This window comes from Bilifractor sp. HCP3S3_D3, from assembly GCF_052063915.1.
Classification (GTDB): domain Bacteria; phylum Bacillota; class Clostridia; order Lachnospirales; family Lachnospiraceae; genus Bilifractor.
This window is the reverse complement of the sequence record NZ_JBQHWP010000016.1, coordinates 1-57,671: the sequence shown is the minus strand read 5'-3', so window position 1 is coordinate 57,671 and position 57,671 is coordinate 1. Positions and strand designations below refer to the sequence as shown.

General features: G+C 51.8%; 44 protein-coding genes and 1 riboswitch (1 of these 45 running past the window's edge). Of the genes, 38 read left to right on the top strand and 6 right to left on the bottom strand.

Annotated elements, in window-relative coordinates; genetic code table 11:
* From ACTNDI_RS10445 to ACTNDI_RS10355, 19 genes are all read left to right on the top strand, one after another.
* Nucleotides 1–895, top strand: the 3' portion of a protein-coding gene (locus tag ACTNDI_RS10445; RefSeq protein ID WP_441100928.1) for an MATE family efflux transporter. The gene continues 545 nt to the left of window position 1, outside the view; the window shows 895 of its 1,440 coding nt (coding positions 546–1,440); its start codon lies beyond the left edge, outside the window; the stop codon is at nucleotides 893–895.
* Between the two features lie 220 nt (nucleotides 896–1,115).
* Nucleotides 1,116–1,634 (top strand): AmiS/UreI family transporter, encoded by a 519-nt coding sequence (locus tag ACTNDI_RS10440; RefSeq protein WP_441100927.1) that lies wholly within the window; start codon nucleotides 1,116–1,118, stop codon nucleotides 1,632–1,634.
* Nucleotides 1,635–1,811: 177 nt separating this feature from the next.
* On the top strand, nucleotides 1,812–2,114 hold the full coding sequence (locus ACTNDI_RS10435) for an urease subunit gamma (protein WP_279201379.1): 303 nt from the start codon (nucleotides 1,812–1,814) through the stop codon (nucleotides 2,112–2,114).
* A gap of 117 nt (nucleotides 2,115–2,231) precedes the next feature.
* A complete protein-coding gene (locus ACTNDI_RS10430; protein ID WP_441100926.1) occupies nucleotides 2,232–2,588 on the top strand; it encodes an urease subunit beta in 357 nt (118 codons plus the stop codon).
* Nucleotides 2,585–4,306: an urease subunit alpha gene (ureC, locus tag ACTNDI_RS10425; RefSeq protein WP_441100925.1), complete on the top strand. Its 1,722-nt coding sequence runs from the start codon at nucleotides 2,585–2,587 to the stop codon at nucleotides 4,304–4,306. The genes ACTNDI_RS10430 and ureC overlap by 4 nt, the downstream gene beginning before the upstream one ends.
* A gap of 257 nt (nucleotides 4,307–4,563) precedes the next feature.
* Nucleotides 4,564–5,049, top strand: coding sequence for an urease accessory protein UreE (locus ACTNDI_RS10420; protein WP_441100924.1), 486 nt, complete (start codon nucleotides 4,564–4,566; stop codon nucleotides 5,047–5,049).
* Nucleotides 5,050–5,159: 110 nt separating this feature from the next.
* On the top strand, nucleotides 5,160–5,852 hold the full coding sequence (locus tag ACTNDI_RS10415) for an urease accessory protein UreF (RefSeq protein ID WP_441100923.1): 693 nt from the start codon (nucleotides 5,160–5,162) through the stop codon (nucleotides 5,850–5,852).
* Nucleotides 5,853–5,963: 111 nt separating this feature from the next.
* The gene (gene ureG, locus ACTNDI_RS10410; RefSeq protein ID WP_441100922.1) at nucleotides 5,964–6,581 is read left to right on the top strand and encodes an urease accessory protein UreG; all 618 of its coding nucleotides are present in this window, start codon (nucleotides 5,964–5,966) and stop codon (nucleotides 6,579–6,581) included.
* The gene (locus tag ACTNDI_RS10405) at nucleotides 6,578–7,417 is read left to right on the top strand and encodes an urease accessory protein UreD (protein WP_441100921.1); all 840 of its coding nucleotides are present in this window, start codon (nucleotides 6,578–6,580) and stop codon (nucleotides 7,415–7,417) included. The genes ureG and ACTNDI_RS10405 overlap by 4 nt, the downstream gene beginning before the upstream one ends.
* Before the next feature lie 236 nt (nucleotides 7,418–7,653).
* Nucleotides 7,654–7,756: riboswitch (TPP riboswitch) on the top strand.
* A 211-nt stretch (nucleotides 7,757–7,967) separates the two neighbouring features.
* Nucleotides 7,968–9,278, top strand: a complete 1,311-nt coding sequence (thiC, locus tag ACTNDI_RS10400) for a phosphomethylpyrimidine synthase ThiC (protein WP_441100920.1) — start codon at nucleotides 7,968–7,970, stop codon at nucleotides 9,276–9,278.
* 299 nt (nucleotides 9,279–9,577) lie between these two features.
* On the top strand, nucleotides 9,578–10,387 hold the full coding sequence (locus ACTNDI_RS10395; RefSeq protein ID WP_441100919.1) for a DUF975 family protein: 810 nt from the start codon (nucleotides 9,578–9,580) through the stop codon (nucleotides 10,385–10,387).
* Nucleotides 10,388–10,480: 93 nt separating this feature from the next.
* The gene (locus ACTNDI_RS10390) at nucleotides 10,481–10,774 is read left to right on the top strand and encodes a Dabb family protein (protein WP_441100918.1); all 294 of its coding nucleotides are present in this window, start codon (nucleotides 10,481–10,483) and stop codon (nucleotides 10,772–10,774) included.
* Between the two features lie 263 nt (nucleotides 10,775–11,037).
* Nucleotides 11,038–11,259 carry an HPr family phosphocarrier protein gene (locus tag ACTNDI_RS10385; protein ID WP_441100917.1) on the top strand — a complete coding sequence of 74 codons (222 nt, stop codon included), beginning with the start codon at nucleotides 11,038–11,040 and terminating at the stop codon, nucleotides 11,257–11,259.
* Nucleotides 11,260–11,623: 364 nt separating this feature from the next.
* Entirely contained in the window at nucleotides 11,624–12,901 is a 1,278-nt protein-coding gene (locus tag ACTNDI_RS10380; protein ID WP_441100916.1) for an alanyl-tRNA editing protein, read from the top strand.
* A 285-nt stretch (nucleotides 12,902–13,186) separates the two neighbouring features.
* Nucleotides 13,187–14,368, top strand: a complete 1,182-nt coding sequence (locus ACTNDI_RS10375; protein WP_441100915.1) for a DNA/RNA non-specific endonuclease — start codon at nucleotides 13,187–13,189, stop codon at nucleotides 14,366–14,368.
* Between the two features lie 56 nt (nucleotides 14,369–14,424).
* Nucleotides 14,425–15,432: an alpha/beta hydrolase gene (locus tag ACTNDI_RS10370; protein ID WP_441100914.1), complete on the top strand. Its 1,008-nt coding sequence runs from the start codon at nucleotides 14,425–14,427 to the stop codon at nucleotides 15,430–15,432.
* Complete coding sequence (locus ACTNDI_RS10365) at nucleotides 15,429–16,352, top strand: AAA family ATPase (protein WP_441100913.1); 924 nt, start codon at nucleotides 15,429–15,431, stop codon at nucleotides 16,350–16,352. The genes ACTNDI_RS10370 and ACTNDI_RS10365 overlap by 4 nt, the downstream gene beginning before the upstream one ends.
* A complete protein-coding gene (locus tag ACTNDI_RS10360; RefSeq protein ID WP_441100912.1) occupies nucleotides 16,349–18,130 on the top strand; it encodes a cobaltochelatase CobT-related protein in 1,782 nt (593 codons plus the stop codon). The genes ACTNDI_RS10365 and ACTNDI_RS10360 overlap by 4 nt, the downstream gene beginning before the upstream one ends.
* A gap of 91 nt (nucleotides 18,131–18,221) precedes the next feature.
* A complete protein-coding gene (locus tag ACTNDI_RS10355; RefSeq protein WP_441100911.1) occupies nucleotides 18,222–19,016 on the top strand; it encodes a lysozyme family protein in 795 nt (264 codons plus the stop codon).
* A 313-nt stretch (nucleotides 19,017–19,329) separates the two neighbouring features.
* Here the strand turns inward: ACTNDI_RS10355 and ACTNDI_RS10350 are convergent, their stop codons facing one another.
* Entirely contained in the window at nucleotides 19,330–19,572 is a 243-nt protein-coding gene (locus ACTNDI_RS10350) for a polya polymerase (protein WP_441100910.1), read from the bottom strand.
* A gap of 429 nt (nucleotides 19,573–20,001) precedes the next feature.
* Here ACTNDI_RS10350 and ACTNDI_RS10345 point away from each other — a divergent pair, with 429 nt between their 5' ends.
* The 10 genes from ACTNDI_RS10345 (at nucleotide 20,002) to ACTNDI_RS10300 (ending at nucleotide 35,493) form a co-directional block, all read left to right on the top strand.
* Nucleotides 20,002–20,901, top strand: coding sequence for a YitT family protein (locus ACTNDI_RS10345; protein ID WP_441100909.1), 900 nt, complete (start codon nucleotides 20,002–20,004; stop codon nucleotides 20,899–20,901).
* A gap of 245 nt (nucleotides 20,902–21,146) precedes the next feature.
* Nucleotides 21,147–22,427: a glutamate-5-semialdehyde dehydrogenase gene (locus tag ACTNDI_RS10340; RefSeq protein ID WP_441100908.1), complete on the top strand. Its 1,281-nt coding sequence runs from the start codon at nucleotides 21,147–21,149 to the stop codon at nucleotides 22,425–22,427.
* 376 nt (nucleotides 22,428–22,803) lie between these two features.
* Nucleotides 22,804–23,844 carry a helix-turn-helix transcriptional regulator gene (locus ACTNDI_RS10335; protein ID WP_441100907.1) on the top strand — a complete coding sequence of 347 codons (1,041 nt, stop codon included), beginning with the start codon at nucleotides 22,804–22,806 and terminating at the stop codon, nucleotides 23,842–23,844.
* Nucleotides 23,841–24,992: an exonuclease SbcCD subunit D gene (locus ACTNDI_RS10330; protein WP_441100906.1), complete on the top strand. Its 1,152-nt coding sequence runs from the start codon at nucleotides 23,841–23,843 to the stop codon at nucleotides 24,990–24,992. The genes ACTNDI_RS10335 and ACTNDI_RS10330 overlap by 4 nt, the downstream gene beginning before the upstream one ends.
* Complete coding sequence (locus ACTNDI_RS10325; RefSeq protein ID WP_441100905.1) at nucleotides 24,989–28,186, top strand: AAA family ATPase; 3,198 nt, start codon at nucleotides 24,989–24,991, stop codon at nucleotides 28,184–28,186. The genes ACTNDI_RS10330 and ACTNDI_RS10325 overlap by 4 nt, the downstream gene beginning before the upstream one ends.
* 154 nt (nucleotides 28,187–28,340) lie before the next feature.
* Nucleotides 28,341–30,749, top strand: a complete 2,409-nt coding sequence (gene feoB / locus ACTNDI_RS10320) for a ferrous iron transport protein B (protein ID WP_441100904.1) — start codon at nucleotides 28,341–28,343, stop codon at nucleotides 30,747–30,749.
* Between the two features lie 236 nt (nucleotides 30,750–30,985).
* Nucleotides 30,986–31,504: a hypothetical protein gene (locus tag ACTNDI_RS10315; protein WP_441100903.1), complete on the top strand. Its 519-nt coding sequence runs from the start codon at nucleotides 30,986–30,988 to the stop codon at nucleotides 31,502–31,504.
* A 196-nt stretch (nucleotides 31,505–31,700) separates the two neighbouring features.
* Nucleotides 31,701–32,015 (top strand): thioredoxin, encoded by a 315-nt coding sequence (gene trxA / locus ACTNDI_RS10310; protein WP_441100902.1) that lies wholly within the window; start codon nucleotides 31,701–31,703, stop codon nucleotides 32,013–32,015.
* 88 nt (nucleotides 32,016–32,103) lie between these two features.
* Entirely contained in the window at nucleotides 32,104–34,689 is a 2,586-nt protein-coding gene (locus tag ACTNDI_RS10305) for an FAD-dependent oxidoreductase (protein ID WP_441100901.1), read from the top strand.
* A gap of 84 nt (nucleotides 34,690–34,773) precedes the next feature.
* On the top strand, nucleotides 34,774–35,493 hold the full coding sequence (locus ACTNDI_RS10300; protein WP_441100900.1) for a Crp/Fnr family transcriptional regulator: 720 nt from the start codon (nucleotides 34,774–34,776) through the stop codon (nucleotides 35,491–35,493).
* A gap of 76 nt (nucleotides 35,494–35,569) precedes the next feature.
* Here ACTNDI_RS10300 and ACTNDI_RS10295 read toward each other — a convergent pair whose 3' ends face one another.
* Both ACTNDI_RS10295 and ACTNDI_RS10290 read right to left on the bottom strand, forming a co-directional pair.
* Entirely contained in the window at nucleotides 35,570–37,252 is a 1,683-nt protein-coding gene (locus tag ACTNDI_RS10295; protein ID WP_441100944.1) for a LuxR C-terminal-related transcriptional regulator, read from the bottom strand.
* 18 nt (nucleotides 37,253–37,270) lie between these two features.
* The gene (locus ACTNDI_RS10290; RefSeq protein ID WP_441100899.1) at nucleotides 37,271–38,635 is read right to left on the bottom strand and encodes an extracellular solute-binding protein; all 1,365 of its coding nucleotides are present in this window, start codon (nucleotides 38,633–38,635) and stop codon (nucleotides 37,271–37,273) included.
* Between the two features lie 243 nt (nucleotides 38,636–38,878).
* Here ACTNDI_RS10290 and ACTNDI_RS10285 point away from each other — a divergent pair, with 243 nt between their 5' ends.
* Both ACTNDI_RS10285 and ACTNDI_RS10280 read left to right on the top strand, forming a co-directional pair.
* Entirely contained in the window at nucleotides 38,879–40,732 is a 1,854-nt protein-coding gene (locus ACTNDI_RS10285) for a hypothetical protein (protein WP_441100898.1), read from the top strand.
* A gap of 14 nt (nucleotides 40,733–40,746) precedes the next feature.
* On the top strand, nucleotides 40,747–41,427 hold the full coding sequence (locus ACTNDI_RS10280; RefSeq protein ID WP_441100897.1) for a TIGR00266 family protein: 681 nt from the start codon (nucleotides 40,747–40,749) through the stop codon (nucleotides 41,425–41,427).
* 261 nt (nucleotides 41,428–41,688) lie between these two features.
* On the opposite strand, the gene ACTNDI_RS10275 is transcribed toward ACTNDI_RS10280, so the two are convergent.
* The 3 genes from ACTNDI_RS10275 to ACTNDI_RS10265 form a co-directional block, all read right to left on the bottom strand.
* Nucleotides 41,689–42,765 (bottom strand): iron-containing alcohol dehydrogenase family protein, encoded by a 1,077-nt coding sequence (locus ACTNDI_RS10275; protein ID WP_441100896.1) that lies wholly within the window; start codon nucleotides 42,763–42,765, stop codon nucleotides 41,689–41,691.
* Nucleotides 42,766–42,816: 51 nt separating this feature from the next.
* The gene (locus tag ACTNDI_RS10270; protein ID WP_441100895.1) at nucleotides 42,817–43,119 is read right to left on the bottom strand and encodes a hypothetical protein; all 303 of its coding nucleotides are present in this window, start codon (nucleotides 43,117–43,119) and stop codon (nucleotides 42,817–42,819) included.
* 445 nt (nucleotides 43,120–43,564) lie between these two features.
* Entirely contained in the window at nucleotides 43,565–47,803 is a 4,239-nt protein-coding gene (locus tag ACTNDI_RS10265) for an acyl-CoA dehydratase activase-related protein (protein ID WP_441100894.1), read from the bottom strand.
* A 292-nt stretch (nucleotides 47,804–48,095) separates the two neighbouring features.
* Between ACTNDI_RS10265 and tgt the strand changes: the two genes are divergently transcribed.
* The 7 genes from tgt (at nucleotide 48,096) to ACTNDI_RS10230 (ending at nucleotide 57,514) form a co-directional block, all read left to right on the top strand.
* Nucleotides 48,096–49,391: a tRNA guanosine(34) transglycosylase Tgt gene (gene tgt, locus ACTNDI_RS10260; protein ID WP_441100893.1), complete on the top strand. Its 1,296-nt coding sequence runs from the start codon at nucleotides 48,096–48,098 to the stop codon at nucleotides 49,389–49,391.
* A 173-nt stretch (nucleotides 49,392–49,564) separates the two neighbouring features.
* A complete protein-coding gene (gene yajC, locus ACTNDI_RS10255; protein ID WP_441100943.1) occupies nucleotides 49,565–49,885 on the top strand; it encodes a preprotein translocase subunit YajC in 321 nt (106 codons plus the stop codon).
* A 225-nt stretch (nucleotides 49,886–50,110) separates the two neighbouring features.
* The gene (gene leuB, locus ACTNDI_RS10250) at nucleotides 50,111–51,205 is read left to right on the top strand and encodes a 3-isopropylmalate dehydrogenase (RefSeq protein ID WP_441100892.1); all 1,095 of its coding nucleotides are present in this window, start codon (nucleotides 50,111–50,113) and stop codon (nucleotides 51,203–51,205) included.
* A 73-nt stretch (nucleotides 51,206–51,278) separates the two neighbouring features.
* Nucleotides 51,279–52,952, top strand: a complete 1,674-nt coding sequence (ilvD, locus tag ACTNDI_RS10245; protein ID WP_441100891.1) for a dihydroxy-acid dehydratase — start codon at nucleotides 51,279–51,281, stop codon at nucleotides 52,950–52,952.
* A 227-nt stretch (nucleotides 52,953–53,179) separates the two neighbouring features.
* On the top strand, nucleotides 53,180–54,859 hold the full coding sequence (ilvB, locus tag ACTNDI_RS10240; protein ID WP_441100890.1) for a biosynthetic-type acetolactate synthase large subunit: 1,680 nt from the start codon (nucleotides 53,180–53,182) through the stop codon (nucleotides 54,857–54,859).
* A gap of 403 nt (nucleotides 54,860–55,262) precedes the next feature.
* A complete protein-coding gene (gene serC / locus ACTNDI_RS10235) occupies nucleotides 55,263–56,348 on the top strand; it encodes a 3-phosphoserine/phosphohydroxythreonine transaminase (protein WP_441100889.1) in 1,086 nt (361 codons plus the stop codon).
* On the top strand, nucleotides 56,348–57,514 hold the full coding sequence (locus ACTNDI_RS10230; RefSeq protein ID WP_441100888.1) for a phosphoglycerate dehydrogenase: 1,167 nt from the start codon (nucleotides 56,348–56,350) through the stop codon (nucleotides 57,512–57,514). Before serC ends, ACTNDI_RS10230 begins: the two co-directional genes overlap by 1 nt.
* Nucleotides 57,515–57,671: the final 157 nt, after the last annotated feature.

Here is a 57,671-nt window from a genome sequence, read left to right as displayed (position 1 = left end):
AGGTCTTACGACGGGAGGCATCCTGAATCTGATCGGCGACCCGATTCTGATGTTCGGCTTCCATCTGGGGGTCAGCGGCGCAGGAATATCGACGGCTGTATCTCAGATTATCAGTTTTCTGATTCTTCTCCATATGTTTTACAGCGGAAAGACCGTGACCTATTTCTCTCTCCGGACGGTCGGGAGGGCGGCTTCCGGACTGTTCCGGTGGAGAGTTCTCGGAAGGGATACCGCGGATATTGTAAGGACGGGATTCGCGAGCTTTGTGCGTCAGACGCTGAACAGTGTATCGACGGGATTTCTGACGTCTCAGGCATCTGCCTACGGAGATGCGGCGATCGCCGGCATGAGCATCGTGGGAAGAGTGGTGTTCCTGATGGCATCCGTCGCAATCGGAATCGGACAGGGGCTCCAGCCGGTAGCAGCGTTTAATTACGGCGCGGGAAAGTATCGGAGAGTGAAACGCGGTTACGGATTTACCGTGGCGGCGGGGACGGTTGTCCTGGGAGTCATCGCCCTTGTCATGGCCGTTTTTGCTGCGCCTGTGATCGCCTGGTTCCGGCCTGATGCGGATGTGGTGAAGATCGGAGCGCCGGCACTTCGCTGGCAGTGTGCGACCTGCCTCCTTCAGGCATGGATCATCAGCTCCAACATGCTTTTTCAGAGCATTGGAAAGAGCTTTCGGGCCTCATTCCTTGCCGGTCTGAAAAGCGGCTTCTGCTTTATTCCGCTGGTATGTATCCTTCCGAGGCTCTGGGGAATTAACGGAATTATTCTGGCACAGCCGCTCGCGGATGTAATTACGGCAGCGGTCACAGTACCGTTCATCGTTCCGTTCATGCATGAGCTAAGTAGATCAGAGCGCAAGACCGTAAGCGAATCCGGAAAGGTTTAAGTCTGGCGCTCATGCTGAAAAATAAGTATTTACGATTGCGGATCCGGCAGGGTATAGTACTCATTGAAAAGTAAATGGATCAGTCATTTCGAGGGGGAAATAGGTGAGCGTTAGAAAGCTCCTGTTTCTCCCTTATGTATTTTCGGACGGTGTTCACAGCACGGCCTTATACAAAGAAATGACATCCGGCATATGTACAGCAGAAAGGAAGGAACGAATCATGCTAGGTACCATTTTACTTTATGTGGGAATTGTTCTGATCAGCAATGGCCTGGCCGGGGTTCTTGAGGTGAAGGACAAGTCCATGGTTGTCATGAACATTTTCACCGGCGGGCTCAGTCTGGTACTGAACATCATTGCACTGGGATACGGGGTAGTCAGCAATCAGGGCATGCTCTGGTTTTACGGAAGTGCAACGGGGCTTCTGTTCGCATTCACCTATCTTTACTCCGCAATCAATACGATCTTCGGATTTGATCAGCGTCTGTATGGATGGTTCAGTCTGTTTGTAGCCATCAACGCGATTCCGGCGGGAGCGCTCTGCTTTGTCGGATACGGCGGGAACTGGATCTACGGACTGATCTGGTGGGCATGGGGACTTCTGTGGTTCACAGGATTCCTGACCTGCGGTCTGAAGAAGAATCTTGGAAAATTCCCGGCATGGCTTGGAGTGATTGAGGGCGTGGTTACGGCCTGGATTCCCGGCTTCCTGATGCTCGTGAATATGTGGCCGTCATAAACGGTCTCTTCAGATTCCGGCGCAGATTTTATCAATGGTCTGTTCGGACCGGCGGAAGATATTCCGACGCCGGTTTTCGACAGAGGTATCCGGTAACGGATACAGAGATAGAGCAGCAGAGTTTTCATCCTGAAAAGCCGGTGAATTGACAGCCGGCTGTGAGAAAAGGAGGTATTTATGCAACTGACAGAGCGTGAGCGCGAAAAAATGATGATCAGTCTGGCAGCAATGATCGCGCAGAAGCGGAAGGACAGAGGAGTAAAGCTGAACCATCCGGAGAGCGTTGCAATTATCACCAGTTATATTCTGGAGGGTGCCAGAGACGGAAAGACCGTGGCGGAACTTATGGATGAGGGAGCACGGATTCTGACCAGGGATGACGTCATGGAAGGCGTGCCGGAGATGATTCCGATGATTCAGGTCGAGGCGACCTTTGTGGACGGCACAAAGCTTGTCACGATCCATGACCCGATCCGCTGACCGGAGGATTCTCCTTAGGGAAAGCGGCACGAAGACAGTGACGCGGGGACTTATACATTTTGATGTCCCGGACACGGGGCATGCAGACTTACTGAGCACAGCAGAAAGGAGCAGTCTATGATTCCAGGAGAGGTTCATTTTGCGACAGATAAACCGGTTCCTTACAATGAAGGCTATGATGCAATCGAGCTGGAAGTAAAGAATGTAGGAGACAGAGCGGTTCAGGTCGGATCGGAATACCATTTTTATGAGGCAAACGAGCAGGGACTGAAGTTTGACCGCGCGAAGGCATATGGAAAGCGTCTTGATATCGCTGCGGGAACGGCAATCCGCTTTGAGCCCGGCGAGACTAGAACGGTACGCCTGATTGATTTCGGCGGAAAACGCAGAGTCTTTGGCTTCAATAACCGTGTGAACGGGTATCTGGACAAGAACAAGAAAGCCCACAGCACAGATCTGGAGGTGACGGTATGAGCTTTGAAATGGACCGGAAGCAGTATACACAGATGTTCGGACCGGCGGAGGGAGACAGTGTCCGGCTGGGAGATACCAATCTGTTCGCAAAGATAGAGAAGGATTATACCGTACACGGACAGGAGAGCAAATTCGGCGGCGGCAAGGTCCTTCGTGACGGAATGGGCGTCAGTGCGACGCAGACCAGAAAGGATAATCCGAAGGTCGCGGATACGATTATCACGGGAATTACGGTCATCGATTATACAGGAATCTACAAAGCGGATATCGGTATCCGTGACGGGAAGATCCTCGCTATCGGCAAGGGCGGAAACCCGGATATTATGGACAACATCGATTTCATCGTCGGAGCAAGCACGGAGGCGATCTCAGGTGAAGGGCTGATTCTTACCGCGGGAGGTATCGATCTTCATGTTCATTATCTTTCCACAGGCCTGGCTCATGCCGCTCTCGACAATGGTATTACGACGCTCTTTGGAGGCGGAACAGGGCCGGCAGACGGTTCCAACTCTGCCACAACCACGCCGGGCGCATGGCATATTCAGCGTATGATCGAAGCGGTTGAAAACGATCCTCTGAACTATGGATTTATGGCAAAGGGCGCCGGCGCGACACCGGAGACCATTGCAGAGCAGGTCGAGGCAGGTGCCGCGGCAATCAAGACGCATGAGGACTGGGGCGCTACGGCGGCGGGAATTGACAATTCCATCAAGGCAGCGGACAAGTATGATGTTCAGTACGCGGTGCACACAGATTCCCTGAATGAAGGCGGATTCGTTGAGAATACAATTAATGCCTTTGCAGGACGCACGGTTCATACCTTCCATACAGAGGGCGCCGGCGGCGGACATGCACCGGATATCATGATTGTTGCCGGTGATGAGAACATTCTTCCGTCCTCTACAAATCCGACCAATCCATATACGCAGAACGTTATCGATGAGCTCTTTGATATGACCATGGTCTGTCACAATCTGGATCCGAAGGTTCCGGAGGATGTCGCTTTTGCGGAGTCCCGTGTCAGAAAGCAGACGGTGGCGGCAGAGGATGTTCTTCATGATATGGGCGCACTCAGCGTCATGACCTCTGATGCCATGGCAATGGGCCGTGTCGGTGAGGTGGCGATGCGCTGCTGGCAGCTGGCAGACAAGATGAAACAGCAGAGAGGACCGCTCGAGGGTGATTCCGAATATGACGATAATAACCGGATCAAGCGGTATGTGGCAAAATATACCATCAACCCGGCCATTGTCAACGGCATTTCCGATTATGTGGGATCCGTCGAGGTCGGCAAGTACGCGGATCTGGTCATCTGGGATCCGAAGTTTTTCGGCGCAAAACCGAAGCTGGTTCTGAAATCCGGAATGATCGTATATGGCGTTGTCGGAGATGCTTCCTCAAGTCTTCCGACGCCTGAACCAAGAATGATGAGAGATCTCTACGGTGCTTTCGGCAAGGCAGTGCAGAGCACAAGCATCACTTTTGTATCCACCTATGCGTACACACACGGAATTAAGGAAAAACTTGGCCTGAACAAGATTGTTCTCCCGGTTCATAACACGCGCAATCTCACAAAGAGAGATATGAAGCTGAACAATTATGCGCCGAAGACGATCAGGATTGATCCGCAGACCTTCAATGTGACAATTGATGACGAGCTGATCAGCTGTGAGCCGGTAGATACCATTTCACTGGCACAGCGGTACTACTTCTTCTGAGAAGTACAGAAACAGGTATGATATTCCGGCGTGATATGTGCCGGCATGGGGCGGTCCGGACTGTCGGTAATGACAGCCGGACCGATCTCCATATATGGGAGGACGCTGTGACGATGATGATCAGACGGATATTGGGGCAATCGCAGGAACCGGTTTCCCTATATGGGCGGACACTATGACAGGGAGACATCGCCCGTAATATGCGTCATGCCTCGGTTACAGCTGGACAGTCTGACAGAGAGGAGCTGTATAGAATCATGATTTTGACAGAAGTATACGGGAATATCCAGGATATTCCGGATCTGGCATCCTGGCATGTGGAGACCGCTCTGGTGAAGAGTGATGATCTTCTGAAATCAATCCTGCGGGTAACCTCTGATCACGGGCGTGACTATGGAATCCGGCTTGGGGATGAATCACAGAAGCTGGAGAACGGATCTGCCTTTATGCTGGAGCCGGGAAAACTTCTTGTACTGAGTGTCATTCCGGATGAGGTGATCGTGATTACTCCCTCAGATATGGATGAAATGGGAAAAACAGCGCATATGCTCGGCAACCTGCATAAGCCGGTGCAGATCAGAGACGGCAGGATTACGCTTCTGATGGATCCGGTTGTGCTGAAGACGCTGAAGGATAACGGAACAGAGTTTACCGTGGAGAAAGTGCAGCTGGACAAACCCATGCAGTACGCAAACCTGACGCCGGGCGCGCATACACATGCGCACCACGCGGAAGAGCATTAAAGGTTTCTGCCCGGGCTTGCTTGAAAGGCAAGGCTTTACAGTATCTCTGCCTTTTGCAGACCGGATGCAGCAGAGTTTTTATTAGATATTGCAGAGAGGACAATAGCAGAATGAAAAAAGAGTTGCTGGAGGCATTTCAGATCTGTGATTCGACCTTTCCGATCGGTACCTTTAATCACTCCTTCGGAATGGAAAATTATCTGTCGAGGCGGGTCATCCGTAAGGCGCCGCAGTTTCGGGAGTGGTTGGAGAACTATTTCCGCTCTCAGTACCGCTATGGAGAGGGACTGCTGGTCATTTTATGCAGCCGCGCTCTGGATGAGGGACGTGAGGAGGAGCTTCTGAGATACGATGACATCATCAACCGGTCCGTGGCAGCAAGAGAGACGCGCGAGGGAAGCCGGATGATCGCTGTACAGATGGCGGCGCTGATCCGGAAAATTTACGGGGACAGATATGCATTTTTAAACCGATACGCGGAGATGATGGATGAGGACGAATACTTCGGCAGCCCCGCGATCGTTTTTTCTGTTTTTGCCCATGAAAAGGGAATTGACTGCCGGGATGCTTTTGAGCTGTACGGCTACAGTGTGGCTTCCACGCTTGTGCAGAACGCGGTCCGCTCCGTCCCCCTCGGTCAGAGAGAAGGACAGGTGATTTTGCATGACGTCATGCTCCTGATCACGGATCTTTATGACCGAACGTCGGATCTGGATGAGGAATATCTGGGGGCGAACATTCCCGGTCTCGAACTGGCGCAGATCTGTCACGAGACACAGGAAGCGAGATTGTTCATGTCGTAGTATATGCGAGAAGCAGGAATTCGAGGAGCAGTGAATCAGAGAATCAGGATACCGGAATCATCTGACAGGAATATGATCCGGCAGCGCATCACAGAGAAAGGACAATGAATCATGAAACGGGCAGTAAGAATCGGAGTCGGAGGTCCGGTAGGATCCGGAAAAACGCAGCTGATCGAGAGGCTTACCAGAAGGCTTAAGGATGAATACAGCATGGCGGTTATCACCAATGATATCTATACGAAGTGGGACGCTGAGTATATGGTATCCCATTCTGTACTGGATGCAGACAGAATCATCGGGGTGGAGACCGGCGGATGCCCGCACACGGCGATCCGTGAGGATGCGTCCATGAATTTTGCGGCGGTGGAGAAGCTGGAGAAGCGTTTCAACCACACCCTCGATCTGATGTTCATTGAGAGCGGAGGCGATAACCTCGCGGCAACCTTCAGCCCCGAGCTGGTAGATTTTTCCATTTACATCATTGACTGCGCGGAGGGCGAGAAAATCCCGGCAAAGGCAGGACAGGGAATGATCAAGTCGGATTTGTTTATCATCAACAAGATCGATCTCGCGCCCTATGTCGGAGCAAATCTGGAGAACATGCGGGAGACGTCCCGAAAGTTTCGCGGAGACGGTACCTTTGTGTTTACGAATCTGAAAACGGACGAAGGTCTCGAGGATGTTGTGCGGTGGCTGAAGAAGGATTGTCTTCTGGAGGACCTTGAATGAAAAGTCAATTTGACGGAGAAATCCGCCTCGGATTTACAAACCGAAATGGGAGAACTGTGGCACAGTCGACCTATCGCAGGGGAAATTCCAGGATTTCCGGGAATATTCCGGCTGCAGGCGACGTTCCCTATTACTTTCTGATCAGCACCGGCGGCGGTTTTACCGAGGGGGAGACGTACCTTCAGAAGGTTTCGCTTGAGGAACAGTGTCATGCGATTGTGACGACACAGACCCCGAACTATATCTACAAGTGCGACGGGGGAAGACTGACGAGTCAGAACAATCGGGTGAAGATCGGAAAGGATTCCTTCCTGGAGTATTATATTGATGAGACGATTCCATATGCCAGGGCAAGATTTCGTCAGAACACGGAGATCCAGATGGCTTCGGGATCCAGACTGATTATGACCGACGGTCTGACTGCCGGGTGGTCGGAGGACGAGGAACCATTCCAGTACCGGGATATCGGGCTGAAGACCGATATCCGGATGGATGGTCGGCTTCTGTTCCATGACTTTCTGCTCGTCAACCCGGAAGAGGATCATATGCATGAAATCGGATGCTTTGAGGGATCCATGAACTACAATTCCGCTGTCATCATTGATGAAGGTGTCGACGAGGCTATGCTGGAGGAACTGAGAAATTTTCTGAATCAGAAATTCACCGGTTCCGAGGAGGTCCGGTTCGGATTGTCTCTGCTTGATCGTTATGGACTTGTACTTCGTGTTCTGGGGAAGAGCATCGTGGAGAACCGCGAAGTCGTGTATTCAATGACCGGTTATTACCGGGAGAAAATTCTCGGTTATCCCCACTTTGCATTGAGGAAAAATGCCTGAATGAAATGCGCCTTTAGCGATTTTGAGTGTTGTCAATAGAGATAACAGGCATATGTATGACTAAGTGCCGGAAGTCGTTAATCCAGATCGGCTATCAAAAAGAATTTTGAAAATGGTTGATTTTCCGCGCAAAAGTACGCTTGATGAAAATAAGGGAATGTGTTATCATGAACCCATTGTGAGGCTCATTGCTCCTGGCTTCAGGGAAACATCCGGGCCGGCACAGAACAATAGAATAGAAAAACATGGGGAGCCGGAAGGCTGAGAGGTATCACATGAGATACGACCCGAGAACCTGATTTGGATAATGCCAACGTAGGGAAGTGCGAGCACTGGTGTTTTTTATGTAGTCTGTTAGGCGGTATCCATTTGGGTATCGTCTTTTTTTGTGTATAAGCTCTTCGAAACCACGAAGCACGGAGAAATCCGCAGTTTATATAGTATTATACCAGAACAGCTCTTCGAAACCGCAGACAGGAGCGTCACACGCGAAAAGCGCCAGTGACTTTATTCTATTTTAGAGAATTCGAAAGGAAGGACAAGGTTACAGATGAGAGAGTATCATACGCAGATGGAGGCGGCGAGAAAAGGGATCGTCACTCCGGAGATGAAGGCTGTGGCAGGGAAAGAGAGAAGAACGGAGGAGGAAATCCGGAACTGGGTAGCAGAGGGAAAGGTGGTTATCCCAGCGAATCCGGCGCACAAGGGGCTTGATCCGAACGGCATCGGCAGTATGCTGAAGACGAAAATTAATGTAAATCTCGGTATCAGCCGTGATGTGAAGGATTATGATGTGGAGATGAAGAAGGTTCTCAGTGCCGTCGATCTCGGCGCTGAAGCAATCATGGATCTTTCCAGTCATGGCAACACCCAGCCGTTCCGCAGAAAGTTGACCAGTGAATGTCCGGCGATGATCGGCACGGTTCCGATTTATGATTCCGTGATTCATTATCAGAGGGATCTTGCGACCCTCTGTGCAAAGGATTTTGTGGATGTCGTGCGTCTGCACGCAGAGGACGGTGTGGACTTCGTGACGCTGCACTGTGGGATCACCAGAAAGACGATTGAGGAAATCAAGGCCGGCAGGAGGAAAATGAACATAGTCAGCCGAGGAGGAAGTCTGGTATTCGCGTGGATGGCGATGACCGGCAACGAAAATCCCTTCTACGAATATTATGATGAGATTCTGGAGATCTGCCGGGAGCATGATGTGACCATCAGCCTCGGTGATGCCTGCCGGCCGGGATGCCTTGCGGACGCGACGGACAGCTGTCAGATTGGCGAGCTGCTCAGGCTTGGTGAGTTGACGCAGAGGGCGTGGGACCGGGATGTCCAGGTCATGGTGGAAGGACCAGGCCATGTGCCGATGGATCAGATCGCCGCAAACATGAAGGTTCAGCAGACCATCTGCAAGGGAGCGCCCTTCTACGTACTCGGACCTCTGGTAACAGATATCGCGCCAGGCTACGACCACATCACAGCTGCGATCGGCGGGGCGATTGCGGCGATGAGCGGCGCTGCTTTTCTCTGTTATGTGACACCGGCGGAGCATCTTGCGCTTCCGAACATAGACGATGTACGTCAGGGAATAATAGCGAGCCGGATCGCGGCTCACGCGGCAGATATCGCCAAGGGCATTCCGGGTGCGCGGGAACAGGACGATCGGATGGCGGATGCAAGGCGGAAGCTTGACTGGGATGCTCAGTTCAAGGAGGCGCTTGATCCGAATACTGCGAAGTCCATTCGGGACAGCCGGGCGCCAGAGGATGATCACAGTGACACCTGCTCCATGTGCGGAAAGTTCTGCGCGGTGCGGAGCATGAATAAAGCGCTGGCGGGAGAATATATCGATATTCTCTAATATATCGATATCCTCTGATCAGAGGATATTATGCGGGGATTTCACAAGCCTGCCGTTATCCTGGGGCTGACTTAAGGTCAGCAGCCGGCAGCACCGGACAGAGGTTCTGTGAAATCCCTGTTTTTTTTCTGTCGCATGAATAAAAAAGAAAATGCTTTCCTACCGGCACTGGATTCTGTATACTTAAGGTTGAGAATCATGGTTACAGATTTCGCCGCGAGGCGGAAGCTGCCACAGGGCTGCCGCGGATGTTGGAATATACTGCAATATTTGCCGCAGCACAGAAAAGGAGGAGCAGTATGTGGACTAGGATCGGATTAAAAAACCGGTCAAAAGAGGTATTCAGGGGCAATTACTGGAAAGCTGTTCTTGCCGGACTTCTTCTTTCGCTGGCGATCGGAGGATCTTACAGCAGATCAGGCGGAGGAGCGTTATCCGGATTTTGCAACGGAATTTTGAATTATGATATCGTTTCCGGCAGAGACACGGATATTTTCGGATTTCATGCGGGACCGGGCGGCATTCCCGGCGGGATGTTTGGTGTGTGGCTGATGGCTGCCGGAATCATCTTTTTGGTGACACTGGTGATCGCCGTTATCGCGATTGTGGCCGATGTATTTCTGCTGAATCCGCTGGAAGTCGGGGTGCGGAGATTCTTTTATACGAATCTTCACCAGAAAGCGGAGCTTCGCGAAATCATGTACGGATTTGATCACTCCTACAAGAACGTGGTAAAGGTGATGTTCTTCCGTGATCTCTATACCTTCCTCTGGTCATTGCTTTTCGTGATTCCGGGAATCGTGAAAGGGTATGAATACCGGATGATCCCGTATCTTCTGGCTGAATATCCGGACATGCCGATGGAGGAAGCGTTCCAGATCAGCAGAAACATGATGTACGGAAATAAATGGAAGGCATTTGTGCTGGACCTTTCGTTTCTTCTGTGGGTGATTCTTTCAGGCATTACCTTCGGGCTGGTCGGTATCTTCTATGTAGATCCCTATATGGCGCAGACGAGCGCCGCGCTGTACGATGCCATCAAGATCGAGAAAAATCCGTTCGCGGGACAGAATCCGGGCGGTAATGGCAGCTTCGCAGGCATGTGGTAAACGGTCATACGATAATCTTGCCACAAAATGTATAAGCTGCGGTTTGTCTGCGTTTTCGAAGCACATATAGTTTTCGATTTTGGAGGTAATAGAATGTATCATTGCATACTGGCCAAATATAATGCGGAAATATCCAAAAAGCAGAAGGAAAATCTTCTGCCGGAGATCCGGGAACTGTTCGCGGGTCTCACCGGAATTGAAGGAATTGAATCGGTTGAGGTATTTCCAAATGTGATTGACCGGGCAAACCGGTACGATGTTCTGATCCGGATCCGGATGACACCGGAGGCGTTGCCTGTCTATGACGACAGTGAAATCCACAAAACCTGGAAAAGAAACTACGGAAAATACCTTGAGAAGAAGGCGATATTTGATTATGAGGGATGAGAATGCGTAGCAGATATGCACAAAATTTCCCGGTATTTTCACAAAAATTATAGAAGTAAGTCCTGAATTTCATGCAGAAGCTCCCGAAAGATTTGCATTTCAGTGTCAAGAGGATAAAATATCTATGTAAGGTCTCCGGAGAACCGCGGGTCATGGAAGAATAACATACCGCATCAGTTTTCACGGAGCCTGTGACAATATTTATTTGGAAGTCGGCCGTAGATATCGAAGACCGAAATTGAATATGAGGAGAGGCATGAGAGATGAAAAAGGCAAAGGTGAAATTCAACCGGGTCGAGGATATCGTAGCATTTGTTAAACTTGCCGGAGAATGCGCAGAGGATGTCACGGTCCGGAAGGGCAGAAGTGAGACGGACGGCAAATCAATCATGGGAGTATTTGCTCTGGGATTTGAACCGATAGAGATTGAGTTCACGGAAGGCAATTCACAGATGGAAGAGTATCTGAGCGCGTACGCCTTATAATCAGCGTTCAGAAAGCGTGTTAAACAGACCTAAAAGATCGGCAGATATTTGTTCGGAAAAGGATAAATATCTGCCGATTTACTGTATAAAGCCGTCGTCAAGCGGGCAGTTTTTGGGCATGCGAAGCATGCACAGAAAACTGCATGCTTGAACGACGCTAACATGTATGAGCATGGAGCGGTGCGAAGCAACGCGGGAATGCGAATACCTGTTAGCGGCACGGAAGCTGCGAAGCAGCGAAGTGACGCGTGGACTTATACAGTATGCGGCACTATATAATAATAAGCTCTTCGAAAACGCAGACAGGTCGCCTGTCGCGAAGCGCGCGTAAGAGACTGTATGCGATTTCGAAGGCAACAGAGGTATGAGCGTGAAGCCGTGTGAAACACGGCGAAAACGCGAATACGCACAGGCAGTGCTCCACACCTGTCAGGAAAGGAAAAAGACAACGATGGAAAATTTCGATGAATTATACTATCAGAGACCATATCTGAAAGAGTTTGACGCGGAGGTGATCTCCTGCGAATCGTGCGGGAAGGGCTATCACGTGGAGCTGAACCGGACGGCGTTTTATCCGGAAGGCGGCGGTCAGCCTTCAGACTGCGGTATCCTCCGGACTGACGCACAGACGGTTATTCCGGTGCGGGATGTTCAGAAGCATGGGGATCACATCGTTCATACGACGGATCGGGAAATCGCCGTCGGAACTCAGGTACACGGGGTCATTGACTGGCAGCGCCGAATGGATTATACTACGGCACATTCGGGTGAGCATATCCTATCTGGTCTGATTCACAGACGTTTCGGATACGAGAATGTCGGATTCCATATGACTGAGGAATGCGTCACCATTGATATCAGCGGAGTCATGACCTGGGAAGAACTGATGGAGGTGGAGCGTGACACAAATGCAGTGATCCGCAGCGATGTTCCTGTAGAAGAAAGCTTTCCGGAGGGACAGGAACTGGAGACGCTGGATTACCGGAGCAAGAAGGAGCTGACCGGGAAGGTGAGGATCATCACGATTCCGGGAGCGGATATCTGCGCCTGCTGCGGGACCCATGTGATGAGAACCGGCGAGATCGGCATGGTGAAATGTATCAGCATGATTCATTATAAGAAAGGCGTGCGGATCGAGCTGGTCTGCGGCAGAAAGGCCCTTCTCGATTATGAGCGGAAGGTGGATCAGAACACGGAGATCTCCCATATGCTCTCCGCGAAGCCCCATGAGACAGCAGAGGCTGTCGCGAGAGTACAGCAGGAGCTGGCGGAGGCGAATCAGAAGCTCAACGACTGGATCGGTCGGTACTTTGACGGGAGGATGAAGGAACTCGAAAAGCAGGAGTCCTTTCTGATCGACTTTGAGGAAAATATTGACAGGAACAGCTGCCGGAAGTTCTGCGACAGGCTTGTGAAGGAATCCATGGCGCCTACCTGTGCCGTAATTACGGCGCAGGTAGACGAAAAGGGCGTCTATGCGTACTGCATCTGCAGCTCAGCCGTCAATCTCAGGAACCTCACGAAAAGCATCAATTCAAGTCTTGAAGGTCGCGGCGGCGGAAGCCCGGAGATGATCCAGGGCTCTTTCAAGGCAGAAAAGGAGAAGATACAGGAGGTATTGACTGAAATCTTTACTGTATAAGCTCTTCGAAAACGCAGACGGGCTCGACACACGCGAAGCATGTGAAAGAGCGAGGATGCGATTTCGAAGGCAACAGGTATGAGGATGAAGCGCGAAGGCGCTGAATCCGAATGCCTGTTGGATTGCGGGAGTGCGAAGCACGGAGCAATCCGTAGCTTATGCAGTATCAAAGAGAGCTCTAGGAAAACGCAGACGGGCTCGACACACGCGAAGCGTGTGTAAGGGCCAGGATGCGAATTTTCACAAAACGTGTGTTCTGTGTTATAATCGGAGGCGGAACGGTTTTTGAGTTTCCTGCTGAGGGGATTTGATATGCTTGTGATAGAACTGCTGCTTCTGGCAGCGCTTGTGATATTTCCGGTGTCGCTGATCGCGGGTATTGTGAAAAAGAGACGCAGCGGCGACCGGCGAGGGCCCCGGATATGGATGATCGGATCGATGACGGTGATTGTCATCGGAGCGATTCTTGTCGGCGTTCTCCCGGGAGGCGTTCAGACCGGTACTGGAGAGAACCGGACGGGAGCTGTTGGGACCGTCATCGACCGGATTCGGAACGGGACAACCGCCTCTGTCGGAGGGGCGCTGCCTTCCGAGGAGAAAAGAGCGGCGGCAGAGCTCACAGCCTTTGATCCGGATGAGATTCCGGCGTACAGCGGCTCACCGTCGGTAGAGGTCAACGGGAACGTTCCCTTTTTCACGGATGAGGACCTCCGGACACAGGAATTCGAATTCTACAGCAGCCAGGACAGTCTCGGACGCTGCGGAACCGCCTGGGCGGATATCTGTGTCGATACAATGCCGGTGGAGGAGAGGGGAAAGATCGGATCGGTGAAGCCGACCGGATGGCACACGGTAAAGTATAACGGGATCGACGGCAATTATCTGTACAATCGCTGTCATCTGATCGGATATCAGCTGGCGGGCGAAAACGCAAACAAAAAAAATCTGATCACAGGTACCCGCTATATGAATGTAGAGGGAATGCTTCCCTATGAAAACGAGGTGAACTACGCGGTCACCGACTTTAATTTTCATGTACTTTATCGGGTTACACCGGTTTTTGAGGGCAATAATCTGCTTGCTTCCGGTGTTCTGATGGAGGCGGAATCCATAGAAGACAGGGGAGAGCGAATCCGGTTCTGCGTCTACTGCTACAATGTACAGCCGGGGATCACCATTGACTATGCGACCGGTGACAGCAGCGGTCCGGCATTTACCGGCTCTGATTCTGCATCCGGAGGGAAAGAGACCGCGAAGCAGACGGAAGTGTCAGAGACACCTGCTTCGGAGCCATCCGTTTCGGGTGGGACAGTCAGCTATGTCGTCAATACGAATACAGGCAGATTTCATTATCCGACCTGTTCGTCAGTGGAAGACATTGCTCCGGGAAATCGAATGGAATGGACCGGATCCAGGGATGAACTAATCGGCAGGGGCTACACACCCTGTAAGCGATGCAATCCGTAGAATATAAACAACAGCAGGTGTGCGCAGTACCGGTTCCGGTTTAAAATGGAGATCATATGTTTCGTATCATTGCAGGAATTCTTGTAGCTTTTATTCTCAGTATAGCGGTTCTTATATATTTTGGGCTTTACGCGGTATTTCGCGCCGTGCTCTACAATACGAATGAACGGAAGTCCGGTCATGTTCCGCTCCCGACCGGGGAGGGATATGATCAGCATCAGGAGAGCATGCAGGAGCTGGTGGACCTGATGAAGGAGATTCCGTATGAAGAGGTAAGCGTTCGGAGCTTCGACAACCTGACACTGTATGGCAGGTATTATGAGGTGAAAAAGGGAGCACCGCTTCAGATTCAGTTCCACGGATACCGGGGAGAGGCGATCCGCGATATGGCAGGCGGAAACCGTGTCGCCAGGGAACATGGGCAAAACACTCTGGTTGTGGATCAGAGGGCGCACGGGAAAAGCGGCGGGAATGTTACAACCTTCGGGGTGAAGGAACGGCAGGACTGTCTGACGTGGGCCAGATACGCTGCGAAGAGGTTCGGCCTGCAGACACCGGTCATTCTGTCCGGGGTGTCAATGGGCGCCGCAACGGTTCTGATGGCGGCGGATCTGAAGCTTCCGGATAACGTTGTCGGGATTATCGCGGACTGCGGGTATACCTCACCGGAGGCAATTGTCCGGGATGTTGGAAGGGCAAGGAGGTATCCGGAGGGAGCGGTCTGGTGGCTGGTGAAGACCGGGGCAAAGCTTTTCGGCCATGTGGATCTCGCGAGCTGCGGTGCCATAAGCTCAATCCGGAAATCGAGGGTTCCGGTACTTTTGATTCACGGCGACGCGGACCGGTATGTGCCGGTGCGGATGAGCCGGGAGCTGTATAAGGCGGCAGAGGAAGCGGGAGTTCCCGTCCGACTGGAGATATTCCGGGGCGGCGCCCACGGAATCAGCTATCTGACGAATGTCCAAAGATATACAGATCTCGAGATGGAGTTTACATCAGGGCTGATGAAACGGTATATCCGGGAGTATTCCGGAGAGAAAGAACCGGAGAGAGGAAAGATATGACACTGGAACAGAAAAGGATTCTGGAGGAGCAGGATGTGAGCCCGGAGCTGATCCGCGGCGTGGAGAGATTCCGGGAGACTTATACCGTAGATGACGCTGTCCGCAGCCGTGTGGTAAAACCTGCACTTCCGTTCTACGGGAAAGAGGTGCTGGAAATGGCGATCGCCGCTCTTCTGGAGGGACAGAATCTGTTGCTCACGGGCGCAAAGGCAACGGGCAAGAATGTTCTGGCGGAGAATCTTGCTTTTTTATTCGGAAGACCGGTGTACAATGTGTCCTTTCATGTGAATACGAGCAGCGCAGAGCTGATCGGTACCGATACCTTCCGGAATAATCAGGTGGAGCTTCGGGAGGGGAGTATCAGCCTCTGTGCCCGGTATGGAGGTTTCGGCATTCTCGATGAGATCAATATGGCAAAAAATGACGCGGTTTCTGTCCTGCATTCGACGCTCGATTACCGGCGGAGCATCGATATCCCCGGTTACGAGAAGATTGACCTTCATCCTGCGGCAAGGTTTATCGGAACGATGAACTACGGGTACGCCGGAACAAAGGAGCTGAACGAGGCGCTGGTATCCCGGTTCCTTGTCATCGACATGCCACCGCAGACAGAGAATTCGCTGGAATATATTCTCAGCCGCATCTTTCCGGATATGACGGAGAGGGCAAGAGAGCAGCTGTCGGGGCTGTTTCTCGATCTGCAGACAAAAGCAGAGCACGGAGAAATTTCAGCCAGGAGTCTGGATCTGCGCGGAATTGTTGCGGCGGCACAGACAGTCCGCCAGGGCATCCCGCCTTTTCTCGCGTTGCAGATGGGGGTTGTCAATAAATGCTTTGATACCTTTGAAAAGGAAATCGTTCGCGATGTTCTGAGTACACGGATTCCTGCGGAATGGACGAGGAAGGATGTTTTTGCTTGAAGACTGGCGTGGATGTATGGGAATCCTATCCCTACGAGCTGGAAAACAGAATACGGAACCTGATCTGGACGGTCAGCGGGGATTATAGTCTTGAGGTGAAGCCGGATCTTGCGGAGTTTTCCCGATCGCCGGAGATCGCCATCTATAACGGGATCAAGCAGGGGGCTCTGGCGAAATATTTTGATCAGGATGCCATCGCGATGTATCTTCTGAAGAAGATTTACTGTCATGCGGATCAGAGAGCACTGATGGACACCGCCAGGCTGTGTATTGAGGAAGCGGTCGGATGGAGACTTGACCGGGAGCGCGAGGGAGTACGGTCTCTGCGGAAAAAAGCTCTGGAGAAATGGCTGTACCAGGACTTCGGAAGAATGTCCGCGTATCCGCTGGGACGGCTGATGGCGGCGAGCTGGAGAGAAAAGCTGGATGGCAGCTATCACGGCCCGGAGCAGATCATGCGTCAGCTGGACCGGATTCATGGTCTCCGTCAGGCGGAAACCTCGGAAGAAATCATCGCGATGATCGACAGTTTGTACAACGATGTGGTAGATCCTTCTTTTTCAATGACGCTGACGGAGGTGCTTCAGGTAACACCGGAAGAACTTACCGAGTTTTCCTGGAGCGATTATCTGAAGGAGGAGCTGGAGGATGATTCCATCCGCTATGTTATCGAGAGAGTTACCGCGGAGATGCTGAGTTCGGATGAGCCCTCCCGGGAGGGTAAAACGGATGAGCCGGCTCCGGCGGAAGGCGGAGACAAGATCCGGAAGCTTCTCCTGATCGATGACAGCGTTCTGGAAAAATCGAGAGAGTATGTGCAGCGGAATTTCGGGAAATCCTATCTTTCGCTTTCAGAGGAGAAAAGGATCACAAGCCGCATGTGCAGGGGAATACATTCCGACTGCGGGCTTTTTTTCACTGACGGGATCCTGAAGAATCCCGTGGTCCGGAACAATCAGTATGTGCTCGCGAAGGGAAATAAAGAGAAAACACTGGAATACTTCCGGACGAATTACCGGACAATCCGACATAATATTCAGATTCTCACGGATATGCTGAAGCGCGCATTCGCGCTTCGAAACGAGGAGGACAGCATCCTGTCCGATTCCGGTCAGATCGATCCGCGGCAGCTGTGGAAGGCAGGGAGATCGGAGGACGCGAGGCTGTTTCGGAGAGTTCTGCGAAGGGACAGCATGGATTTTGTGGTTGATTTTCTGATCGACGCGAGCGGGTCACAGAGAAAGCGGCAGAGAGAAGTGGCAATGCAGGCGTATATTATCTGCGAGGCAATGTCGAATCTTGGAATTCCCATGCGGGTGATGAGCTTCTGTACGTTCTGGGATTACACGGTGCTTCGCAGATTCCGGGAGTATGGGGATGACCGGAGCGCAAATGAAAACATTTTTGAGTTTACCACAAGCTCCAACAACCGGGACGGCCTGGCGATACGGACTGTGGGGCAGGGGCTCCTGGAGAGAGAGGAGAGCAACAAGGTCCTGATTGTGTTGAGTGACGGGAAACCGTATGATGTAATGATCAACCGGCCGAACGCGAGAAATCCGGAGCCTTACGCGGGTCACAGGGCAGCCCTTGACGCGGGCACCGAGGTCCGCCGGCTGAGACAGAACAATGTGGCGGTGCTTGGTGTTTTTGTAGGAGAGGAGAGCGAGCTTGCCGCAGAGCGGAAAATCTTTGGGAAGGATTTTGCGTATATCCGGTCAATCGACCATTTTTCGAACACCGTGGGGAGATATCTGCTCAGGCAGATTGAAAATTAGTCTCCTGTATAAGCTGTGCGCGCTCCGCACCTTCGTGCTCCCGCGTCGTTACAGATAAGAAACCGGGAATTAAAACCCGGGGAGAGATGTTATGAGTGAGAAATCCGGATACAGAAAAACGAATACCAGACGCAGACGGCGCAGCAGAAAGAAACGTTTCTGGAGAAAGTTTATTCGTTTCTGGAGAATGTTCGGGCGGGCTGTCGTCTATCTCTATCATGCAGGCGGCAGGGTCGTGATCCCTGTGGCAGCCCTGATTGTGGTGTTTATCGCTGTGGGGACAATGGAACAGAACGAACAGATGGCTAATGTGCGGAAAGTAACGAAAAAGGATACCACAATTACGATCCGCAAGGATCTGGTGAGCGACCAGGTGGAGAATTATTCGGATGTAATCCGGAAATATGCAGACGAATACTCTATTGGCGAGTATACCGGGCTGATCAAGGCAATCATGATGCAGGAATCAAGGGGTGACGGAACAGATCCCATGCAGGCGTCCGCTTCCTTTTATAATGAGCGCTATGCCGGACAGACAATTACAGATCCGGATTATTCAATCCGGGCCGGTGTCCGGGAACTTGCGGCGGCTCTTGATGCTGCCGATGTCCGTGGACCGGACGACATTAAGGGGATTTCGCTGGCTGTGCAGGGATACAACTTCGGTACCGGTTACATTGAATGGGCCAGGAAGAATTACGGCGGCTACTCTGAGGAGAATGCTTCCACATTCTCAAATATGAAGGCATATGAAAATGGATGGAGCTCCTACGGTGATCCGGATTATGTGGAACATGTACTGCGCTATTATTCTTATTCCTATTCGCTCTCCGGCGGCAGTTCCGTGAAGGACGGAGACACTGCCGGGACATCTGCGCTGTCCTGAATAATACTCAGAGGGATATTCGATATTCAGAGAGATATTCGAAAGTCAGAGGGGTATTCGGAATTCGGAAGAGTATTCGATATTCAGAGCGGTATTCGAAAGTCAGAGGGGTTTTTGGGGTGTGAAACGGCGAGGCTAATGCCGCGACAGACTAACGAAGCCGGCGCGTGCGGCAGTGGTGGGAGCTGATAAGCAGCAGAGCGGATGGCTTTATCCACTATGTGGGCACACGCAGAAAAACGGCAGGATCGCCTTTTCGGAGATCCTGCCGTTTTTGGACAGATAGCCGCATAGGGCTTCCTGCACGCGTTTCTTACGCATTTCCGTCGATCATGAAGTTCATGAGCTTGCGGATATCTTCCGGATCAGAAGCGATGATCTCGAGCTCCGGAATAGCAGCCTCATTGGAAAAAATGTTTGCCAGGGATACATACTGGCTGAGCTTTGATTTCAGGTTCAGCGTGTCACCCTCGGCAGTAACCAGTTCCACTCTTCCCTTGCAGCTGTCTACGATTTCAAAAAATTTCTCAACATTCGTGATGTTATTGATTTTCATCTCTTATCCTCTCTTTGCCGTGCGGATTATAACGGCAGTCTATAGACCTTTTGCTCTGCTTTACGAATATATATGACGAATATATGAATGTCTTGTCAAAATCATCCCGATATCAGTCATTTTTTGCTGCTGCACACGGATTTACGGCTTGTCTGAAAGGCGGGGAAAGTACAGTTTGATGGCACGGTCCGTCCGCAGACTTCTGAAAGCAGGTACTGTCCGGATAAAGGCAGGATATTATTCCCCGTACCGGATAATCGTTAACAGAAACAGCCGGGGCGGGCGGCAGGTGTATGCGCAGGTTTTGGTATGGAAGTTTATGGTGGTTTATGGTAGACTGTTTTCAAATTTGCAATGCTGTAACGGCCGGGGCAGGCAGGGATTTCGAGACGCGGGACGGAACTGATTAATGAGAGGAGAGATGCCGGAATGTACAGGATTCATCTATCACAGAGCGGGAAGGGATATGAGGCTCAGCGGATTATGGTGCTTCTTCTTGGTACATTTATTTACGCGGTGGGCATCAATTTTTTCATTGTACCTGCGGGTCTTTATACCGGCGGAGTTCTGGGACTGTGTCAGCTGCTGCGTTCCTTTCTGACATCGGTTGTCGGACTCAGATTCGGGAGCGTCGACGTCGCGGGTATCCTCTATTATCTGGTCAATATTCCGTTCCTGGTCCTGGCGCACAAGCTGATGGGAAAGCTCTATTTTGCGAAGACCATTCTCGGTATTACAGCGGAATCTGTGTTCCTTGTGCTGCTTCCGGTTCCCAGGCAGGCGCTGGTGGACAACCGTCTGGCTGCCGCCCTGATCGGAGGTGTAATCTGCGGCGCGATGATGGGACTGATGCTGAGGATGGGAGCCTGCGACGGAGGAATGGATCTGATCGGTGTGCTGATTGTGCACCAGAGGAACGGGGCCAGCGTGGGACATGCCAACCTGTACGTCAATATTGTTGTCTTTGCCATTATGGCCTTCAATTATCCGATTGACATTCTGATCTATTCGCTTTTTTCCGCGTTTATCACATCGTATGCGCTTGACCGGTTCTATTCGCAGAACATCAAGGAGGAATTTCACATCATCACACAGCAGGATGTAGAGGCCCTGGAAAAAAGCATTATCCGGGAGCTTCGCAGATCGGTGACGAGATGGGAAGGAAAAGGCGGATTCAGCGGAAATGATGTAAATATTCTCTATGTAATTGTAGACAAGTACGAGGCACCGAGACTGAGACGGCTGGTCCGTGAATTTGATCCGGATGCCTTCGTCGTTGAAAATTCCGGTGTCAATATCTCGGGTAATTTCGAGAAGCATCTGGAGTGAGAGACTGTTGTAAAGATCCGGACGGGAAAGCAGTGCCTTGCAGTACCGCCGGCTTGTCGGTCTTGTCAGCCGCGCGGGGACGGTCATTCCGGCGTTTGAAAATGATGTATGATTGGATGGCTGCACGTATGAACCGGAAACCTGCGGGAGCGGTCCGTGTTCAAAGGTCCGCGGGACGGCGGGAAGGCTGGCGCTGCGGATTCGCCTGCGGGAGCGGTCAGTTTGACAGAAAAGAGGTCAGAGAAATGGAGATCAGAGAAGAAGTTCGCAAAATGAAGCGGGTCGCGCCGCAAGTCGCTTCGTCTACCCTGGAACAGAGAAATCATGTTCTGAAATTGATCGGGGAGAGTCTGGAACGTCATAAGGAAGAGATTTTCGCGGCGAACCGGAAGGATCTTGAGAGAGCCGATGCGGAACAGGTCGCGCCGGCGATTCGGAAGAGACTGAAATTCAGTGAAGAAAAGCTTGCGGATGTGGAAAAGGGAATCCGGCTCCTGATAAGCCTTCCGGATCCGATCCATCGGGAAACGCTGGTACGGGAACTGGATGAGGGACTGCTGCTGAAGCGGGTCACCTGTCCGATTGGTGTCATCGGTGTTATCTTCGAAGCCCGTCCCGACGCGCTGGTTCAGATTTCATCGCTCTGTATCAAGAGCGGAAACTGTGCGGTCCTGAAGGGCGGACGTGAGACCGCGGAGACTAACCGTGTCCTCTTCCGGGTGATTCACGAAGCCGCGGTCGCCGGAGGACTCCCGGAATACTGCATGATACAGGCGGAACAGCATAATGAGATCGATGAGCTTCTGGATTGTGATGACTGCGTGGATCTTCTGATTCCGAGAGGATCAAACCGCTTCGTACGTTATATCATGGACCACACAAAGATTCCGGTTATGGGACACGCCGACGGTATCTGTCATATCTATGTGGACAAGGACGCGGATTTTGAGAAGGCAATTCCGATTATCATCGATGCGAAGACGCAGTACACTGCCGCCTGCAATGCGGTGGAGACGCTGCTTGTGAACCGGTCGGTTGCGCCGGCATTTCTTCCGAAGCTTGCGGAGGCACTGCGGAAGGAGGGCGTGGAGATCCGCGGGACCAAAGAGGTCACCTCGATGATCGGGGGCGAGACCATCGGCGAGGATCAGTTCCGGGAGTACCTGGATCTCATAGTTTCCGTGAAACTGGTGAATAATCTGGACGAAGCTGTCGATCACATCAACCGCTTCGGATCTCATCACACCGACTGCATCATTACGGAGAATGATGAGACTGCCGAGCGATTCATGGAACTGGTGGACTCTGCCGGCGTATACCAGAACTGCTCTACGAGATTCGCGGACGGGTTCCGCTATGGGTTCGGGGCGGAGGTCGGGATCAGCACCGGAAAAATTCACGCGAGAGGGCCGGTTGGACTCGATGGGCTGGTGACCTACAAATACAAGCTGTACGGTCACGGCCAGATCGTCGGGGACTATGCGTCCGGTAAGAAGGAGTTCCATTTTCGGGATATTGTATCATGATGCCGGTTTCAGACCGGACAGGCATATCAGAGGATGTGCATGATATCTGGTACAGAATCCGGTACGGATGGAAAAATATAAATGATCAGATGATATGGCAGGAGGCTGTTTCCCTGAAGGAGACAGCCTCCTGCCTTCTGCAATCCGGATATTCATATTGAGGCTCCTGCGGGGGGCGCTTGATGCGTGAAGCTCCTTTCTTTGGAGACGGCAGGAACAGCGGGTCAGGAAGGGGTCCTGTATGCTTCTTGCGTGCGCCGCCTCTGCCTGTGTATTCGAAGAATATACTAGTTACATTGTACAAAAATATGCAGACAGAAGGGAAAGTGGGATGATATAATTTAGAAGAATACATGTTCGATCTTATGGAGGTACTATGGCTGTACAGAGACAGAAGCTCAGAATGCTCTATATTTATTCGATTCTGCGGGAGATGACAGATGAGGACCACATCCTGTCCGCTTCGGAGCTGGGGAATATTCTGAAGGGGCGCTACAATATAGAGACCGACAGGAGGAGTATATACAGTGATATTGATACGCTGAGAGAATGGGGTGCGGACATTGTCATACGGAAGGGCAGAGACCACGGGTATTTTATTGGTGAGCGTGAATTTGAGATTCCGGAACTGCGGATGCTGGTGGACGCGGTTCAGGTGTCGAAGTCGATCACCGAGAAGAAATCCGGGGAGCTGATTGAGAAGCTGATCGGCTTCGTCGGAGAGCCTCAGCGAAAGCTGCTTGAGAAACAGATTATTCTGTACAACCGTCCGAAAGCAAAGAATGAGACAGTTTTCTACGTGACGGATGCCATTCACAGTGCGATCTATGAAAACCGGCAGATTACCTTTCAGTACGTGGAATGGACGGTGCGGAAGGAATATCGCTTCAGAAGAAACGGCGCCCGCTACCGCGTCAGCCCGTGGGCATTGATCTGGGATGATGAGAACTATTATCTGATCGCGTATGAAAAGGAAAGTGACATGATGCGTCACTATCGGGTGGACAAGATGATGAATCTTGAGATCGAACCTGAGCCGAGAGAGGGGAAGAATCTGGCGAAGGATTTTGATCCTGCAGTCTTTGAGAAGAAGACCTTCGGGATGTTCTCCGGGGAGGATGTCAGGGTGACACTGATCTGCGACAACCGGTTTGCGGGTGTGATCATCGACCGGTTCGGCATCGATTCAATACTGATCCCGGCGGGTGCGGACCGATTCACGGTGATGGTTCCGGTTACAGTAAGCCCTCAGTTTTTCGGGTGGCTGACAGCGCTTGGGAGCGGCATTCAGATTCTGCGTCCCGAGAGGACCAGACGGGCGTATCTGGAGTATTTGGGGCAGGTCGCGGAGCGGTATGATGCCGTGCTGGAAATTTCAGGGGAAAGGACAAGAAAGAAGGAAGGAGCGGAATCTTGAAATTTTTTCATTTATCGGATCTTCATATCGGTCTGAAGCTGATCAATCGGGATCTCGGTGAAGATCAGCGGTTTATTCTCCGGGAGATTGTTGAAAAGGCGGAGGCCGAGAAGCCGGACGCCGTTCTGATCGCCGGAGATATCTATGACAAGTCTGTGCCATCGGCAGAAGCAGTGGAGATTTTTGATGACTTCATCTCCGGGCTCCGGAAGGCGGTTCCGGATGCTGAGATTATGATGATCAGCGGGAACCACGACAGCGCGCCCCGCGTGAATCTGTTCCGGAGGATCCTGAACAGAGAGCGAATCCACATGATCGGAATTCCGCCACAGTCGGAAGAGGATCATGTGGAGCAGGTGACCCTCCGGGATGAATACGGTGCGGTCCATTTTTACCTGCTTCCTTTTGTGCGGCCCTCCATGGTGCGGAATGTTATCGGGGTGAAGGAAGACGGAAGCGGATTCAGCTACGACGAGACGATACACCGGCTGCTGGACAGAGAGGAGATTGACACACGGGAACGGAATGTTCTCGTGAGTCATCAGTTCTACCTTCCGAAGGGAGCGAATGCAACGGATGTTGAGCGCATGGATTCCGAGATCCTGACGATCGGAAATATCGACCGTGTAACGGCGGATGTTCTTCAGAGATTTGATTATGCGGCGCTTGGACATATCCACAAGCCGATGCGGGTCGGCAGTGAGTATGCGCGGTACTGCGGGACGCCGATGGCGTGCTCGGTCAGTGAGGCCGGTCAGCAGAAAGGAATTGTCGAGGTGAATCTGGGGAGGAAGGGAGAGCGGTCTGTCTCCGTTCTTCCGCTTACGCCGCTGAGGCAGATCCGCATTGTGCGGGGAGATCTGGAGGAGGTTCTCCGGCAGGGATGCGAGGACTACGCGGTTGTGACGCTCACGGATATACAGGAGGCGGATGCGCTGGATCTGCAGGACCGTATACGAAGCGCATTTCCTAATCTTCTGGAAATCAGGAGAGAGGGACTGCCGGGGGTTGATTATCAGGCGGAATATACAGGAGAGGCTGTCATGGATACCTATGATCTCTGCTGTTCATTCCTGGGCAACCCGGATGAGGGGGAGAGAAGCCTTCTGGAGGATGTCATCAATACAGTGGGGGAGGAACTGCCATGAGACCGATCAGACTCGTCATGCAATCGTTCGGGTCGTACGGACAGAGAACGGAGATAGATTTCACAAAGCCGGACCAGAATCTCTTTCTGATTACCGGGGATACCGGGTCCGGAAAGACCACCATATTCGACGCGATTGTCTTTGCTCTGTACGGAGAGGCAAGCTCAAACCGGAACCGTAAGGACGGTGAGGAACTGCAAAGCCAGTATTCTGATATCCGGACAGAGCCCTATGTGGAGCTGACCTTTTCAGAAAAGGCGGGGACCGTTTCTGAGGAGTACCGGGTGCGCCGGGTTCCCCGTCACCTCCGAGCGCTGAAGCGCGGTAAGGGAAGCCGCATGGAATCGGAATCCGTATCGCTGGAGATGCCGGACGGATCCGTATATCCGCAGAAGGAAACCGACGCGAAGCTTGTCGATATTATCGGCCTTACAAAGACGCAGTTCACGCAGGTCGCCATGATCGCGCAGGGAGAATTCATGGAGGTTCTGCGGGCGGACTCGAATAAGAAAAAAGAAATCTTCCGGAAGCTTTTCCGGACCGAGAAATATCAGGATATCGTCGATGAGCTGGCAAGGAGAAGGAAGGAGAAGCTCTCCGATATCGCAGAGGTCCGGACGGCCTGCCGTCTGGAGGCCGGACACATCGAGGTGCCGGAAGAATACGTGCGCGCCGGAGTGATACAGGCGGAAAAACAGCAGGTGATCGACGGCGACAGACTGAATGTCGCGGAAGCGGAGAGCCTTCTGGAGGAACTTTCTCTTCTGAACGAATATATGAACTCGAGGAAGGAAGAGCTGGAAAAGGATTACAGGGACTCATGTACCTCGAGAGATCTGACGCGGGAAGCCTATGCGAAGGCCGAGGGAATTCTGCAATCATTCCGGCAGATGGAGGATGCGGAGAAGGTGCTGGCCGGATGCCGGGCGCATGAGGAGGAGATCCGCGCGGAAGGTGAGCTGATCCGGTCGATTCAGAATGCCATCGAGGTCAGACAGGTCTTCAGGAGCCTTCAGGAAGCCGCTCAGACGGCGGAAGAAACCGGGAAGGAGCTGAACCGGCTTGAGGCGGCGCTGCCGGATCAAAGAACGGCATATGAGAAGACGATGGATCTGGAGAAGACGGCGGATGATAACCGCCGGCAGGAGGCGGACCGGTTTACAAAGATAAGGGAACGTGTGTCAAAAGCGAGGGATCTTTTTCGTCAGATTACGGAGGCAGGGGAAGCCGTAGCGGATCGGGAGAAGAAGGCAGCCGCATCAAATAAGGCAGCAGTCGCGGCGGAAGAAGAACGGAAGAGACTTGAAACGCAGAAGGAGAAGTGGACCGGGGAGAAATCACGTCTTGCGGATGCGGATGTGCGGTGGAATCTCTTCCGGGAGAATACTCTGACCGGATATAACCGGCTCCTCGAGGAGAAAACCAGGGTATCAGAGGCAGCGGGTGAGTATTCAGAGCAGAAGAAAACAGCGGAAAAAGCCGCGGAGGAATACAGAGATGCCTGGAAGGAGTATCAGAAAAAGAACAGTGAATACAACCAGCGGCAGACAGAGTTCCTGAACGATCAGGCAGGTTTTCTTGCCGCCAGGCTTGTCGAGGGCGAACCCTGTCCCGTCTGCGGGTCAAGAATTCACCCAGATCCTTGCCGGCTGCCGGAACGGCATACGAATCTGACGAAAGAGGATATTGACACTCTCGCGGAGGAGGTCGGGAATAGCAGCCGGATCATGACAGAAAGGGCAGCGGCTGCGAAGGCGGCCGCGGATCTTCTGGAAGAAAAAAGAAAGCAGGCGCGCGCCGGGCTTGAAGAATTCCGTAAGCATCTGATCGAGGTGATCCCGGAGGTGTCACTATCAGAGAAGCCGTCATTTATGGAGATGTCAGAAGCGATGAAGCGGTGGCGGAGGGAACTGGAAACGAAGAAGGAAGAGCTGGAGCGGTCGTATCGGAGACTTACGGAGCTGAATCAGTCTCTGGAAGCCTGGGAGGAGCAGAGCAAAGCCCTCCTTCAGATCAAGGATGAGGCTGTTCGAAGGGCATCCGACGACAGGGCGGCTCTCGCCGCTGCCAAGGCGCAGTACCAGCAGCTGATGGAGCGCAGGGATTTCGAAACGGAGGAAGATGCCGCGCGTGTTCTTCGAGAGGCAGAGGAGAAGAATCAGAAGGCGGAAGAGAGCTATCAGCTGGCAAGAGACGGGGCTCTGAGAGCCAGGGCAGAAAAAGAAAAGACAGAGACACTGATTGCGCGGCTTGAACGATCTCTTCCGCAGCAGAAGAAAACAGCGGAGGAGCGGGAAGTGAGTTACCGGTCGCTGCTCAAGGAGAAGAATCTGACGGAAAAGGAATGGATGAACGTTCTGGAAGAACATACGCGTGAGGAAGCCACCCGTCTTCAGGAGAAGATCGAACGTTTCCAGCGCGAGAAGGCATCTGCACAGGGCGCGCTGGATACTGCCCGCAAGGCGGTCAGCGGTCAGACGAAACCGGATCTGGATGCGCTTGGCAGGAAGAGAGATCAGGAAGAAGAGAGGTATCGCAGGATTCAGGCAGAGAGAGAACGTGTCAGGGAGATCTTCCGGGCGGATTCTGCGGCATACCGGAAGCTTGCGTCCGTTCTGCGGGAGCGAGGAAAAATCGCGGAGGAATTTTCGCGGATTGACAGCCTGTACAATCGCCTTGCGGGGAAGGTGACCGGTGCGAGAATGGATATCGAAACCTTTGTTCAGAGATATTATCTTCGCAGGATTCTGCACGCGGCGAACATCCGGTTCTCGGAAATGTCAGCGGGACAGTACGAGCTGCGGATGGTAGATGATTCGATGGCGGGAGAGGGGAGAAACCGTGGGCTGGACCTCATGGTCTACTCCTTTATCAATGGTCAGGAACGGGAGGTGCGGACACTCTCCGGAGGGGAATCCTTCATAGCAGCTCTTTCACTGGCACTCGGCCTCGCGGATCAGATTCAGGAAAGCTCCGCCTCGATCCATCCGGACATCATGTTCATTGACGAGGGGTTCGGATCGCTGGATGATCATGCCAGGGACCAGGCAGTGCGTGTTCTCAAGGAGATGGACGGCGGAACGAAGCTGATCGGCATCATTTCGCATGTGACAGAGCTGAGGCAGGAGATCGAGGATCAGCTGCAGGTGGTGAAGGATGACAATGGAAGTCATGTGAGGTGGAGAATCAGCTGAGGGTATGGATTCCGTGGCTTATTCAGCGTGCAGTGCGATATACTGCATGGCTGTTTCCTGTATTCGTGGCTTGACTTATATTGGATCTTGTTGTAGGATTTTTACAAAAGTAAGCTTAAGCTAACATTTTTACAGGAGATGAGCAGGAATTCGTATGGCAGCAAAAACTGAAAAGGCAAGCATAGAAAAAGAAAAGAGAAAGACACTGAGAGATCTGGAGATCGGCGAAACCGGGCGGATCACCAGAGTTGGAGGTGAAGGTGCGCTTAGGCAGCACTTTCTGGATATGGGACTGATTCCGGATGCAGAGGTCACGCTGGTGAAGTACGCGCCGATGGGCGATCCGATGGAGGTGAAGATTCACGGGTATGAGCTGACAATCCGGCTTTCGGATGCTGAGCAGATCGATCTGGTACCGGTGAATCGCGCGGTATCCGCGGATGACGAGGCGAAGAGAAGGCGGGAAGAGCAGCGCAGATATGAGCACCCGGGACTCGGAGAGGGAGGGAAGTACCATGTGAAGGCCGGAGAGCATCCGCTCCCGGCTGACAGGACGCTGACCTTTGCGCTTGCCGGAAACCAGAACTGCGGCAAGACGACATTGTTCAATCAGCTGACCGGGGCGAATCAGCACGTGGGGAATTTTCCCGGGGTTACGGTGGACCAGAAGAGCGGGCCGATCCGGAATCATCCGAATACTAGTGTCACAGATCTTCCCGGGATCTATTCCCTTTCGCCCTATACAAGTGAAGAGATCGTTTCCCGGCAGTTTATTCTGAATGAGCATCCCACAGGCATCATCAACATCGTGGACGCGACGAACATCGAGCGGAATCTGTATCTCACGATGCAGCTGATGGAGCTCGATGTTCCGATGGTCCTTGCCTTGAATATGATGGATGAGGTACAGGGAAACGGCGGCTCCATCCATATCAACAAGATGGAGGAGATGCTTGGAATTCCGGTTGTGCCGATCTCTGCCGCGAAGAATGAGGGTATTGAGGAGCTGATCGAGCATGCACTGCATGTGGCAAAATATCAGGAGCGGCCCGGAAGGCAGGACTTCTGCAGTGAGGACGAGGACGGCGGAGCGGTACACAGATGCATCCACGGAATCATGCATCTGATCGAGGACCATGCGGAGGCAGCCGGTATACCGATGCGGTTCGCGGCAACGAAGCTGGTGGAAGGAGATCAGAGAATTGAGAATGCCCTGAAGCTGGAGCAGAATGAAAAGGAGATGATCGAGCACATCATCATTCAGATGGAAAAGGAAAGGGGTCTGGACCGCAAGGCAGCGATTGCCGATATGCGGTTTGATTTCATCCGGCATCTGGTAGATGAGACAGTAGTTAAGCCGAGAGAGAGCAAAGAGCGGCTCAGAAGTCAGAAGATTGACCGGATCCTGACGGGAAAATACACAGCGATACCGGCATTTGTCGGTATAATGGCATTGATTTTCTGGCTTACATTCAATGTGATCGGAGCGTTTCTTCAGGATGCGATGGCAAGGGGAATAGACGCTCTGACTGTAGTGGTTGATCATGCGATGACTGCAGCCCATGTCAACGAGGTAGTGCATTCTCTTGTCATCGACGGTATTTTCACGGGTGTCGGAAGTGTGCTGAGCTTTCTTCCTATTATTGTGACATTATTCTTTTTCCTGTCTCTTCTGGAGGATACGGGATATATGGCACGGATTGCCTTTGTCATGGATAAGCTGCTGCGGAAGCTGGGACTTTCAGGCCGAAGCATTGTTCCGATGTTGATCGGATTCGGCTGTACGGTGCCTGGTGTCATGGCGAGCCGTACGCTTCCGTCAGACCGTGACCGGAAGATGACCATTATGCTCACACCGTTTATGAGCTGTACGGCAAAGCTCCCGATCTACGGATTCTTCACCGCGGCATTTTTCCCGGGCAGAGGCGGGCTGATCATGGTCGGACTGTATTTTCTGGGAGTCCTTACCGGCATTCTTGTCGCACTGCTGTCGAAGGGAACATTGTTCCGGGGAGAACCGGTTCCGTTTGTCATGGAGCTTCCGAATTACCGGATGCCCGGCGCCAAGAGCGTTCTGCAGCTTCTCTGGGAGAAGGCAAAGGATTTCCTGCAGAGAGCTTTTTCCATTATCTTTATTGCGAGCATTGTGATCTGGTTCCTTCAGACCTTTACCCCGCAGTTTCAGGTTGCGGCGGATTCATCCAGGAGTATCCTCGCGATTATTGCCGGAGGAATTGCACCGATTTTTGCGCCGCTCGGATTCGGCGACTGGAGAATATCCACGGCGCTTATTTCCGGTTTCCTCGCAAAGGAGAGCGTGGTTTCGACGCTGAATGTGCTGTTTGGCAGTACGGCAGCTCTGCTTAAGACGCTTACACCGCTGGCGGCTGCGTCGCTTCTGGTGTTCTGCCTTTTGTATACACCTTGTGTTGCCGCCATCACATCGGTTCGCAGGGAACTCGGAGGAAAATGGGCGGTTGGAATGGTGATTTTCCAGTGCGTCATTGCCTGGCTGATGGCGCTCCTGATTCACGGAATCGGTGTGCTGGCCGGGATTGGCTGAGTTTAACACGCCGTGAGCAGGAAATTCCTCACCTTTATAGGTGGCGAGATGAATTGCGATAAACACGGCGTTCTTTTGACCTTGCCGGAACAGCGGCTTCTGAACAAATTGTGAAATGGAACCGGTCGGCTTGACTTTTTTTCGCAGGATGCTATATTATTATTTAACACGAATAGATAGCGTACAATTTATTCCGCGTTTAATACGAGGAATTTCCAGAAGAAGAGGAGCAGACTTTGGATAATAAGCAGAAGAGATTAGAAAGGTTAAGAGTTCTCGGAGGAATAGCGGGAGCGGTCGGTATAGGCCTGATTGTTCTTGGATTTCGTGAGGCGGGTATCAGTACTGTAAGATACATCGGATTTCAGATGATCGGTGCGGTTCTCCTGTTGCTGGGAATCACGCCGGCGATCCTTTACCGTCAGCAATACAGGGAGAACAGCGCTGCGGAGCAGAATTCTTATTCTTCCGGAGCAGAGCAGGTGCAGGAGGATACGAGCTGGATTCCTGTCGGGGGCTGGATCTTTGCGGACGTAATCGGAATCACGAGAAACCTCCGTGCAGATGCCTCTTCCGGGGTTGAGTACTATGTGATCTGCAGATATCGCGATTTCAAGGAACATGTAGAGCACACCTTCACAAGCCGTTCCATGAAGGAATATCCCGGAAAGGAGATCATTGGCAAGCGTGTAAAGGTCTTCTTTCATTCCAAGGATCCGGGAGACTATACCGTGGATCTGAATACCATTGAATGAGAATGAATCATATAAACTGAATGATAGATTGTTTTAAGATGCCGCCGGACCCGTCAGGGTCCGGCGGCATCATTTGTTTATCTTTTTTCTGTTATGTGACCTTGTCACAGAAATGTCCCGCAAGAAGGTATAGAGTAAGTGTATCAGAAAGCGTTGAATCCTATTCAAGACCCGGTCGGGCAGAAAGGAGCTTATCATGGCGGAAATAAAAATCACGAAGAATAATTTTCAGAGAGAGGTTTTGCAGTCCGAGGTACCGGTTTTGTTGGATTTCTGGGCAGCCTGGTGTGGACCCTGCCGGATGCTTTCCGGGGTTATTTCGGAAGTGGCTGCGCAGGCAGAGGGAAAATACAAGGTCGGCAAGGTAAATGTGGATGAGGAACCGGAGCTGGCATCGGCATATCGGATTTCCAGTATTCCTACCCTGCTTGTTCTTAAGAGCGGAAAGGCAGTGGCGAGCGCAGTTGGTGTCCAGCCCAGGGAGAATATTGAAGATTTGCTTGGTCTGTAATGCTGCACGGAGACAAAGAAAACAGACGGACTGTGGCAATACCCGAAGAAAAAAGTATGGTATGAAGCCGGTAGAAAAGGAGACAAAAATGAATAAAACTGTGATTATCGGAGGAGTGGCAGCAGGCGCAGGCTGTGCTGCCCGCCTGCGAAGACTGGATGAGAACGCGGAGATTGTTCTTCTGGAAAGAGGACCGTATATTTCCTACGCAAACTGTGGGCTGCCGTATTATGTCGGAGATGTGATCAAATCAAAGGATGCGCTTCTGGTGACAAAGGAAGAGGTTCTTCGGGAGAGATTCCGGGTAGATGTAAGAACTCGGAATGAAGTAACAGCAATTGATAGGAAGCAGAAGAAGATTGCGGTGACTGATCTGGCTTCGAACCGTACGTATGAGGAGGACTACGACAAGCTGGTCATTGCGACAGGATCTTCTCCGGTGCGCCCTCGAATTCCGGGAATTGATTCGGAACGGATTTTCACGCTCTGGACAGTTCCAGATGCAGAAAAGATTCGTGAGATGGCTGCAGACGGCCGCAGCAGCAGGGCTATTGTGGTAGGCGGAGGATTTATCGGACTGGAGACAGCAGAGAATTTGCGAAAGGAAGGCCTGCAGGTCTCTATTGTGGAAGCGCTTGATCAGGTTATGGCCCCATTTGACCGGGAAATGGCAATGCTTCTGGAAGAAAATATCCGGGAGAACGGGGTGGATCTTTATCTGTCTGATGGGGTCGCTTCGTTCCGGACGGAGGAGCAGACGGTATTTGTAAAGCTGTCGAGCGGAAAAGAGCTTTCTGCGGATTTTGTGGTTCTTTCTATAGGCGTGCGCCCGAACAGTCAGCTTGCCATACAGGCCGGGCTGATGTGCAATGAAAGAGGAGGAATCTGCGTAGATGAGCAGCTTCATACATCGGATCCGGATATTTATGCTGCCGGGGATGTGATAGAGGTTACCGATCCGGTCTTCGGAGAGAAGACAATGATTCCGCTGGCGGGTCCGGCCAATCGGCAGGCCAGGATTGTGGCGGACAATATCGCCGGGGGAAAGGAGAGCTACAGAGGAACACAGGGAGCTTCCGTTGCCCGTGTGTTTGATCTTACGGCTGCTTCTGTCGGGGCAGGAGAAAAGAAGCTGATTCGCCGCGGTATGGTCCGGGGAAAGGACTATGAGAAGGTTGTGATCACCCAGAATTCTCACGCAGGATATTATCCCGGCGCGATTCCTATGATCCTGAAGCTGTTGTTCTCTCCGGATGGAAAGAAGATTTTTGGAGCCCAGATCGCAGGCGGAGAGGGTGTTGACAAGAGAATTGATACCATTGGGACGGTCATGCAGCTGGGAGGCGGAATTGCAGAGCTGAAAAATCTGGAACTGGCGTATGCGCCGCCTTATTCCTCCGCCAAGGATCCGGTGAATATGGCAGCTTTTGCGGCGGAAAACGTGATCCGAAAGCTGGTGGCTTTTTCTGAATGGGACGATCCCAAACCGGATGCCGGGGAGATCATTCTGGATGTCAGGGAAGAGGCGGAGAGACTTGCGTGGGCTCCGGCGGAATCCGTGAACATTCCTCTGGGAGAGCTTCGAGGTAGGCTGAATGAGCTGGATCGGAAGAAATCGTATATTGTGATGTGCGCGGTTGGCGTGCGGGCGTATACAGCGGCGAGAATCCTTTCACAGCACGGGTTTGAGCATATTAAGGTTTATCCGGGAGGCGCCAGTCTTTTCCGTTCTCTTCATCCGGACTGCGAAGACGGGGGCAATGCCGGCAATGGAAGAGCAAAGGACCGTTTCGATGCGTTGGATGACAGAAACCCGGAAACCATGCACACAGATAGAAAAACAGGACAGGCGGAAGCGGAATCCGGCGCGAACGAGACAGAGGGCTGCAAGAAGAGGAAACAGGCGAAGCAGATCCGCATTAACTGTTCGGGGCTTCAGTGTCCGGGACCGATTATGGAAGTCTATCGCGCCATGGAAAAGATGGAAAATGGTGACCTTCTGGAGGTGACTGCATCGGATCCGGGCTTTGCAAAGGATATTATTTCATGGTGCCGCCGCACGGGGAATACACTACTGTCCAATGAGAAAAAGGGGACGGACTATGTGGCTGTTTTGTGCAGGGGAAACAGCACAGGGTCGGCTGTGCCGGTTCCGGGAAGCAGTGTTCCCACATCCGAGGATCATGTTATAATGAATAATACACCGCAGGGAAAGACGATCATCGTTTTCGACGGTGATATGGATAAGGTTCTGGCTGCGTTTATCATTGCCAACGGGGCCCTGGCTATGGGACGCCCGGTCACCATGTTCTTCACTTTCTGGGGACTTACGGCACTGCGGAAGCCGGAGGCGCCCGGTATCAAAAAGGCACCTGCAGAGGCGATGTTTGGAAAAATGCTTCCGAAGGGGGCAGGAAAGCTGAAGCTGTCCCATATGAACATGGGCGGGGTCGGAACAGCCATGATGCGCCGGATTATGCAGGATAAGAACATTGATTCCTTAGAGGACATGATGAAAAAGGCTATGGAAAACGGCGTAAAAATCATAGCCTGTTCGATGAGCATGGATGTGATGGGGATACGGAAAGAGGAGCTGATTGACGGTGTGGAAATCGGCGGGGTTGGCACTTACCTTGGAGATGCTGAGGAGTCGAATGTGAATCTTTTCATATAATCACGGAAGCTGGAAGAGTATTTGAAACAGAAAGAGTCTGTTAGCGAGAAATGCCGGAAGAGTATGTGAAAGGGAGCAGCGTATATGGAGAATAACGGACAGAAGCATGATATACCTGCAAAAATGAAAAATGCAGAATTGATAGCTGCGCTGCCGTTTTGGAGCAGGCTGACAAAAGCGGAGCAAGAACTGGTTCGTGAGCATATCATACTCCGCATTTTCGATAAAGGCAGCACGGTTTTTTCACGTGGAAATGAGTGCCTGGGTTTTATACGTATCCTTTCCGGATCTGTCCGGACATTTCTGACGTCAGAAGAGGGACGGGAGATTACACTATATCACCTGCGTACCGGAGAGGATGATGTCCTCTCCGCGTCCTGCGTTGTGTCGCAAATTACCTTTGACACGCAGATGGAGGCAGAGGAAAGATGCCGGATTCTGATTGTTCCTGCCCATGTGCTGGCAAGGCTGAAGGAGAGTAATATCTATGTCCGGTGTATGATTTACGAGCTGCTTTCAAGGCGCTTTTCGGACGTGACATGGACCTTTCAGGAAGTGCTGTTCCTGCGTATCGACCAGCGCATAGCCGCCTGGATCGTGGAGATATGTGAACAGACCGGGAGCACGGAAATCACGGTCACACACGATCAGATTGCAAAAGATATCAATTCTTCCAGAGAGGTCGTGGCGCGGATGCTGAAGCGGCTCGCTGACGAAGGAGTGATCCGCGCCGGCAGAGGAAGAATACAGGTTACAGATATTGCGATGCTGAAGAATTTGCGTATGAACTACAGGAAGGAATAAAGGGCAGCTTTTTTCACAAGACGTTCTTATGACCGGTAATGATGCTGTAAGAGATGATCATTACCGGCGGTTGGAATTAATCGGAATTATCTCCGTTCATAATAGCAGCGTAACGCAGAAGCTGCTTCATAGAATTTATTCCGAGCTTGCTGTAGATATTGCGGTTATGGTAGCGGAGGGTGCTTTCCTTGATGTTGTTTTCCTCCATAATCTCTTTGGTTCCCTTTCCGGACAGATAGAGGAGGAAAATTTTCTTTTCGGTCCGTGTTAAGGTGTTCAGTCCGTTCAGAAACAGCTGATAGCTTTCCGGATCCACTTCTTTTTTACGTGCGTACACCAGGCGGGAGAGTTCCCGCTTGGCGTCATCATATTCCCTGTTCACACGGCTGAGCTCTTTGCGGGCGTTTTCTATTTCATTTTCCAACGCGGATGTTTCCGCTTTCCTGTCATTTTCTATTTCCGAGAACAGAGTAAATAGCTCAGCGATTTCGGGAATCATTTCAGCTGTGTCTGTTTGCTCTCTGTTCTTCAGCTGGTCGAGGTTTTTCAGAATCGGATTCAAAAAGCGCCGGCTGAAATAACGGCAGCAGAGCAGAGAGAGACAAAGGAGGACGGCGAAGATCAGAAGGACCTCGGCGTCTTCACGGAAAGCCATCTGCTGATAATCACGAAGCGGAATGAGGATATAAGCGCGGAACCACTCATTGAGCCCGGCAAGCTTTACCTTCTCTGTGATTCCAAGATAGGAAGTAACGCGGTCCGTACAGAGTACCTGCTTTTCGGAGAGCTTTTTGGTGACGGTCAGCGTACCGGCAGGGGCAAGGTAGTATCCGTCGGTGGTTCCGCAGGACATAGAATTTGCTGGATCAATCTTTAGAGTGCCGGAGTTCTGTCCTTCCGGAGCATTGTGAATATCTGCAAGAATGCAGGTGAGATGACTCAGGGTAGTGGGCTGGGCTATTTTCTGTCGAAAAAAGCTGTCATTCACCTCAAAGCCGCAGACGCCGATAAAAGTTCCGTCAGGAGAAAAAAGCGGAAACAGCAGGAGCAGTACCTTATCCGAGGTTCCGGGCAGGACAAAAATATCACTGAAGCTGCAGGTGTCCGGCTGCGCGCTGCTTTTCCAGGTGTCATACCCTGGGAGGTTCTGTGTGTGAAATTCCAGTGTCCATTTCCGATGTGGCATGACATTGTTTTTCTTGCCGATTTCCGTGATTCCGCGATAGAGAAGAAGCTCAGAATCGGAGTCGGGAGAGCTTTTGCGTATATACAGGCCTGACCTTGAGCAATCCGCTCCGGTCAGGCTTGTATTGACGGTAGCGTCAAGCAGCAGAAATGCGCCGGAACTGTCTGTCTGAAGAAGCTTATCTCTTATCGTATCGAACAAAAATTCCTGGAGTGCTTTCAGATCTGTTTCGGAGTCATTGATCTCCGAAAAAGAGATATGTCTTCCGTTGAGGTAGTTCCGGATCTGTTCTGTAACAGAAAGCGACATCTGAAGCCCAGTTGCCTCCAATGTCTCAAATTCGGAAGAGATATCCTGTGAAAAGACCGTCATCTGCATTTGCAGGGAAGAACGAAAGGTGTTCCTTTGCCTCAGCGCGGTAACGATGACGGACAATCCGATCAGGAACGCAGCCATCAGAAGTACGGCGAGAAGAAACATATACTGGAAGAGCTTATAGCGAAGGCTGTTCTTTTTCCTGGTCAGTTCGCTGCTTTCTGCTGGTTTACGATGTAAAAAAGAGAAAAATGTCATTTTCACAGACATCTCCTTTCAGGTTTCCGGAGGTCCCAGGCAGGAGCAGAACTGCTCCCAGGTCTCAAGCTCAAGGGTGTCCGGATCCTCGCCGTCGAGATAGCGTTTGTTCAGGGAAGTCTGCATAGAACGAAGCGTGTCATAAAGATGGTTGGTTTTTTCGATAAACCCGCTGTCCGAAGGGAGCGGAACAAAATGGCAGGTGTTCTTCACGACCCGGATGGCGTTGTATACAGAACGATAGGAGGGGCTCTGAAAGCGGTAGCTGTCGATTGCCTGGAAAGCTTCTTCTGTTACCGGAAAATAGCCCGTCTTCGCCGCAAAATCCAGATTCCGTTCGCTCTCTGTCAGCCAGTGGACAAAAACGGAGGCGGCTTCCGCCTTCAGGCTGTCTGTCTTGAGGGCACAGATTCCGCAGCCGGTCTGTGGAGCCAGTGGAGCGGAGGCGGCTTCCGGCCGGTCCGATACGGGAAGGGGAAGCACCTTCAGATTCATGGGCTCAGTTGTGTTGTCGGAATAGGTAACGATGTCATTAAAGTACAGAATGGCTGCGCTGGAACCGGTACCGGCAGGAACCTCGCCGGTCATCATCTGTGTATTGGCGTAAAGATCGGAGACGATGATGTCGCCTCTGATCAGTGCATCCGCAAACTGCTTCCAGGAACTACGCAGCACCGGGTCGGAGCAGTCGTAACAGCCGTTCTTTATGATCTGCGTTCCTCCCATTTCGCGTGCGCTGAGATCTACATTCTGCACCAGGTAATCAAAAGCACAGAAGGGCTTTCCCTTCGACCATTCCCTGTATTTCGCTGCCGTGCGGAAAAAGCCGTCCCAGGTTCGGAGGCTGCTGTAGGTGATGCCGGTATCCTCCTGAAATCGCTCAAACTCCGTTCCATTTACATAAAGAAGACGGGTGGATTTACAGACAGGAAAGACACAGAGGCGGTTCTGCAGGATCCCTTCCTCTACGAAGGCATCCACGTAGGAATCCAGCTCGTCCTGTGAAAAAAATTCCGACCAGTCAACCAGATTCTCCGGTCCCAGAAGAGAAGCCGTTCCGGGGTAGCACAGAAACAGGTCGGGCATGGTGCCGGCACCAGGCTTTCCCTCCTGCGCTGCCAGAAGCTGTTCTCCGATCTCGGAAGCATTGGACATCCGGGTCACGTTAATGACAATCCCTTTTTTCATACCGATGGTTTCATTAAATTGCTGCACCAGAAGATTCATCGGAGAGTCTACCTGTTCTCCGTACACATGCCAGAAGGTGAGCGTTACCGGGTCCGATGGATTCAGGCGGCTGCCTCCCGAGCAGGCGGACAGGAGCGGCTGACCGATCAACAGCAGCATGGTGAGAAGTAAAGATAAAATGGAGTGCTTTTTCATACGCATATACCTGTGAATCAATCTTTGTAACGATTCCGGAGATTGAGAAAACTGGAGGTTATCGAGATAGTGAGTGAATCGTTATTATTTTTAGTATTTCCCATCAAAACGGGGGAAACAGATGGGGACAAATCTGCCGATATCAGTATATTTAAATCATAAGACGGAAGCGCGCATACGACTGATTAAAGATTCTGAATCTATTATACACGAGGAATGAAAAATGTGGAAGGAGGTATTGCAATGAAACGGAAGAGAAAATATTTACAAAATGGTTGTGCTATCCTGGTGGTCGGTATTCTGATTCTCTCGACAATGATTCTTGCCGGCTGCGGCGGAAAAAATATGAAGGGAAGCAAATATCTGGGGAAGTGGAATGCTGTCTCAGCCGAAATGTCGGGGATGGAATTTGCCGTGTCGGATTTCATGGATGAATTTTCTTTCGTATTTAAAGAAGATGGGACCTGCGAGGCACATATCGATGATGAAGTAGAGAAAGGAAAGTGGGAGGAGACAGAGACCGGGGTAAAAATTAAAGACTCCACGGACACGATGGACTTAACCGATAAGGATGGAGACCTGTATATTGAATATGAGGGAGTCAGCTTTCATTTTGAAAAAGAGGGGAGTGAAGGCGTCGGCTCAGGCTCATCGTCAAAATCGGTAAGCGAAATAGTAACGGAGAGCACCTCTTCTCAAAGTGTGACCGCGGCAGACAGCACTTCTGCCGGTGTGTCAGGGCCGCAATCAGAGGCAGACGGCAGCCGGGATACAAGCGGTACACATCTGGAAATGAAGCTCTGGGATATCTATTATCCGGAAGGGTGGACAGAGAACGAAGATTACAAGGGAGACAGCGAGACCAGCAGCTATGGACGGCTGGATTATAAGCAGGGGGATACTGTTCTGGCGGCTGTGAATATTTCTGCGACAGTAGAAGACTGCAACGATTATCGGGATTTTCTCCATACGTCCGGTATTGACGCACACGCACTGGCAGTCGATAAGACCGTGGAGCAGAAGAACATCGGCGGGGTTCCCTGTGTTTTCTCTGAAACGACGAGCTGGGGCGAACCGGTTCTGACCTATATGGGGAGAGATGTTGGTTCCGGAACCACGGTAAAGGTAAGTATATCCGGTGAATATTCCGATCCTGCGGTGGAGAAGCTGATAAGCAACCTGGCATTTCATCTGAAGGATACCGGAAATGAGGATTATCCCTGGCCGTGGGAGGGAGAGGCCTTCACTACGGATCATGAGCATTCCAAGATGATCGCGGATACTACGATAACCTCTGTATGGGTTCCGGTTGAGGAACCGCTTCTGGCGCATGACATTTTCAGCGGAAGAATGGCTGCGGTTGGTGACAGAGTGTTTATATTACTGGATAATGTTTTGTATGAATACACACTGGGAGACTCACTGACACTGAAGAATACCATGAAGCTGGAGGATGATTATGAAGAACTTTCCGCTGACCAGAACGGAAATCTGTACCTGACAGGCTTTATGTCTCCGATGCTTACGGTAAAAGATGGTCAGATCATTGCGGCAAACGACGATATTGACAAGGCGGTTATACACAGCAGCGGAACCTGGGGTCTTTCCTGGTTTTTCGGGTCAGAACCGGAGAAAGTAGTCTTTGACGGAAGTAAGGCCTCGAAAGAAGCATGGTCCGGTTTTTCCAACGAGAGTATCAATACTGTGAGCCTGAGTGAAAACCACATCTTCATCGCAGGCGAGGATCCGGATACGCAGAATGAAGCCATCTGGGTTTTGGACACCGAAGGAAATCAACAGATGGAGCTTGGAAACCAGGAATTTGGAGGAGAACAGTCTCTGGGCAGTATTACAGATATCCAGGAGACGGAAAAAGGATTTATCGGTCTGGATGGAAATATGCGGAACCTGTTATTCTGGAAGAGCGACGGCAGTTTCCTGGGATCGGCGGAGGACAGTGAGCTTTTCGGAACTAACTATCCCTGGATCAGTACAGCTGCAAGACTGTCAGACGGCACCGTGCTTGTAGGTATGACGGAGGACAGAGCGGACAATTCCGCGACAGAGTTTATCGTTTACAGAGTCAGTGGATTCTGAGAGAGGAGAGATTTATGAGGTATGAAATAAAAGGCGGAAGTCTTCCTGTAGTTGAGTGTTATCTTCAGGCCGGAGAGTCTATGATGACGGAGAGCGGAAGTATGAGCTGGATGAGTCCGAATATGAAAATGGAAACGACTTCCGGAGGAGGGATCAAGAAAATGTTTGGAAGAATGTTCTCTGGTGAGAATATCTTTCAGAATCGTTATACGGCGCAGAATGGAGAAGGTATGATTGCCTTTGCGTCCAGCTTTCCAGGATCTATCAATGCAATTGAGATTTCACCGGGTAAAAGCGTAATCGTGCAGAAAAAGGCATATCTTGCCGCACAGGAAAGTGTGGAGCTGTCTATGTACTTCCAGAAAAGCCTTGGCAAAGGTCTCTTTGGGGGAGAAGGTTTTGTTATGCAGAAGCTTTCCGGACAGGGAACCGCATTTATTGAGATCGACGGTTTCGGCTGTGAATACATCCTGCAGGAAGGACAGGAAATGATTGTAGACACCGGTTATCTTGCAGCCATGGATGAAAGCTGCAGTATGGAAGTGGTGACGGTACCTGGTGTGAAAAATATGCTGCTGGGAGGAGAGGGCGTCTTTAATACGGTGGTCCGCGGTCCGGGCAAAATTATCCTTCAGACCATGCCCATTTCCAATGTCGCAGCACTGCTGGCACCGTATTTTGATAAAAAGTCGTGACAACGAGATAAAACGCGACATTTCGCGGTGTCCGTATAAAGGAAATGCCCTGTCCGGAATCGTTAAACGAAGCGATTCCGGACAGGGCATTAAAAATTATCTCTTTATATCAATGCGCTTTGTATTCAGGCACTTCTTATTCAGGCACTTCGTATCCAGGCGCTTCGTATCCATGCGGTTCACATCAATGCGCATCATGGTATTGATCAGCATAGCTATGTTCTGTATGTCTATAACCTGAGTAGTCTTTTTCGGAGCAGATTAAAGATCCTTTGCTATCTCGTTAAGGATTTTCCTGTCGCAGTGAAACGGGGCGAGTGCCATCTTGGATTCCTGGAGTTCATCGACGGCACGGGAGAGAACCTCATCGCTTACGGTGAGCTGCTCACTTATTTCAGAATAAAATTCGCGCCAGTCGTCGAGATCCTTGAATCCGGCGAGGGAGAGAGCCTTATCTCGGAGATCCTTATCTGCGTGAGACAGATAGCCGGCCTCAAAATATCCGCATGCCTGTCCGTGAGGGATACCGGCGTTTAAGGTGAGCGCATAGGAAAGACCGTGAGGAATTGTGGTCCCGACCTGGGCGATCGACATTCCTCCCAGGACAGATGCGGTCATTAGGTTCGAAAAATCCCTGTCGGACGCCCGGACCATTCCGGAGAGAATATCTCTGTTCAATGACCATGCCTTCAGGCCGGCTTCCGCCGTCATGTTGCTGTAGGTGTCAGAGTGTGCATTGATCAGGCTCTCCCACAGATGAGCCAGCGCGTCGACAGCGGTATTTCTCAGTACGGATAGAGGAAGCGATCTGAGATATCCCGGATCAGCAAGGCCAAGCGACGGAAAAATCTTGTATGGAATGGAGCCTTTGGTATTGGTCTTATGGTTCGTAAGGACAGATACTGCCGTGACCTCTGAGCCGGTTCCGCATGTGGTGGGAACTTCAATGACGGGAATGGTATCGACAGGGTTTCCTTTTTCGTAGAGATAGTCGATTCCCTTGTCGTGGTTTTTGATCATCAGCGCTGCGGCCTTTGCCGCGTCAAGCGAGGAGCCGCCGCCGATGCCGATACAGAGATCGGCGCCGAAATCTACGGCCTGATCCCGGATTTTCATCACGGTATCTGTCGAAGGATTCTGCTCAACACCGTCAAAAAGTGTGAAGGGGATTCCGGAATCATTGAGAACACCTTCAACATCTGAGAGCGATCCGTTCTTCTTGGAAGAGCTGCCGCCGGTAACGAGGACAGCCCTGCTGCCCAGCGAGGCTATTTCTGATGCGTGATTCTTTACGCAATTCACTTCCTGATAAAGCTTTACGGGCATATAAAATTTCATGGAAAACACCTCTTTCTTTAAGAAAAACAATCCGTAATATTGACATGAATATCAGAGAGAAAGGTCATGACTGTCACCTTTTTCGTTAGAAGATTCTAGCAGTTTACGTGCATGATCTTCCTCATCGGCGGTAACGGCGAGATGATAGAGCATCTCGTTTCGCGGCCGGACTGCCGGCTTTATCCCGCTCCAGTCCGCGGGCCGCATCTGTGCCCCGCACCCTCCGACGGGCATGGGTTCGGAAGCCCAGGTCTTTGTGCGCAGCCCGGCATTTTTTAAACGATCCTCGGCTCTGTTAATCTCATCCTTATTTCTTGAATCTAGTATGGTTATCCACCTTCGGAACTTAAACATGGTCTGTTCTCCTTTATTTATTCTATTATACGTTGCAGGGGAGGATGCAACAAGAATAAATTGACAAGACAAGAATATTACATCAACTGTAAGTGGTATATGAGGCGGACCATCATTACAATGGTCTTAGGAAAGGATGGTGGTGACCATTATGAGTAATATTTTACAGGTGGACCGTCTGAAAACGACATATGGAAAAGGAGACAGCAGGACGGAAGCCTTAAAGGGGATTCCATTCGATACAGGCTTTGGGATAAGGCTTGTTTTCCATTTGTAAAGGGAGGGATAAAGCAGAAGAAGGCGGTTATCTGTGCGCCGATTGTCAAATATGGCAAGGAGGAACCGTTTCGGTGAATGGCAAGGAGGAGTCATTTTAGTGAAAGATAAACAAGTGGCTGCCACACGAAATAGTGTGGCAGCCACTTGCATGAACAAAATTTTCAGATCAGCTTTCCGCCTGCATATTTTTCATTGCATTTGTCAGCATCATCTTGATCCGGTTGAGCTGGTTGACCTCGGAAGCACCGGGATCGAAGTCGATGGCGACGATATTCGCCTTCGGGTATTCGGCGCGGATTTCCTTGATGACGCCCTTGCCGACGATGTGGTTCGGGAGACAGCCAAACGGCTGAATACATACGATGTTGTTGACACCACCGTGAATGAGCTCCATCATCTCGCCGGTCAGGAACCATCCCTCGCCGGTCTGGTTGCCGACGGAGACGATCGGAGACGCGTAATGAGCGAGCTCATCGATTTTCGCGGACGGCGTGAAATGCGTGCTCCGGATGAATTCATCGTTTGCAGCCTTGCGCAGCACGTTGACCGCGGCGATCCCGGCCTGTGTCAGAAGCATGGATTTCTTCTTCGTGCCATAATGGCGGTACTTGAACTTCGCGTTATAGAAGCTGTACATGAAGAAATCTACAAAGTCGGGTACGACGGCCTCGGCGCCTTCCTTCTCCAGCTGATCGACCAGATGATTGTTGGCGGCAGGGGCATATTTCACAAGGATTTCTCCGACGATGCCGACCCGCGGCTTGCGAAGACTTTCATCAACCGGCAGGCGGTCGAAGTCACGGATGATCGAGCGGCAGAGATTGGTGTAGCTGTGCCATCCGACCCTCCTGTTGGTCAGATAGTTGATGCAGATTTTTTCCCATTTTTTATGCAGGCGGTTCGCGGAGCCGGGAACCTTCTCATACGGCCTCATGCGGTACAGGCATTTCATGAAGATATCACCGAAGATTGCGGCATATACGATCCGGATCGCCATATCAGGTGTGATCTTGAATCCCGGATTGTCCTCCAGACCCACAAGATTCAGAGAGATAACCGGCACCTGCGGATATCCGCCCTTCTTCAGTGCGCGGCGGATGAAAGCGATATAGTTCGACGCCCGGCAGCCGCCTCCGGTCTGACTCATGATAATAGCTGTATGATCCGGATCATACTTTCCGGAATCCAGGGCATCCATGAACTGCCCGACGACCAGAAGAGAGGGGTAGCAGGCATCGTTGTTTACATAGCGCAGACCCTCATCAATGGAATGCCGGTTGTCGTTGTCCAGGACGTGGAGATGATAACCTCCGGTGTTGAAGGCGGCCTCAAGCAGACTGAAGTGTATCGGTGACATCTGCGGAGCCAGGATGGTATATCCCTCCTCCTTCATCTGCTTTGTGAATACGACCCGTTCCGCGGCGGAGTTGTGAATCTCGCGCGGCTGCGGATTCTTCTCTCTGGCGCGAACGGCGGCGAGAAGGGAACGGATCCGGATCCGGACAGCTCCCAGGTTGTTCACTTCGTCGATCTTCAGAACGGTGTAGATCTTGTTGCTGCCGGAGAGAATCTCATATACCTGATCTGTTGTTACGGCATCCAGACCGCAGCCGAAGGAGTTCAGCTGGATCAGCTCCAGGTCGTCTCTTGTCTTGACGAAGTTTGCGGCGGCATAAAGCCGGGTGTGGTACATCCACTGGTCGTTTACGCGCAGAGGCCGTTCGATCGGAGCAAGGTCGGAGATCGAATCCTCGGTCAGGACAGCAACGTCGTAGGAGGTAATCATATCCGGGATTCCGTGGTGAATCTCCGGGTCAATATGATACGGACGTCCAGCGAGAACAATGCCGTGATGATGGGTTTCCTCCATCCATTTGAGGACTTCCCTTCCCTTCTTGCGTACTTCATCGCGGACATTCGCCATCTCGACCCATCCGGCGTGGCAGGCCTCGCGGACCTCCTTTTCGGGAATGTCATGAAAGACCTTTACCAGCTCGTCTGCCAGGGTCTGCTCGGTGGTCATGGCCAGGAACGGATTCATGAAGTGGATGGACGGATCCTTCAGCTCATCGACGTTGTTCTTGATGTTCTCAGCGTACGAGGTAACGATCGGGCAGTTGTAGTGATTTACGGCTTCCGCGAATTCCTGACGTTCATAGGGAATACATGGATAGAAAATATTCTTCACACCCTGACGGATCAGCCAGGTGATGTGGCCGTGGCTGATCTTGGCGGGATAGCAGGCGGTATCACTTGGGATGGACTCGATGCCAAGCTCATAGATCTTCCTCGTGGAAGTCGGGGACAGGACAACGCTGTATCCGAGCTTTGTGAAGAAGGTGAACCACAGAGGATAATTCTCATACATGTTCAGAACACGCGGGATTCCGATTTTTCCGCGCGGAGCCTCGTCCGCGGTCAGAGGCGTGTAGCCGAAGATGCGGTTGTATTTCCACTCGTACATGTTCGGAATATGGTGCGCGTTTTTCTGTTTTCCAATGCCGCGCTCGCAGCGGTTACCACTGATGTACTGGCGGCCGCCGGAGAAGCGGTTGATGGTCAGGCGGCAGTGGTTTGTGCAGCCCTTGCAGTAGGCGCTCTTTGTGGAGTACTGCAGAGTATTGATCTTGTCGATGGGAAGCATTGTGGTTTCCCTGCCTTCGCAGCGGTCGCGGGCGATCAGGGCGGCGCCGAAGGCACCCATGATTCCGGCGATGTCCGGGCGGACTGCCTCGCAGTCTGCGATGCGTTCAAAGCTCCTGAGGACTGCGTTGTTGTAGAAGGTACCGCCCTGTACGACGATGTGGCGGCCAAGCTCCTTCGCGTCGGAGACCTTTATTACCTTATAAAGGGCGTTCCGGATGACGGAATACGCGAGTCCGGCAGAGATGTCGGCTACGGTCGCGCCCTCCTTCTGGGCCTGCTTCACGCGGGAGTTCATGAATACCGTGCATCGTGTTCCGAGGTCAATCGGGTTCTCTGCGAACAGAGCCTCCTGCGCAAAGTCCTTGACTTCATAGCCCAGAGAATTCGCGAAGTTCTCGATAAAAGAACCGCAGCCGGAGGAGCAGGCTTCGTTCAGCTGGACGCTGTCGACGGCGTGATCGCGGATCTTGATGCATTTCATGTCCTGACCGCCAATGTCGAGGATGCAGTCTACATCCGGATCAAAGAAGGAAGCGGCGGTGTAGTGCGCGATGGTTTCGACTTCGCCCTCGTCCAGCATGAGGCCGGATTTGATCAGCTGTTCCCCGTAACCGGTGGAGCAGGAATAGGCAATCCGCGCGCCCTCAGGAAGCTTGCTGTAGATGTCCTGGATGGCGCGGATCGAGGTGGCCAGAGGATTTCCGTGGTTATTGTCGTAGAAGGAGTAAAGGAGTTTTCCGTCCTCGGAGATCAGCGCCGCCTTTGTTGTGGTGGAGCCGGCATCGATGCCGAGATAACAGTTTCCCTTATAATCCTCGAGATTGCCGGTTTCGACCTTATCCCGGTTGTGACGCTCGATAAATTCCCGGTATTCGTCTTTATTGGCGAAGAGCGGAGCCATGCGGGCAACTTCCATCTGCATCTTGACACCGTGGCGCAGACGCTCTTTCATATCGGTCAGAGAGTACTCCACGTCCTCCTTGGCATTCAGAGCGGATCCGAGAGCGGCGAAGAGATGAGAATTTTCCGGAACGATGGTATGTTCCTCGTCGAGGTTCAGAGTGCGGATGAAGCATTTGCGAAGCTCAGAGAGGAAATGGAGCGGACCTCCGAGGAAGGCAACATGGCCGCGGATCGGTTTGCCGCAGGCAAGACCGGAGATGGTCTGGTTTACCACCGCCTGAAAAATGGATACAGACAGATCTTCCTTGGTCGCGCCCTCATTGATCAGCGGCTGAATATCTGTCTTGGCGAAGACACCACAGCGTGCGGCGATCGGGTAGATTGCCTGATAGTGCTTGGCGTATTCGTTCAGTCCGGTTGCGTCCGTCTGCAGAAGAGAGGCCATCTGGTCAATAAAAGAACCGGTTCCTCCGGCGCAGACGCCATTCATTCTCTGCTCGATATTTCCATTCTCAAAGTAGATGATCTTCGCGTCCTCGCCGCCGAGCTCGATGGCAACGTCGGTCTGAGGAGCCTGGAACTGCAGGGCGGAGGAAACGGCGATAACCTCCTGCATGAACGGAACATCGATGTTCTGAGCGAGGGCAAGGCCGCCGGATCCGGTGATGACCGGATGAATCTGGACGTTCCCCGTTATCTTCTCCGCCTCTTCGAGAAGATCCGCGAGGGTCTCCTGAATTTTAGCAAAATGTCTCCGGTAGTCGGAGAACAGGATGTGTTTTTCCAGGTCCAGGACGACAATCTTGACCGTTGTGGAACCGATATCAATACCTAATGTATAGTTTAAATCTGACATACAATTTTACTCCTTTATATTCAGAACGATTATACGACAAGGATTTTTTAAAAACAACAGCAAGGGTATCGGCCAAAAATGAAAAAATGGTAAAAAACATGGGCGGAAACGCAGGGTTTAGGACACATCCGTAAAACTGGGGTTCTGATTTTGCACAATATAATGGAGCACTTGACATTGCCTGCGCAGACATCGGGGAAGGGAGCGAGACACTTGCGGGCATCGGGTAAATCCGTTATGATAAATTGTAAACAGATGATATTGCAGGTATTTTCTGCGGAAACGGAGTATTATGGCAGAGTATAAACTGATAAAGGTAAGCGGCAGAGCGAAGCGGGCGGAGTTCAAAACCGTGCATGGTACGGTGCAGACGCCGGTTTTCATGAACGTGGGTACGGTGGGAGCCATCAAGGGGGCGGTCTCGACCGAGGATTTGGAGCGTCTCGGGACGCAGATCGAGCTCTCCAACACCTATCACCTTCATGTGCGTCCGGGAGACGAGGTGGTCAAAAAGCTCGGCGGCCTTCATAAGTTCATGTCCTGGAACAAACCGATTCTGACGGATTCGGGCGGGTTCCAGGTTTTTTCCCTGGCAGATTCGCGAAAGATCAGGGAAGAGGGTGTCACCTTCCACTCCCATGTGGATGGAAGGCTGATCTTCATGGGCCCGGAGGAGAGCATGCAGATTCAGTCGAATCTCGGCTCAACGATCGCGATGGCCTTTGATGAGTGCCCGTCCAGCGTTGCGACCAGGAAATATGTGAAGGAGTCCATTGACCGGACGTACCGGTGGCTGATCCGATGCCAGAAGAAAATGCGGGAACTGAACCAGAGAGAAGATACCATTAATAAGGAACAGCTTCTGTTCGCGATCAATCAGGGGGCGGTTTATCCGGACCTCCGGATTGAGCACGCGAAAAGAATCCGGGAGCTGGATGCCGACGGCTACGCGGTCGGTGGACTGGCGGTCGGTGAAACACATGAGCAGATGTATGATATTCTGGATCATGTGGTGCCGGAGCTTCCGCAGGACAGACCGACATATCTGATGGGAGTCGGCACGCCTGCGAACATCATCGAGGCGGTGGACCGGGGCGTGGACTTTTTCGACTGCGTCTATCCGAGCCGGAACGGGCGTCACGGGCATGTGTATACCCACAGGGGACATCTGAATCTGATCAACGCGCAGTATGAGCTGGACAGCCGGCCAATAGAGGAGGGATGCCAGTGTCCGGTGTGCCGCAGGTACAGCCGGGCTTATATCCGCCACCTCCTGAAAGCAAAGGAGATGCTGGGAATGCGTCTTTGCACGGAGCACAACCTGTACTTCTACAACCATCTGACACGGGAGATCCGCAGCGCGATCGAGGAGGATCGCTGGGATTCCTGGAAGAGAAAAGCACTGGATGATCTTCGGGAGGAGGAAGAGAAGCATGAGGCGATGAAGCAGCCGAAGTATTACCAGAAGGTCGCCAATGAGAGAATATTCCGGAAGGAACAGGGGGATACCATGAGGGATCCGCATGATACCGTAAAGGAAGAACAGATGAAAGAGGAACAGGCAGTTCGTCAGGAAACGGAGAAATGAACAAAAGTCAGTTTAGACGGGTGCGAAATTTGTGAAAACTCCATAAAATAGCTTGTCACCCGGTTTAATATCATGTATTATTATTTTTTGACAGTTATATCCGAAATCAATTACAGGGAGGAATCGTTATGATTTTTGCAAGTTCAGCTTCGGGTTCAGGCAGCGCGCTCAGCATGATCATTCTTCTGGTCGCTATGTTCGCGCTGATGTATTTTATGATGATCCGTCCGCAGCGGAAAGAGCAGAAGAAGATGCAGGCAATGCTCAGTGCCATGGAGATCGGCGACGCTGTTGTGACGACCGGAGGATTCTATGGAATCATCATCGATATCAGCGAGGACGATGTCATCGTAGAGTTCGGCAACAACAAGAACTGCCGGATTCCGATGCGCAAAGAGGCGATTGCACAGGTTGAGAAGCCGGAGCAGGCGGCTGCAGCGAAGGAAGAAAAGGCTGCTGCGGCAAAGACTGCGGAGAAGGACGCAAAGAAATAATCGGAAGATCAGATTTTCAGGCACAGGAGCGCAGGTTTCTGTGCTTTTCTTTTTTTGTCGGGTTATTTCGGAGATTCGGCTTTTTTTGCCGGTTGAAATGATACTTGAATTGAAGTATTATATAAACTACGAGTCAAGTATAAGTTGAATGAATGTACACATAGATGGTTTAACAGGACTTATATTAAATTATCAAAATATCAAAAGAAGAGGTGAACCTGATTCATGGAGTTTAAAATTGGTTTAATTCACGGGGACGGCATCGGACCCGAAATCGTAAACGAGGCACAGAAGGTTCTGGACGCGGTTGCCGGAAAGTATCATCACACCTTTCATTATACAAATCTTCTGCTCGGAGGAGCATCCATCGACGCAACGGGACTTCCCCTCACAGAGGAGACAGTGGCGGAGGCCAGGACCTGCGACGCGGTTCTGATGGGATCGATTGGCGGAGACGCGAAGACCTCTCCATGGTACAGGCTGGAGCCGTCGAAACGCCCGGAGGCGGGTCTGCTTGGTATCCGCAAGGCGCTGGGGCTTTTCGCGAATCTTCGCCCGGCTTACCTGTACAATGAACTTCGGGACGCCTGCCCCCTGAAGGATGAGATCATCGGGGATGAGGGCTTCAACCTGATTATTGTGCGGGAGCTCACCGGAGGCCTTTATTTTGGCGCGCGAGAGACAAAGGACGTTGACGGCGTGGAGACAGCGGTTGATACACTCAGCTACAATGAGAATGAGATCCGGAGGATCGCGAAGAGAGCCTTCGAGATTGCCATGAAACGGAACAAGAAGGTGACCGAGGTAGACAAGGCGAATGTGCTGGATTCCTCCAGACTGTGGAGAAAGGTGACGGCAGAGGTCGCAAAGGAATACCCGGAGGTTACCTATGAGAATATGCTGGTTGATAACTGCGCGATGCAGCTGGTCCGCGACCCGAAGCAGTTCGATGTCATCCTGACGGAGAACATGTTCGGCGACATCCTTTCGGACGAGGCAAGCATGGTGACCGGATCCATCGGAATGCTTTCCTCCGCCAGCCTGAACGAGACGAGCTTCGGCCTGTATGAGCCGTCGCATGGCTCCGCGCCGGACATCGCCGGCAAGAATATCGCGAACCCGATCGCGACCATTCTCTCGGCGGCAATGATGCTCCGCTATTCCCTGAATCTTGATGAGGAGGCGGATGATGTGGAGTCGGCGGTTGAGAGAGTTCTCGCCGACGGATACCGGACAGGAGACATCTATTCCGAGGGCACGACGAAGGTGAGCTGCTCTGGAATGGGAGACGCCATCACGGCGATTCTGAAGGAAGCGTAAGAAACGAAATCGAGATGCCGGGTTTCTCCGGCGCAAGAGGATAGATAAGTACGATTAGATGGGAGAACGGATTATGAATAGTGATCATGTTACGAAGGGTATGCAGGCGGCGCCTGCGAGAAGCCTGTTCAATGCACTTGGATTTACACCGGAGGAGATGGAAAAACCGTTAATCGGCATCGTCTGCTCCTACAATGAAATCGTTCCGGGTCACATGAACCTGGATAAGATCGCTCAGGCGGTGAAGATGGGTGTCGCCGAGGCGGGCGGAATGCCGGTGATGTTTCCGGCGATAGCGGTCTGTGATGGTATCGCCATGGGCCACATCGGAATGAAGTATTCCCTGGTTACCCGTGATCTGATCTGCGATTCCACGGAGTGCATGGCAATCGCGCATCAGTTCGACGGACTGGTGATGATTCCGAACTGCGACAAGAATGTTCCGGGTCTTCTGATGGCGGCTGCCCGCATCAACATCCCTACCGTTTTCGTCAGCGGCGGCCCGATGATGGCCGGACATGTCTACGGAAGGAAGAGAAGCCTCTCTTCCATGTTTGAGGCAGTAGGCTCCTATGCGGCAGGCAAGTTCACCGAGGAACAGGTATCGGAATATGAGAGAAAGGTCTGCCCGACCTGTGGATCCTGCTCCGGCATGTATACCGCGAACAGCATGAACTGTATCACCGAGGCACTTGGTATGGGGCTTCAGGGCAACGGAACGATCCCGGCGGTATATTCCGAGAGGCTCCGCCTCGCCAAGCACGCTGGCATGAAGGTCATGGAGATGCTGGAGAAAAATATCCGTCCCCGCGACATCATGACAAAGGAAGCGTTCCTGAACGCACTGACAGTTGATATGGCGCTCGGCTGCTCCACCAATACCATGCTTCATATCCCGGCGATCGCACATGAGGCAGGATTTGATTTTGACACAGAGCTGGCAAATGAGATCAGCGAGAAGACACCGAACCTCTGCCATCTCGCACCCGCAGGCGCTACCTATATGGAAGACCTGAACGAGGCGGGCGGTGTCTATGCGGTGATGAATGAGCTTTCCAAGAAGAATCTTCTGAATCTCGACTGCATGACCGTAACCGGCAAGACTGTCGGCGAGAATATCAAGAACTGCATCAATAAGGATCCGGAGATCATCCGTCCGATCGATCATCCGTTTATGGAGAAGGGCGGACTTGCTGTACTCAAGGGCAACCTGGCTCCGGACACCGCAATCGTAAAACAGTCCGCTGTACTTCCGGAGATGATGGTGCATGAGGGCCCGGCAAGGGTATTCGACTGTGAGGAGGACGCGATCGCTGCGATCAAGGGCGGGAAAATCGTTCCCGGCGACGTGGTTGTGATTCGCTATGAAGGACCGAAGGGCGGCCCGGGTATGAGAGAGATGCTGAACCCGACCTCGGCGATTGCCGGCATGGGTCTTGACTCCAGTGTCGCGCTGATCACAGACGGGCGTTTCTCCGGCGCTTCCAGAGGAGCTTCCATCGGTCATGTCAGCCCGGAAGCAGCGGTTGGAGGACCGATTGCCTTTGTGCACGAGGGAGACATCATCAGCATCGATATTCCGAATCACAAGCTCGACATGAAGGTGAGCGATGAGGAAATCGCCAGAAGAAAGGCAGAGTGGGTTCCGAGAAAGCCAAATGTGACTACCGGATATCTTGCGCGTTATGCGGCTATGGTGACCAGCGCAAACCGCGGAGCAATTCTCAAGACGCCGGATGCAGAATAAATCTCAGGAATAGATCTCGCGGACGCAGGGTTTATTTAAACCTCAGGAATAGATATCGCGGACGCAGGATATATTTAAATCTCAGGAATAGATATCGCCGGACGCAGGATATATCAGAAATAAATCCTGCTGTATATAGAATTAATCTCAACAAAGCTCACAGAAAAAGACGCAGACTGCCGGGTGCGGCGCACCCGTGCAGCGCTACATGAAAGAGGGATATTGACATGCAGTTAAATGGTTCACAGATCGTCATCGAGTGCCTGAAGGAGCAGGGAGTGGATACCGTCTTCGGATATCCGGGCGGAGCCATTCTGAATATCTATGACGAATTATATAAACATCCGGAAATCCATCATATTCTGACTTCTCATGAGCAGGGAGCCTCTCACGCAGCGGACGGCTATGCGAGAGCGACTGGCAGGGTTGGCGTATGCATGGCAACATCCGGACCCGGAGCGACAAACCTGGTAACCGGCATCGCGACGGCCTACATGGATTCTGTTCCGATCGTGGCAATCACCGCGAACGTCGGAACCAGCTACCTCGGAAAAGACAGCTTTCAGGAGGTTGATATCACCGGAATCACCACACCCATCACGAAATACAGCTCAATTGTCAAGGATGTGACCCGCCTTGCTGACACCATCCGGCGCGCGTTTGCCATCGCAAAGAGCGGAAGACCGGGACCGGTGCTTGTAGATATCCCGAAGGATATCACGGCGGCTGTCTGTGATTTTGAGAGAAAAGAACCGGAAAATCCGGAACCGGACAGAAACGTAAATCAGAAAGATCTCGCAAGGGCTGTGGAACTGATCAATGCTTCAAAGCGTCCGTACCTGTTTGTGGGAGGGGGAGCGGCGATTTCCGGCGCGCAGAAAGAGGTTATCGAACTTGCGCATCGTATTCAGGCACCTGTCTGTGACACCCTGATGGGAAAGGGAACCTTCCCGGGTACGGATGATCAGTATATGGGAATGCTCGGCATGCACGGCACGAAGGGCGCGAACCTCCTCACTTCGGAGTGTGATCTTCTGATCGTTCTGGGAGCCCGCTTTTCAGACAGGGATGTGGGTTCACCGAAGACCTTCGCGAAGCAGGCAAAGATTCTTCAGATTGATGTAGATCCTGCGGAAGTGAACAAAAATGTTGTCGTTGATGCGAGCGTATCCGGCGATATGAAGACAGTTCTGGATGAACTCCTTCCGGAGATCAGGGAAAAGTCGAATCCGCAGTGGACGGAGGAGATGCACCGGAAGCAGAAACTGGTCAATGACTATGTGCCGGAGGACCGTCTCACGGCGCAGTTTGTCATCCGGAAGATTTATGAGATCACAAAGGGGCAGGCGATTATCTGCACTGATGTGGGACAGCACCAGATGTGGGCGGCTCAGTATTACAAGTATACGGAACCGAGGACTCTGATTACCTCCGGAGGACTTGGAACGATGGGATATGGACTCGGTGCGGCGATTGGAGCGAAGTGTGGAAGACCGGACAAAACGGTCATCAACATAGCCGGGGACGGCTGTTTCCGCATGAATATGAACGAGATTGCCACGGCTGCCCGAAGCGGCATTCCGGTGATTGAGGTTGTGATCAACAACCATGTGCTCGGAATGGTCCGCCAGTGGCAGAACCTGTTCTACGGACAGCGTTACTCCAACACAATACTGGATGACAAGGTCGATTTCGTCAAGGTGGCGGAAGCGCTCGGCGCAGAAGGTGTACGCATCACGAAGGCAGAGGAATTTGCGCCTGCTCTTGAGAAGGCAATTGCTGATCAGAAGCCTGTCGTGCTCGACTGTGTCATAGATCCGGACGACAAGGTTTCTCCGATGATCCCGGCCGGCAAGCCGAATGATGAAATATACGATCAGAAAGACATGGAGAACTGGAACAAATAAAATCAGCGCATTGTATATCCGGCAGGGCGGCAGTATTTGCGGCTCTGCCGTTTTTTTATGCGAACAGTGAGCCGCAGCCGAATGCGAAGTATTCGTGTGCGGCGAGCGTCGCGATAGCGAGATAAAACTCGCGCAGCGTGTTTTATCTCGTTTAAGATGTGCCTGATCATGAAAAAACGGCAGAGGCGTGTTATATTCATCGGAGTTTTAGCAATTCTGCCCTGCTGATCTCGTGTAAATGGCAGGGATGGGATTACACGGTTGTTCTGTTATCTCCGGTTATCCCCGGATCTCCGGATTTTGCGTGTTCGGAGATTGACAAGCGTTTGTTAGAAGTTTATCATATTAAAGTGTCTTTCATACGAGAGACTGCATACTAGAATTTTACCAGGAGGATATCAAAATGAGCAGAGTTTATAATTTTTCGGCCGGACCGGCTGTTCTTCCGGAGGAGGTTCTGAAGGAAGCACAGGAAGAGATGATGGACTACCGCGGCTGCGGAATGTCGGTCATGGAGATGAGTCACCGATCTAAAATGTTCGATGATATTATCAATGAAGCCGAGCAGGATTTCCGCGAGCTTGTCGGAGTTCCGGACAATTATAAGATTCTGTTCTTACAGGGCGGCGGAAGTCTTCAGTTTGCGCAGATTCCGATGAATCTCATGAAGAACCGTGTCGCTGACTACATCATCACCGGAAACTGGGCGAAGAAGGCATACCAGGAAGCTCAGATCTACGGAAAGGCAAATGCGGTTGCTTCCTCCGAGGATCAGAACTACACCTATATCCCGGACTGCTCCGACCTTCCCATCGATGATGACGCGGATTATGTATACATCTGCGAAAACAATACCATTTACGGAACAGAGTACAAGAAGCTTCCGAACACGAAGGGAAAACTCCTTGTGGCGGATGTTTCCTCCAATTTCCTGTCACGCCCGATCGATGTTGAGAAATACGGTCTCTTCTTCGGCGGCGTTCAGAAGAATGTCGGACCTGCGGGAATGGTTATTACCGTAATCCGCGATGACCTGATCACGGACAGCTGTCTGCCGGGTACGCCGACGATGATGAAATATAAGACGCAGGCGGACAAGAATTCTCTGTACAACACGCCGAACTGCTGGTGCATCTACATCTGCGGAAAGGTCTTCAAGTGGCTGAAGAAAAACGGCGGACTTGAGGCGATGAACGAGCGCAATGAAAAGAAGGCAAAACTCCTCTATGATTATCTCGATCAGTCAAAGCTGTTCAAGGGCACAGTTCGGAAAGAGGACCGTTCTCTGATGAACGTTCCGTTTGTAACCGGAGATAAAGATCTGGATGCAAAGTTTGTCGCCGAGGCGAAGGAGGCCGGACTGGAGAACCTGAAGGGCCATCGTACTGTCGGCGGAATGCGCGCTTCCATTTACAATGCGATGCCATACGCGGGTGTTGAGGCTCTCGTGAAATTCATGGGTGAGTTTGAGAAGGAGAATCTGAAATAATGTACCAGTACAATTGTTTGAATAATATTTCAAAAGTCGGTCTTCAGCGATTCAGCGACCAGTACAGGGAGACAGACCGGTTCGAAGACGCAGATGCCGTTCTGGTCAGAAGCGCAAAAATGCATGATATGGAGTTTGGAGGCAAGCTTCTGGCAATCGCCCGCGCGGGTGCCGGTGTCAACAACATTCCGCTTGAGAAATGCGCAGAGAAGGGAATTGTTGTGTTCAACACTCCCGGAGCCAACGCGAATGCCGTAAAGGAACTGGTCATTGCGTCAATGCTTCTGGCATCCCGTGACATTATCGGCGGCATCGAGTGGGTAAGAGCAAATCACGAGGATGAAAATATCGGCAAGGACGCGGAGAAAGCCAAAAAGCAGTTCGCCGGAACCGAGATCAGCGGGAAGAAGCTGGGAATCATCGGACTTGGCGCGATCGGGCAGCTCGTAGCGAATGCGGCGACACACCTCGGGATGGATGTCTACGGCTATGATCCTTTCCTGTCGGTCGATGCCGCATGGAACCTTTCCAGAACGATACGTCACATTCAGGATGTCAATGAGATCTACAAGGAATGCGATTTCATCACCGTTCATGTACCGGCGACTGACAGCACCAGAGGCATGATCAGCCGTGAGGCAATCGAGATGATGAAGCCGGGTGTTGTAGTCATGAACTACGCGCGTGATATTCTGGTGGACGAGGATGCGATGGTCGATGCCCTGAAAAGCGGCAAGGTCAGAAGATACATGACGGATTTTGCCAATGACAAGATCATCAATGCGCCGAACACCATTATTACCCCTCATCTCGGAGCTTCCACTGAGGAAGCTGAGGACAACTGCGCGGAGATGGCGGTTAAGGAGCTCAGAGATTTCATTGAGAACGGAAATATCAGCCATTCTGTGAATTATCCGAACATGAACAATGGCATTCTGCGTGATGCGGCGCGTCTGTGCATCTGCCACAGAAATGTGAAGGACATGATCCGAAGATTTACAAGAATCCTCTCAGATGAGGGATTTAATATTGCGAACATGGCGAACAAGAGCCGCGGTGATTTCGCTTACACGGTCATCGATCTTGAGTCGCCGGTAAATGAACAGGTGATGACGAAGATTGAGGCTACCGACGGTGTGCTGAAGGCAAGAGTCATCACAAGATAAGTGGCACAAAAAGGATGAAACCCCGGAAAGAAATTTCCGGGGTTTCTGCGGTGTGCCCGGCGGGCGCACGTTCTAATGGGTGAGAGTCCCTGATCCGCCCGGCAGTGGGAAGGATGCAGCTGAAAGCAAGGGCGTCATCGTGAGGTGAGGTCTGAAG

Excerpts from the sequence above, each read along its gene's own strand:
- ACTNDI_RS10440 (WP_441100927.1), top strand. The coding sequence starts at position 1,116 with ATGCTAGGTACCATTTTACTTTATGTGGGAATTGTTCTGATCAGCAAT.
- ACTNDI_RS10435 (WP_279201379.1), top strand. The coding sequence starts at position 1,812 with ATGCAACTGACAGAGCGTGAGCGCGAAAAAATGATGATCAGTCTGGCA.
- ACTNDI_RS10430 (WP_441100926.1), top strand. The coding sequence starts at position 2,232 with ATGATTCCAGGAGAGGTTCATTTTGCGACAGATAAACCGGTTCCTTAC.
- ureC (WP_441100925.1), top strand. The coding sequence starts at position 2,585 with ATGAGCTTTGAAATGGACCGGAAGCAGTATACACAGATGTTCGGACCG.
- ACTNDI_RS10420 (WP_441100924.1), top strand. The coding sequence starts at position 4,564 with ATGATTTTGACAGAAGTATACGGGAATATCCAGGATATTCCGGATCTG.
- ACTNDI_RS10415 (WP_441100923.1), top strand. The coding sequence starts at position 5,160 with ATGAAAAAAGAGTTGCTGGAGGCATTTCAGATCTGTGATTCGACCTTT.
- ureG (WP_441100922.1), top strand. The coding sequence starts at position 5,964 with ATGAAACGGGCAGTAAGAATCGGAGTCGGAGGTCCGGTAGGATCCGGA.
- ACTNDI_RS10405 (WP_441100921.1), top strand. The coding sequence starts at position 6,578 with ATGAAAAGTCAATTTGACGGAGAAATCCGCCTCGGATTTACAAACCGA.
- thiC (WP_441100920.1), top strand. The coding sequence starts at position 7,968 with ATGAGAGAGTATCATACGCAGATGGAGGCGGCGAGAAAAGGGATCGTC.
- ACTNDI_RS10395 (WP_441100919.1), top strand. The coding sequence starts at position 9,578 with ATGTGGACTAGGATCGGATTAAAAAACCGGTCAAAAGAGGTATTCAGG.
- ACTNDI_RS10390 (WP_441100918.1), top strand. The coding sequence starts at position 10,481 with ATGTATCATTGCATACTGGCCAAATATAATGCGGAAATATCCAAAAAG.
- ACTNDI_RS10385 (WP_441100917.1), top strand. The coding sequence starts at position 11,038 with ATGAAAAAGGCAAAGGTGAAATTCAACCGGGTCGAGGATATCGTAGCA.
- ACTNDI_RS10380 (WP_441100916.1), top strand. The coding sequence starts at position 11,624 with ATGAGCGTGAAGCCGTGTGAAACACGGCGAAAACGCGAATACGCACAG.
- ACTNDI_RS10370 (WP_441100914.1), top strand. The coding sequence starts at position 14,425 with ATGTTTCGTATCATTGCAGGAATTCTTGTAGCTTTTATTCTCAGTATA.
- ACTNDI_RS10365 (WP_441100913.1), top strand. The coding sequence starts at position 15,429 with ATGACACTGGAACAGAAAAGGATTCTGGAGGAGCAGGATGTGAGCCCG.
- ACTNDI_RS10355 (WP_441100911.1), top strand. The coding sequence starts at position 18,222 with ATGAGTGAGAAATCCGGATACAGAAAAACGAATACCAGACGCAGACGG.
- ACTNDI_RS10350 (WP_441100910.1), bottom strand. The coding sequence starts at position 19,572 with ATGAAAATCAATAACATCACGAATGTTGAGAAATTTTTTGAAATCGTA.
- ACTNDI_RS10345 (WP_441100909.1), top strand. The coding sequence starts at position 20,002 with ATGTACAGGATTCATCTATCACAGAGCGGGAAGGGATATGAGGCTCAG.
- ACTNDI_RS10340 (WP_441100908.1), top strand. The coding sequence starts at position 21,147 with ATGGAGATCAGAGAAGAAGTTCGCAAAATGAAGCGGGTCGCGCCGCAA.
- ACTNDI_RS10335 (WP_441100907.1), top strand. The coding sequence starts at position 22,804 with ATGGCTGTACAGAGACAGAAGCTCAGAATGCTCTATATTTATTCGATT.
- ACTNDI_RS10325 (WP_441100905.1), top strand. The coding sequence starts at position 24,989 with ATGAGACCGATCAGACTCGTCATGCAATCGTTCGGGTCGTACGGACAG.
- feoB (WP_441100904.1), top strand. The coding sequence starts at position 28,341 with ATGGCAGCAAAAACTGAAAAGGCAAGCATAGAAAAAGAAAAGAGAAAG.
- trxA (WP_441100902.1), top strand. The coding sequence starts at position 31,701 with ATGGCGGAAATAAAAATCACGAAGAATAATTTTCAGAGAGAGGTTTTG.
- ACTNDI_RS10305 (WP_441100901.1), top strand. The coding sequence starts at position 32,104 with ATGAATAAAACTGTGATTATCGGAGGAGTGGCAGCAGGCGCAGGCTGT.
- ACTNDI_RS10300 (WP_441100900.1), top strand. The coding sequence starts at position 34,774 with ATGGAGAATAACGGACAGAAGCATGATATACCTGCAAAAATGAAAAAT.
- ACTNDI_RS10295 (WP_441100944.1), bottom strand. The coding sequence starts at position 37,252 with ATGACATTTTTCTCTTTTTTACATCGTAAACCAGCAGAAAGCAGCGAA.
- ACTNDI_RS10290 (WP_441100899.1), bottom strand. The coding sequence starts at position 38,635 with ATGAAAAAGCACTCCATTTTATCTTTACTTCTCACCATGCTGCTGTTG.
- ACTNDI_RS10285 (WP_441100898.1), top strand. The coding sequence starts at position 38,879 with ATGAAACGGAAGAGAAAATATTTACAAAATGGTTGTGCTATCCTGGTG.
- ACTNDI_RS10280 (WP_441100897.1), top strand. The coding sequence starts at position 40,747 with ATGAGGTATGAAATAAAAGGCGGAAGTCTTCCTGTAGTTGAGTGTTAT.
- ACTNDI_RS10275 (WP_441100896.1), bottom strand. The coding sequence starts at position 42,765 with ATGAAATTTTATATGCCCGTAAAGCTTTATCAGGAAGTGAATTGCGTA.
- ACTNDI_RS10270 (WP_441100895.1), bottom strand. The coding sequence starts at position 43,119 with ATGTTTAAGTTCCGAAGGTGGATAACCATACTAGATTCAAGAAATAAG.
- ACTNDI_RS10265 (WP_441100894.1), bottom strand. The coding sequence starts at position 47,803 with ATGTCAGATTTAAACTATACATTAGGTATTGATATCGGTTCCACAACG.
- tgt (WP_441100893.1), top strand. The coding sequence starts at position 48,096 with ATGGCAGAGTATAAACTGATAAAGGTAAGCGGCAGAGCGAAGCGGGCG.
- yajC (WP_441100943.1), top strand. The coding sequence starts at position 49,565 with ATGATCATTCTTCTGGTCGCTATGTTCGCGCTGATGTATTTTATGATG.
- leuB (WP_441100892.1), top strand. The coding sequence starts at position 50,111 with ATGGAGTTTAAAATTGGTTTAATTCACGGGGACGGCATCGGACCCGAA.
- ilvD (WP_441100891.1), top strand. The coding sequence starts at position 51,279 with ATGAATAGTGATCATGTTACGAAGGGTATGCAGGCGGCGCCTGCGAGA.
- ilvB (WP_441100890.1), top strand. The coding sequence starts at position 53,180 with ATGCAGTTAAATGGTTCACAGATCGTCATCGAGTGCCTGAAGGAGCAG.
- serC (WP_441100889.1), top strand. The coding sequence starts at position 55,263 with ATGAGCAGAGTTTATAATTTTTCGGCCGGACCGGCTGTTCTTCCGGAG.
- ACTNDI_RS10230 (WP_441100888.1), top strand. The coding sequence starts at position 56,348 with ATGTACCAGTACAATTGTTTGAATAATATTTCAAAAGTCGGTCTTCAG.